The sequence below is a fragment of the Streptomyces sp. NRRL F-6492 genome, assembly GCF_001280125.1.
Classification (GTDB): Bacteria; Actinomycetota; Actinomycetes; order Streptomycetales; family Streptomycetaceae; genus Streptomyces.
The window spans coordinates 56735-113079 of record NZ_LGEG01000277.1 but is presented as its reverse complement, the minus strand read 5'-3'; the positions used below and the strand labels follow the sequence as shown (position 1 = coordinate 113079).

At 72.5% G+C, this 56345-nt stretch carries 59 protein-coding genes and 1 pseudogene (2 of these 60 running past the window's edge); 32 read left to right on the top strand and 28 right to left on the bottom strand.

The genetic code is table 11. The features are described from left to right. Both ADL08_RS33705 and ADL08_RS33700 read left to right on the top strand, forming a co-directional pair. On the top strand, positions 1-59 hold the 3' portion of the coding sequence (locus ADL08_RS33705; RefSeq protein ID WP_053649879.1) for a substrate-binding domain-containing protein. 1513 nt of this gene lie to the left of the window's left edge; 59 of the gene's 1572 nt are visible here — the last part of the coding sequence; its start codon lies beyond the left edge, outside the window; the stop codon is at positions 57-59. A 46-nt stretch (positions 60-105) separates the two neighbouring features. Then, a complete protein-coding gene (locus ADL08_RS33700) occupies positions 106-1980 on the top strand; it encodes a serine/threonine-protein kinase (protein WP_053649877.1) in 1875 nt (624 codons plus the stop codon). Positions 1981-2115: 135 nt separating this feature from the next. Here the strand turns inward: ADL08_RS33700 and ADL08_RS33695 are convergent, their stop codons facing one another. Next, positions 2116-3399, bottom strand: coding sequence for an adenylosuccinate synthase (locus ADL08_RS33695; protein WP_053649875.1), 1284 nt, complete (start codon positions 3397-3399; stop codon positions 2116-2118). Positions 3400-3542: 143 nt separating this feature from the next. Here ADL08_RS33695 and ADL08_RS33690 point away from each other — a divergent pair, with 143 nt between their 5' ends. Continuing rightward, the gene (locus ADL08_RS33690) at positions 3543-4340 is read left to right on the top strand and encodes a hypothetical protein (protein WP_053649873.1); all 798 of its coding nucleotides are present in this window, start codon (positions 3543-3545) and stop codon (positions 4338-4340) included. 280 nt (positions 4341-4620) lie between these two features. Next, positions 4621-4854: a hypothetical protein gene (locus tag ADL08_RS37435; RefSeq protein WP_159043154.1), complete on the top strand. Its 234-nt coding sequence runs from the start codon at positions 4621-4623 to the stop codon at positions 4852-4854. On the opposite strand, the gene ADL08_RS33680 is transcribed toward ADL08_RS37435, so the two are convergent. The 17 genes from ADL08_RS33680 to ADL08_RS36230 all read right to left on the bottom strand — a co-directional run bounded on the left by ADL08_RS33680 (position 4820) and on the right by ADL08_RS36230 (position 22524). Continuing rightward, on the bottom strand, positions 4820-6016 hold the full coding sequence (locus tag ADL08_RS33680; protein WP_053649868.1) for a cytochrome P450: 1197 nt from the start codon (positions 6014-6016) through the stop codon (positions 4820-4822). The genes ADL08_RS37435 and ADL08_RS33680 overlap by 35 nt on opposite strands. Before the next feature lie 9 nt (positions 6017-6025). Further along, a complete protein-coding gene (locus tag ADL08_RS33675) occupies positions 6026-6688 on the bottom strand; it encodes a response regulator (protein ID WP_078968585.1) in 663 nt (220 codons plus the stop codon). After that, the gene (locus ADL08_RS33670) at positions 6685-7998 is read right to left on the bottom strand and encodes a sensor histidine kinase (RefSeq protein ID WP_078968586.1); all 1314 of its coding nucleotides are present in this window, start codon (positions 7996-7998) and stop codon (positions 6685-6687) included. Before ADL08_RS33670 ends, ADL08_RS33675 begins: the two co-directional genes overlap by 4 nt. A gap of 106 nt (positions 7999-8104) precedes the next feature. Further along, entirely contained in the window at positions 8105-8971 is an 867-nt protein-coding gene (locus tag ADL08_RS33665; protein WP_053649864.1) for an alpha/beta hydrolase, read from the bottom strand. A gap of 106 nt (positions 8972-9077) precedes the next feature. Next, complete coding sequence (gene kynU, locus ADL08_RS33660) at positions 9078-10343, bottom strand: kynureninase (RefSeq protein WP_078968587.1); 1266 nt, start codon at positions 10341-10343, stop codon at positions 9078-9080. After that, positions 10336-11196, bottom strand: a complete 861-nt coding sequence (locus tag ADL08_RS33655) for a tryptophan 2,3-dioxygenase (protein ID WP_053649862.1) — start codon at positions 11194-11196, stop codon at positions 10336-10338. Before ADL08_RS33655 ends, kynU begins: the two co-directional genes overlap by 8 nt. A gap of 120 nt (positions 11197-11316) precedes the next feature. Then, positions 11317-12225: a DUF3152 domain-containing protein gene (locus tag ADL08_RS33650; RefSeq protein WP_234352366.1), complete on the bottom strand. Its 909-nt coding sequence runs from the start codon at positions 12223-12225 to the stop codon at positions 11317-11319. A gap of 285 nt (positions 12226-12510) precedes the next feature. Next, on the bottom strand, positions 12511-12924 hold the full coding sequence (locus ADL08_RS33645; RefSeq protein ID WP_053649858.1) for a DUF3151 domain-containing protein: 414 nt from the start codon (positions 12922-12924) through the stop codon (positions 12511-12513). 151 nt (positions 12925-13075) lie between these two features. Then, entirely contained in the window at positions 13076-14554 is a 1479-nt protein-coding gene (locus ADL08_RS33640; protein WP_053649856.1) for an MFS transporter, read from the bottom strand. Positions 14555-14607: 53 nt separating this feature from the next. Further along, the gene (locus ADL08_RS33635; RefSeq protein WP_053649854.1) at positions 14608-15768 is read right to left on the bottom strand and encodes a MalY/PatB family protein; all 1161 of its coding nucleotides are present in this window, start codon (positions 15766-15768) and stop codon (positions 14608-14610) included. Between the two features lie 109 nt (positions 15769-15877). Next, on the bottom strand, positions 15878-16900 hold the full coding sequence (gene fbaA, locus ADL08_RS33630; RefSeq protein WP_053649852.1) for a class II fructose-bisphosphate aldolase: 1023 nt from the start codon (positions 16898-16900) through the stop codon (positions 15878-15880). A 222-nt stretch (positions 16901-17122) separates the two neighbouring features. Continuing rightward, positions 17123-17662, bottom strand: coding sequence for an orotate phosphoribosyltransferase (gene pyrE, locus ADL08_RS33625; protein WP_053649901.1), 540 nt, complete (start codon positions 17660-17662; stop codon positions 17123-17125). Between the two features lie 26 nt (positions 17663-17688). After that, entirely contained in the window at positions 17689-18474 is a 786-nt protein-coding gene (locus ADL08_RS33620) for an aldose epimerase (protein ID WP_053649899.1), read from the bottom strand. A gap of 73 nt (positions 18475-18547) precedes the next feature. Further along, positions 18548-19495: an SRPBCC family protein gene (locus tag ADL08_RS33615; protein ID WP_053649850.1), complete on the bottom strand. Its 948-nt coding sequence runs from the start codon at positions 19493-19495 to the stop codon at positions 18548-18550. Between the two features lie 68 nt (positions 19496-19563). Then, positions 19564-21222, bottom strand: coding sequence for a polyamine aminopropyltransferase (locus ADL08_RS33610; RefSeq protein ID WP_078968588.1), 1659 nt, complete (start codon positions 21220-21222; stop codon positions 19564-19566). A gap of 74 nt (positions 21223-21296) precedes the next feature. Next, positions 21297-21815: a DUF2617 family protein gene (locus tag ADL08_RS33605; RefSeq protein ID WP_053649848.1), complete on the bottom strand. Its 519-nt coding sequence runs from the start codon at positions 21813-21815 to the stop codon at positions 21297-21299. A gap of 409 nt (positions 21816-22224) precedes the next feature. Further along, complete coding sequence (locus ADL08_RS36230) at positions 22225-22524, bottom strand: hypothetical protein (RefSeq protein WP_078968589.1); 300 nt, start codon at positions 22522-22524, stop codon at positions 22225-22227. A 91-nt stretch (positions 22525-22615) separates the two neighbouring features. Between ADL08_RS36230 and ADL08_RS33595 the strand changes: the two genes are divergently transcribed. After that, positions 22616-23794 (top strand): pyridoxal phosphate-dependent aminotransferase, encoded by a 1179-nt coding sequence (locus ADL08_RS33595; RefSeq protein ID WP_053649845.1) that lies wholly within the window; start codon positions 22616-22618, stop codon positions 23792-23794. Between the two features lie 69 nt (positions 23795-23863). Here the strand turns inward: ADL08_RS33595 and ADL08_RS33590 are convergent, their stop codons facing one another. Then, positions 23864-24397, bottom strand: a complete 534-nt coding sequence (locus tag ADL08_RS33590; protein ID WP_053649843.1) for a YbjN domain-containing protein — start codon at positions 24395-24397, stop codon at positions 23864-23866. A gap of 121 nt (positions 24398-24518) precedes the next feature. On the opposite strand from ADL08_RS33590, the gene ADL08_RS33585 reads away from it, so the two are divergent. Continuing rightward, positions 24519-24956: a hypothetical protein gene (locus tag ADL08_RS33585; protein ID WP_159043155.1), complete on the top strand. Its 438-nt coding sequence runs from the start codon at positions 24519-24521 to the stop codon at positions 24954-24956. Between the two features lie 7 nt (positions 24957-24963). On the opposite strand, the gene clpB is transcribed toward ADL08_RS33585, so the two are convergent. Continuing rightward, a complete protein-coding gene (gene clpB, locus ADL08_RS33580; protein ID WP_053649840.1) occupies positions 24964-27558 on the bottom strand; it encodes an ATP-dependent chaperone ClpB in 2595 nt (864 codons plus the stop codon). Positions 27559-27703: 145 nt separating this feature from the next. Between clpB and ADL08_RS33575 the strand changes: the two genes are divergently transcribed. After that, positions 27704-28108, top strand: a complete 405-nt coding sequence (locus ADL08_RS33575) for a pyridoxamine 5'-phosphate oxidase family protein (protein WP_053649839.1) — start codon at positions 27704-27706, stop codon at positions 28106-28108. A 123-nt stretch (positions 28109-28231) separates the two neighbouring features. Here the strand turns inward: ADL08_RS33575 and ADL08_RS33570 are convergent, their stop codons facing one another. Next, positions 28232-28549 carry a (2Fe-2S)-binding protein gene (locus ADL08_RS33570; protein WP_053649837.1) on the bottom strand — a complete coding sequence of 106 codons (318 nt, stop codon included), beginning with the start codon at positions 28547-28549 and terminating at the stop codon, positions 28232-28234. Positions 28550-28557: 8 nt separating this feature from the next. Beyond that, entirely contained in the window at positions 28558-28845 is a 288-nt protein-coding gene (locus ADL08_RS33565; RefSeq protein ID WP_159043156.1) for a hypothetical protein, read from the bottom strand. A 133-nt stretch (positions 28846-28978) separates the two neighbouring features. Between ADL08_RS33565 and ADL08_RS33560 the strand changes: the two genes are divergently transcribed. Together ADL08_RS33560 and ADL08_RS33555 are read left to right on the top strand one after the other, a co-directional pair. Then, positions 28979-29959 (top strand): hypothetical protein, encoded by a 981-nt coding sequence (locus ADL08_RS33560; RefSeq protein ID WP_053669353.1) that lies wholly within the window; start codon positions 28979-28981, stop codon positions 29957-29959. Between the two features lie 5 nt (positions 29960-29964). Continuing rightward, positions 29965-30456, top strand: a complete 492-nt coding sequence (locus ADL08_RS33555; RefSeq protein WP_420709676.1) for a hypothetical protein — start codon at positions 29965-29967, stop codon at positions 30454-30456. A gap of 64 nt (positions 30457-30520) precedes the next feature. Here the strand turns inward: ADL08_RS33555 and ADL08_RS33550 are convergent, their stop codons facing one another. The 4 genes from ADL08_RS33550 to dnaK are packed head-to-tail and all read right to left on the bottom strand — an operon-like array spanning position 30521 to position 34684. Continuing rightward, positions 30521-30964: a heat shock protein transcriptional repressor HspR gene (locus tag ADL08_RS33550; protein ID WP_053649830.1), complete on the bottom strand. Its 444-nt coding sequence runs from the start codon at positions 30962-30964 to the stop codon at positions 30521-30523. A gap of 4 nt (positions 30965-30968) precedes the next feature. After that, a complete protein-coding gene (gene dnaJ, locus ADL08_RS33545) occupies positions 30969-32144 on the bottom strand; it encodes a molecular chaperone DnaJ (protein WP_053649828.1) in 1176 nt (391 codons plus the stop codon). Positions 32145-32174: 30 nt separating this feature from the next. Further along, positions 32175-32837: a nucleotide exchange factor GrpE gene (gene grpE, locus ADL08_RS33540; RefSeq protein WP_053649825.1), complete on the bottom strand. Its 663-nt coding sequence runs from the start codon at positions 32835-32837 to the stop codon at positions 32175-32177. Further along, on the bottom strand, positions 32834-34684 hold the full coding sequence (dnaK, locus tag ADL08_RS33535; RefSeq protein WP_053649823.1) for a molecular chaperone DnaK: 1851 nt from the start codon (positions 34682-34684) through the stop codon (positions 32834-32836). The genes grpE and dnaK overlap by 4 nt, the downstream gene beginning before the upstream one ends. 261 nt (positions 34685-34945) lie before the next feature. Between dnaK and ADL08_RS33530 the strand changes: the two genes are divergently transcribed. The 3 genes from ADL08_RS33530 to ADL08_RS33520 all read left to right on the top strand — a co-directional run bounded on the left by ADL08_RS33530 (position 34946) and on the right by ADL08_RS33520 (position 38890). Beyond that, positions 34946-35458 (top strand): sugar transferase, encoded by a 513-nt coding sequence (locus tag ADL08_RS33530; RefSeq protein WP_053649821.1) that lies wholly within the window; start codon positions 34946-34948, stop codon positions 35456-35458. A 150-nt stretch (positions 35459-35608) separates the two neighbouring features. Continuing rightward, a complete protein-coding gene (locus ADL08_RS33525) occupies positions 35609-37870 on the top strand; it encodes a (Fe-S)-binding protein (RefSeq protein WP_053649819.1) in 2262 nt (753 codons plus the stop codon). Positions 37871-38002: 132 nt separating this feature from the next. Beyond that, the gene (locus ADL08_RS33520) at positions 38003-38890 is read left to right on the top strand and encodes a Yip1 family protein (RefSeq protein WP_053649817.1); all 888 of its coding nucleotides are present in this window, start codon (positions 38003-38005) and stop codon (positions 38888-38890) included. Positions 38891-38957: 67 nt separating this feature from the next. On the opposite strand, the pseudogene ADL08_RS33515 reads toward ADL08_RS33520, so the two are convergent. Continuing rightward, positions 38958-39251 (bottom strand): annotated as a pseudogene (locus ADL08_RS33515) (phosphoribosyltransferase); the annotation flags it as partial. 36 nt (positions 39252-39287) lie between these two features. Here ADL08_RS33515 and ADL08_RS33510 point away from each other — a divergent pair. Further along, entirely contained in the window at positions 39288-41030 is a 1743-nt protein-coding gene (locus tag ADL08_RS33510) for a recombinase family protein (protein ID WP_078968590.1), read from the top strand. Between the two features lie 374 nt (positions 41031-41404). Here ADL08_RS33510 and ADL08_RS33500 read toward each other — a convergent pair whose 3' ends face one another. Beyond that, positions 41405-41860 (bottom strand): hypothetical protein, encoded by a 456-nt coding sequence (locus tag ADL08_RS33500; RefSeq protein WP_053649811.1) that lies wholly within the window; start codon positions 41858-41860, stop codon positions 41405-41407. Between the two features lie 211 nt (positions 41861-42071). On the opposite strand from ADL08_RS33500, the gene ADL08_RS37430 reads away from it, so the two are divergent. The 19 genes from ADL08_RS37430 to ADL08_RS33415 all read left to right on the top strand — a co-directional run. Beyond that, a complete protein-coding gene (locus ADL08_RS37430) occupies positions 42072-42221 on the top strand; it encodes a hypothetical protein (protein ID WP_159043158.1) in 150 nt (49 codons plus the stop codon). A gap of 17 nt (positions 42222-42238) precedes the next feature. Next, positions 42239-42517, top strand: coding sequence for a hypothetical protein (locus tag ADL08_RS37425; RefSeq protein ID WP_053649808.1), 279 nt, complete (start codon positions 42239-42241; stop codon positions 42515-42517). After that, the gene (locus ADL08_RS33490; RefSeq protein WP_053649806.1) at positions 42514-43548 is read left to right on the top strand and encodes a YqaJ viral recombinase family protein; all 1035 of its coding nucleotides are present in this window, start codon (positions 42514-42516) and stop codon (positions 43546-43548) included. Before ADL08_RS37425 ends, ADL08_RS33490 begins: the two co-directional genes overlap by 4 nt. Then, entirely contained in the window at positions 43545-44444 is a 900-nt protein-coding gene (locus ADL08_RS33485; RefSeq protein ID WP_053649804.1) for a recombinase RecT, read from the top strand. Before ADL08_RS33490 ends, ADL08_RS33485 begins: the two co-directional genes overlap by 4 nt. 62 nt (positions 44445-44506) lie before the next feature. Beyond that, a complete protein-coding gene (locus ADL08_RS36225) occupies positions 44507-45514 on the top strand; it encodes a DNA cytosine methyltransferase (protein ID WP_234352365.1) in 1008 nt (335 codons plus the stop codon). A 159-nt stretch (positions 45515-45673) separates the two neighbouring features. Continuing rightward, positions 45674-46495 carry a hypothetical protein gene (locus ADL08_RS33475; RefSeq protein ID WP_053649800.1) on the top strand — a complete coding sequence of 274 codons (822 nt, stop codon included), beginning with the start codon at positions 45674-45676 and terminating at the stop codon, positions 46493-46495. Beyond that, a complete protein-coding gene (locus ADL08_RS33470) occupies positions 46492-47310 on the top strand; it encodes a hypothetical protein (RefSeq protein ID WP_053649798.1) in 819 nt (272 codons plus the stop codon). Before ADL08_RS33475 ends, ADL08_RS33470 begins: the two co-directional genes overlap by 4 nt. Beyond that, entirely contained in the window at positions 47307-47552 is a 246-nt protein-coding gene (locus ADL08_RS33465; RefSeq protein WP_053649797.1) for a hypothetical protein, read from the top strand. The genes ADL08_RS33470 and ADL08_RS33465 overlap by 4 nt, the downstream gene beginning before the upstream one ends. Beyond that, on the top strand, positions 47549-47740 hold the full coding sequence (locus tag ADL08_RS33460; protein ID WP_053649795.1) for a hypothetical protein: 192 nt from the start codon (positions 47549-47551) through the stop codon (positions 47738-47740). Before ADL08_RS33465 ends, ADL08_RS33460 begins: the two co-directional genes overlap by 4 nt. After that, positions 47737-48087, top strand: coding sequence for a hypothetical protein (locus tag ADL08_RS33455; protein WP_053649793.1), 351 nt, complete (start codon positions 47737-47739; stop codon positions 48085-48087). The genes ADL08_RS33460 and ADL08_RS33455 overlap by 4 nt, the downstream gene beginning before the upstream one ends. Continuing rightward, positions 48084-48890, top strand: a complete 807-nt coding sequence (locus ADL08_RS33450) for a hypothetical protein (RefSeq protein WP_053649792.1) — start codon at positions 48084-48086, stop codon at positions 48888-48890. Before ADL08_RS33455 ends, ADL08_RS33450 begins: the two co-directional genes overlap by 4 nt. 108 nt (positions 48891-48998) lie before the next feature. Then, entirely contained in the window at positions 48999-49445 is a 447-nt protein-coding gene (locus tag ADL08_RS33445) for a helix-turn-helix domain-containing protein (protein WP_053649790.1), read from the top strand. Continuing rightward, positions 49442-50677: a PBSX family phage terminase large subunit gene (locus tag ADL08_RS33440; protein WP_053649787.1), complete on the top strand. Its 1236-nt coding sequence runs from the start codon at positions 49442-49444 to the stop codon at positions 50675-50677. Before ADL08_RS33445 ends, ADL08_RS33440 begins: the two co-directional genes overlap by 4 nt. Positions 50678-50735: 58 nt before the next feature. After that, a complete protein-coding gene (locus ADL08_RS33435; RefSeq protein ID WP_053649785.1) occupies positions 50736-51158 on the top strand; it encodes an HNH endonuclease signature motif containing protein in 423 nt (140 codons plus the stop codon). 49 nt (positions 51159-51207) lie between these two features. Next, complete coding sequence (locus tag ADL08_RS33430) at positions 51208-52629, top strand: phage portal protein (RefSeq protein ID WP_234352364.1); 1422 nt, start codon at positions 51208-51210, stop codon at positions 52627-52629. A gap of 18 nt (positions 52630-52647) precedes the next feature. Further along, entirely contained in the window at positions 52648-54903 is a 2256-nt protein-coding gene (locus ADL08_RS33425) for a phage minor capsid protein (protein ID WP_078968595.1), read from the top strand. A gap of 11 nt (positions 54904-54914) precedes the next feature. Next, positions 54915-55079, top strand: coding sequence for an Rmf/CrpP fold protein (locus ADL08_RS37775; protein ID WP_199837150.1), 165 nt, complete (start codon positions 54915-54917; stop codon positions 55077-55079). A gap of 78 nt (positions 55080-55157) precedes the next feature. After that, on the top strand, positions 55158-55766 hold the full coding sequence (locus tag ADL08_RS33420) for a hypothetical protein (protein ID WP_053649779.1): 609 nt from the start codon (positions 55158-55160) through the stop codon (positions 55764-55766). Positions 55767-55789: 23 nt separating this feature from the next. Beyond that, positions 55790-56345 carry the 5' portion of a major capsid protein gene (locus ADL08_RS33415; protein ID WP_053649777.1) on the top strand. 455 nt of this gene lie beyond the right edge of the window, so only the first 556 of its 1011 coding nucleotides appear in the window; its start codon is at positions 55790-55792; its stop codon lies off the right edge, out of view.

Here is a 56345-nt window from a genome sequence, read left to right as displayed (position 1 = left end):
TCCACGGCCACCTGCCCTGTGCCACCCCGAAGGGGCTGCGGATCTGCGGGGACGGCTGAGAACTCCCGGGGACGGCCGTCGGCGGTTCTGGCATGCTCTGACGACGTGGAGCCATTGAACGCGCAAGACCCGGTGCGCATCGGCCCGTTCCGACTGGTCGGCCGCCTCGGGGTCGGGGGGATGGGCCGGGTGTTCCTGGCGCGCTCGGCCGGGGGCCGGACGGTCGCCGTGAAGGTGGTGCACGCGGAACTGGCCGCCCGGGACGAGTTCCGCCGCCGGTTCGCCCGCGAGGTCGCCGCCCTGGAACGGGTCGGCGGCGCGGGCACGGCCCCCGTCCTCGGCTCGGACACCGGCGCCGAGGCCCCCTGGGTCGCCATCGGATACGTGCCGGGGCCCTCGCTGCGGACGGTGGTGGGCGACGAGCACGGGCCACTGCCGACCGAGACCGTACGGACCCTGGCGTCCGGGCTCGCCCGCGCCCTCGGCCACGTCCACACCGCCGGGCTCGTCCACCGCGACCTCAAGCCCTCGAACGTCCTGCTGACCGTCGACGGACCGCGGATCGTCGACTTCGGCATCGCCCGCGCCGTCGACACGGTCGCCGAGGACGGCGACCTCACCACCACCGGGGCCGTCGTCGGCTCGCCCGGCTTCATGTCGCCGGAGCAGGTGCGCGGCGAGCGCCTCACGCCCGCGTCGGACGTCTTCTGCCTGGGCTCGGTCCTCGTCTACGCGGCGACCGGCCGCTCCCCGTTCGGCTCGGCGGACAGCGGCGTCCACGCCACCATGTTCCGCATCGCCCACGACGAGCCCGACCTGACGGACCTGCCGCCCGCGCTCTCCGGCCTGATCCGGGCCTGCCTCGCCAAGGACCCGGCGGCCCGCCCCTCGACCGGCGAACTCGTCGAGACCCTCCCGGTCACCGAGCCCTGGCTCCCGGCGGACGTCCTCGCCCGGCTCGGCCGGCACGCGGCGCGGCTCCTCGAGGCGGAGGCGGTTCCCGGCGGTACGGCCGCCGGGGACCCGGCTCCCACCGGGAGCACCGGGGCCGGCGGGGGCCCGACCGTCACCCCGCCCCGCCCCCGGCGCCGCCGGGCCCTGCTCGCCGCCGTCACGGTCCTCGCGGTGGCGGCCGCCGCCACCGTCACGTACGCCGTCTGGCCCGGCACCGGCGCCGACGGGAAGGAGCCGGGACGGGGGAAGGGGAAGGAGCGGACGGGCGGCGCCTCCCCCGGCCCCGCCGGAATCGTCCCGGCCGCCTTCCTCGGCGCCTGGGAGGGCGTGCTCCAGGGCGGGGAGGACCACCCGAGGGAGACCGCCCGCATCGAGATCACCCAGGGCCCGGCCGGCGCCAAGAACGCCGTCTACGTCCAGGTCTCCGAGAGCCGCCTGTGCATGGGCCGCTCCCGGCTCGTCTCGGCCGACGAGGACGAGGTCGTGTACGGCGAGTCCGACGTGACGACCAGCGTGCCCGCCGCGCGCTGCACCCCGGCCGCCCACCAGACCCTCGCCCTGCGCTCCCCCGACGTCCTGGAGTGGACCTCGGGCGCCGCCAGGACCACCTTCCGCAAGGCCCCCACCGGCACGTCCGTCGTCCCCGCCCGCTTCCTCGGCGCGTGGCAGAACGTCCCCCGGCCGGAGGTCTACGGGGACCAGGACGGGCGGTACGGCACGTGGGTGACGGTCACCCAGGGGCCGGTCGGCACCCGGGTGGTCCGCTTCCGGGACGTCTTCCCGCGCACGGACGAGGACGGCGCCCCCACCCCCGAGACGGTCTCCTGCGGCTCCACCGCCGTCCTCGGCGGCGCCGGGAACCTGCTGGTGATCGGCCCGCAGGTGCGGGACCCGGCCGCCTGGGACTCCGAGTGCGCCGAGAACGGCTCCAGCTACCTGGAGATCGTCCCGTGGAAGGGCAAGGACCGGCTCCTGGTGTACCCGATGGTCGACGCGGAGCCGGGCGAGTACCAGCGGCGGTCCTAGGGGGTGTCCGGAAGGTCCCGTGCGGTGTCCGCGGCGCCGTGCGGGACCTTCCGGACACCCCCCAGAACGGGCGAGGGCCCGCGCCCCGGTCGGTGACCGGGAGGCGGACCCTCGTGCGCACTTCTTCCGGAGGTCCTAGAGGAAGGAGTTGATCTCGATCGTCTCGGTGCGGCCGGGGCCGACGCCGATGGCGGAGATCGGGGCGCCCGACATCTCCTCCAGGGCCTTCACGTACGCCTGCGCGTTCTTCGGCAGGTCGGCGAAGGTCTTGGCCTTGGTGATGTCCTCGGACCAGCCCGGCAGCATCTCGTAGACCGGCTTCGCGTGGTGGAAGTCGGTCTGCGAGTAGGGCAGCTCCTCGACGCGCCTGCCGTCGATCTCGTACGCGACGCAGACCGGGATCTGCTCCCAGCCGGTGAGCACGTCGAGCTTGGTGAGGAAGAAGTCGGTCAGGCCGTTGACGCGGGTCGCGTAGCGGGCGATGACCGCGTCGAACCAGCCGCAGCGGCGGTCGCGGCCGGTGGTGACGCCGCGCTCGCCGCCGATGCGGCGCAGGTCCTCGCCGTCCTTGTCGAACAGCTCGGTCGGGAACGGACCGGCGCCGACCCGGGTCGTGTAGGCCTTGAGGATGCCGATGACCCGGGAGATCTTCGTCGGGCCCACGCCGGCGCCGGTGCAGGCGCCGCCCGCGGTCGGGTTCGAGGAGGTGACGAAGGGGTACGTGCCGTGGTCGACGTCGAGCAGGGTGCCCTGGCCGCCCTCGAAGAGCACGACCTTGTCCTCGTCGAGCGCGTTGTTGAGGATCAGGGTGGTGTCGGCCACGAAGGGCTTGATCTGCTCCGCGTACTGGAGCATCTCCTCGACGATCTGCTCGGCCTCGATGGCCCGCCGGTTGTACAGCTTGGCGAGGAGCTGGTTCTTCCCCTCCAGGGCCGCTTCGACCTTCTGGGTGAGGATCGACTCGTCGTACAGGTCCTGGACCCGGATGCCGACGCGGTTGATCTTGTCGGCGTAGGTCGGACCGATGCCACGGCCCGTGGTGCCGATCTTGCGCTTGCCGAGGAACCGTTCCGTCACCTTGTCGAGGGTGACGTTGTACGGGGTGATCAGATGGGCGTTGCCACTGATCAGGAGCTTCGACGTGTCGACGCCGCGCTCGTTCAGTCCGCTCAGCTCGGAGAGCAGGACCGCCGGATCGACGACGACACCGTTTCCGATCACCGGGGTACACCCCGGCGAGAGGATTCCGGAAGGGAGAAGATGCAGCGCGTACTTCTGGTCGCCCACGACGACCGTGTGGCCGGCGTTGTTGCCGCCCTGGTAGCGCACCACATAGTCAACGGATCCACCGAGCAGGTCGGTGGCCTTTCCCTTGCCCTCGTCACCCCACTGAGCACCGAGCAGCACAAGTGCGGGCACAGGCGTACACCCCTTCCGGGTGGGGCATGTCCAAGGTCAGGGGGCGTACGCCGCCTCACCGGTGTGCCCCGGAATAGACGAAGCCCCTGGCGCAATAGCGCAAGGGGCTCTTGCACAAAGATGCTACCCGAGGAAGGACCGAGGTGTCGGATCACGACCAGCTGCTGGTCATCGTCGACCCGGTCGCCCGCCGAAGCGACGGCGAGTCCGTACGGATCGCGAAGGATGTCCTGCTCGCGGGCGCGGAGGCGAAGATCTGCCTGCCGGACGGCCCGGAGGAATTCTCCCGGGCCCTGGCCCGGCGCGGCTCCCGGCGCCCCGTGCTGCTCGGGGACGACCGGGCCCTGCTGCGCACGGTGACGCTGCTGCACCGCGAGCGGGACCTCGCCGGGAGGGCCCTCTCCCTGGTCCCGATCGGCACCCCGGAGGCGCTGGAGGTCGCGTACGCGCTCGGCGTGCCGCACTCGACCCCGGCGGCGGCGCGGGCGGCCCTGGACGGGGCGGTCCGCCGTCTGGACCTCCTGGTGGACGACAGCGACGGCGTCGTCCTCGGGGACCTCCTGGTCCCGGCCGTCCCCGCCCCGGCCTCGGCGGCCCCGTCGGTCTGGGGCACCTGCCGCTCCCTGGTCCGCACCCTGGTCCGCCCGGCCCCGACGGCCCTCGCGGTCCGCACCCACCCCCTGCGGGTGGAGGCGGACGGCGTCCTGCTCGCGGACGTCGACGCCCCGCTGGAGGCCCTGACGGCCCGCTCGGTCGCCGGCACGGCCGAGGTGACCGTCCACCCCGCGTCCTCCCCGCCCCGCCGCGCCACCGCCCACACCCTCACCGTCTCGGGCCCGGACTTCCACTACCGCGCGGACGGCCACCTCTCGGGACCGGTCCGGAGACGGACGTGGACGGTACGGGAGGGGGCGTGGGGGCTGACGCTGCCGCGGGGGTGAGCACCGCTCTCCTCAAGCGGGTGTGATCCGGCTCCGACGGTCGGGCCGCGGCGGTCCGGCCGACGACGCCGTCCGCCCGGTCCGGGGCGACGCCGACACCCTCACGAAGGACACGGGCGCGGCTTCCGCCCGCCGCACCCCGAACCGGCGCGGGAACTCCACGAAGACCGGCGGCGGACGCAGGTCGGCGAACGAAGCACTCCGGCTCCGGCTGCGTGCGGGCAGACGGGGGTGTGCTCTCGTGGAGGCGCACAGTAGGTTGTCGCGCCGGGGAGGGAACATGGCGGACATGAACCACTGGCGGAACGACCCGCACTGGTACTGGGTGGTCCTCTTGCCGATCCTGGCGATGCTGGTCGTCGAGGACAGCACCATCACCCGGTCCTTCATGGCGGTGGGGCTCCTCTCGACCGGCGTGCTCCACGGGCGCGAGTGGGTGAGGTGGAACAGCCGGAAGACCTCGTCGAGCGAGCCGGCCCTCACACCTCCACCAGCAGCTCCTCGAACCCCCTGATCACGTACCCCGCCTTGCGCACCGGCTCCGACACCAGCCGCATCCCCGGGGCCCGCCGCAGTAGTTCCTCGAAGAGCGTCGTCAGTTCCAGGCGGGCCAGGGGGGCGCCCAGGCAGTAGTGGATGCCCGCGCCGAAGGTGAGGTGGGGGTTGTCGGGGCGATCGAGGTCGAGGGTGTCGGCCGTGGGGCCGAAGCGGGCCGGGTCGCGGTTGGCCGAGCCGAGGAGGAGGGCGACCTCCGAGCCGCGGGGGATCAGCCGGCCGCCGATCTCGATGTCGTCGAGGACCCAGCGCTCGAACATCTGGAGCGGGGTGTCGTGGCGCAGGAGTTCCTCCACAGCTGTGGACAAGTTTTCGAGGCGTGGACGGACGCCCTCCTGGAGGAGGATCCGCCAGCCGTTGACCGTGGTGTTCACCGTGGCCTCGTGGCCCGCGTTCAGGAGCAGGACGCAGGTCGAGATCGTCTCCTGTTCCGTCAGCTCCGGGACGCCGACCAGGGCCGAGATCAGGTCGGGGCCGGGGTTCTTCCGGCGCCTCGCGATCAGTTCCCGCAGATAGTCCGAGAACTCCACCGACGCCTCGACCGCCCGCCTCGCCGTCTCCTCCGACGGGTTCAGCTCGAACATCCCGCAGATCGCCGCCGACCAGGGCCGCAGCCGCGCCCGCTCCTCGTCCTCCGCCGGGACCCCCAGCATCTCCGCGATCACCGCGACCGGCAGCGGCTCCGCCACCAGGGCCTGGAGGTCGCCGCCGCCCGCCGCGACCAGGTCCCCGACCAGGCCGGCGGCGAGGCGCCGTACCGTCGGGGCCAGGTCCTCGACCGTCCTCGGGGTGAACGCCTTGGAGACCAGGCGGCGGATCCGGGCGTGGTCCGCGCCCTCCAGGTCCAGGAGCCCGTGGTCGTTCAGGGTGTGGAAGGGCTCGTGCGCCGGGTCCGGGGCCTCCCGGCCGAACTCCTCGTGCGTGAAGCGGTGCGTGTACGTACGGCCGAGCCGCCGGTCCCGGAGGAGGGCCGACACGTCCTCGTGGTGCGGGACCAGCCACTGGCGGGTCGGGCCGTGCCAGTGGGCCCGGCCCGCCGCCCGCAGCTCGGCGTAGGCCGGGTAGGGGTTCGCTACGAATTCCGGGGACCAGGGGTCGTACGCGGTGTCGGTGGCGTCCATGACAGGACGTTACCCACCGACCCGCACCAGCCCCGCCTCGTACGCGAACACCGCCGCCTGCGTGCGGTCCCGCAGGCCCAGTTTCACCAGGATCCGGCTCACGTGCGTCTTGATCGTGGACTCCGCGACGACGAGGTGGTCCGCGATCTCGGAGTTCGACAGGCCCTGCGCGATGAGCACCAGGACCTCCGTCTCGCGCTCGGTCAGCTCCCCGATCTGCGCCATCGCCGGCGGGCGCGGCGAGGCGCCCGGCGCCTTCGCGAACTCGGTGATCAGGCGCTTGGTGACGGTCGGCGCGAGCAGCGCCTCGCCGGCCGCGACGACCCGGACGCCGTCCGCGAGCTGCCGGGCCGAGGCGTCCTTGAGCAGGAAGCCGGAGGCCCCGGCGCGCAGCGCCTGGTACACGTACTCGTCCAGGTCGAAGGTGGTCAGGACCAGCACCTTCGCGTCCGCGTCGGCGGCGACGATCTCCCGCGTGGCCTCGATGCCGTTCAGCTCCGGCATGCGGATGTCCATCAGGACCACGTCGGGGCGGAGGGCGGCGACCTGGGCGATCGCCTCCCGGCCGTTGACCGCCTCGCCGACGACCTCGATGTCCGGCATCGCGCCCAGCAGGACCGAGAAGCCCTCCCGGACCATCATCTGGTCGTCGACGATCAGCACCCGGATCACTTCTCGGCCTCCTCGCGGCTCACGGGGACGAAGGCCGTCACCTCGTAGCCACCGTCCTCGGTGGCCTCGGCCGTCATCTCGCCGCCCAGCATCGTCACACGCTCCCGCATGCCGGTGATGCCGTGCCCCGCTCCCGGCGACGGCTTGACCAGGCCGCGCGCGGGGCCGTTGGCGATGCGCAGGCCCAGGCCGCCGAGCACGTACGACACCTCGACCTTCGCCGCCGCGCCCGGCGCGTGCCGCAGCACGTTCGACAGGGCCTCCTGGACGATCCGGTACGCGGAGAGCTCCACGCCCTGCGGCAGCTCGCGCACCGCGCCGGTCACCGTCTTCTCGATGTCGAGGCCGGCCTCGCGGACGTTGGCGACGAGCGCCTCCAGGTCGCCCAGGGTGGGCTGCGGGGCGTCGGGCGCCTCGTAGTCCTCGGCGCGGACGACCCCGAGGATGCGGCGCAGCTCGGTCAGCGCGGCGACCGCGTTCTCCCGGATGGTGAGGAAGGCCTGCTCCAGCTCCGGCGGCGGGTTCTCCACCCGGTACGGCGCGGCCTCCGCCTGGATGGCGACCACCGACATGTGGTGGGCGACGACGTCGTGCAGCTCGCGGGCGATGGTGGTCCGCTCCTCCAGGAGCGTCCGCTTCGACCGCTCCTGCTCGGTGACCGTCTGCTGCGCGGTGACCTCGCGGTCGGCCTGGCGGCGGACCTGGAAGACGGTGACGGTGAGCAGGACGAGCGCGGAGGCGAAGAGCAGCGGGGCCGTGTCGGAGCCGCGCCCGACGCCGAGGAAGGCCTCCATGAAGACGGAGAAGACCGCCGTCGCGATCCACATCCACGCCGCGGCGCGGGGCCGGGTGCGGACGGCCACCACGCCCAGGACCACCAGGTGCATGAGGAGCGTCGCGTCCGGCCAGGGCCAGCCGTCCTGATAGCCGGTGATGAGCCCGACGAAGGGCGTCACGCCGAGCGAGGCCCAGAAGGCGAGGACCGGCCGGACCAGGGTGAGCAGCACGATCGCGGCGGGCATGAAGGCGGCCACGAACGCCAGCGGACCGAAGTGGTAGTAGATGCCGTCGTATCCCATGCCGAAGACGACCACCGCCCAGAAGGCGACGAACGCGTGCGGGAGCAGTCCCGTGTAGACCCGTATCCGCCTCGGCAGGAAGCGGGTCGGGCCGCGGTCCACGTCCATGCGCGACAGCGGCCGGTAGGCGAAGGCGTCGTGGAAGAGTTCCTGCCGCAGCCCCCCGAGGGCCGCCTGCACCAGGCGGAACTCGGGAGCCCGGCTCGTCCCGGGGGTCTGTGTCTGAGTCACGCCGATTACGGTACGGGGGCCGCCGGGGCGGGTCGTCCCGCTCCCTACGGATCCTTCCCCGTCCGTCCTGAGTACTACGAAAGGCCCCGGGGTCCCCCCAGGACGGTCACCAGGCCAGCTGGGCGATCTCCTCCGCCACCACCGCGCACGCGTCCGTCGCCGGGTCGATCAGCGGGAAGTGGCCGGTCTCCTCCAGGAGCGTCAGGCCGACCGTCTCGCCGGCCCCCGCCGCCGCCTCCGCGTACGCGTCGGCCACCGCGTACGGCACGACGACGTCCTCGCGGCCCTGGACGACGGTGGTCGCGATGCCGGTGGGGAGGAGGGCGGCCGGGTCGGCGGAGGCCGCGCGGGTCCCGTACGCCTCCGGTCCGCCGAGGAGTTCGGTGACCGCGCCGCCGCACACCCCGAGCTCGACCGCGCGCGCGAAGTGGGCGATCGGGGCGAGGGCGACGACCCCGCGCAGCGGCGGCGGGGCCGGCAGCCGCCAGGGGGATCCGGCGGGCAGCACGTGCCGGGCGGCGGCCCACAGGGCGAGGTGCCCGCCGGCCGAGTGCCCGGTGAGCACGATCCGGCCCGTGTCGGCCCGCGGCAGGTGCGCGGCGGCGAGCTCCGGCACGGCGTCCAGGGCGGCGGCCACGTCGTCGAAGGTCTCGGGCCAGCGCCCGGCGACCGGGGCCGTGCCGCCCTGGTGGGGGAGGCCGCCGCCGCGCCGGTACTCGACGCTGGCGATGGCGAAGCCGCGGCGGGCCAGGAAGTCCGCGAACGGCGTCAGGTGCCCCCGGTCGTAGGGGGCCCGCCAGGCGCCGCCGTGCAGGGCGACGACGAGCGGGGCCCGGTCGCGTCCGTCGCGCGGGGCGTAGAAGTCGACCACCTGGTCGGGGTGGTCGCCGTACGCGGCGGTGGCGTCCGGGGCGACGGCCGGGTGCGAGAAGGCCGACGCCTCTTCGGCGGCGTCGCGCGCGGCGGGATCCATGGGCTGTTCCAACCTCTCGGGTACGGGGCCGAATTGGCCTGACCTGCGGGGACGGTACCAGGACCGGAGCCCCGCGGATCAGGTGGTCATCGGACCCGCGCACCCCTTACGCGGCCGGTACGTCCGCCAGGACCTCCGCGAGGATCCGCGCCGCGCGCTCCGCGTCCGCGAACCCGACGTACAGCGGCGTGAAGCCGAACCGCAGGACGTCGGGGCGGCGCAGGTCGCCCACGACCCCGCGCCGGATCAGTTCGGCCATCACCGCCGGGGCCTCGGCGCAGCGCAGCGCGATCTGGCTGCCGCGCTCGTCGTGCGCCCCGGGCGTGACCGACTCGACCCGGCCCTCGGGGACGTACGCCGCCACGCACTCCAGGAAGAAGTCCGTCAGGGCGAGGGACTTGGCCCGCACGTCCTCGACCGCGACCCCGTCCCACACGTCGAGGGCCGCTTCGAGCGCGAGGAGGGAGAGGATGTCGGGCGTGCCGACCCGGCCCCGCACGGCGCCGGCCGCCGCCTCGTACCCGGGGGTCATGGCGAACGGGTCGGCGTGCGAGTTCCAGCCGGGCAGCGGCGAGTCGAAGGCCGCCTGGTGGCGCTCGGCGACGTACAGGTAGGCGGGCGCGCCGGGGCCGCCGTTCAGGTACTTGTACGTGCAGCCGACGGCCAGGTCGACCCCGTGGGCGTCCAGGCCGACGGGCAGGGCGCCCGCGCTGTGGCACAGGTCCCAGACGGCGAGCGCGCCCGCCGCGTGCAGGGCGGCGGTGACGCCCGGCAGGTCGTGGAGCCGGCCGCTGCGGTAGTCGACGTGGTTGACGAGGGCGGCGGCCGTGCGCGGGCCCGCCGCCTCCGCCATCGCGGCCGGGTCGAGGGGCACGATCCGGTGACCCGTCATCCGCGCCGCCGACTGCGCGATGTACCCGTCCGTGGGAAAGGTCGTGGCGTCCACCAGGATCTCGTCGCGTCCGTCGCCCGCCAGACGGGCGGCGGCGACGACCGCCTTGAAGACGTTCACGCTGGTCGAGTCGCCGACCACGACCTGTCCGGGACCGGCGCCGACGATCGGGGCGATCCGCTCGCCGACCCGCTCGGGCGCGGTCCACCAGCCGGACTCGTCCCAGGAGCGGATGCGCAGCTCGCCCCACTCGCGGGTGATGACGTCGGCCATGCGGGCCGGGACGTGGGCGGGCAGCGCGCCGAGCGAGTTGCCGTCGAGGTAGACGGTGTCCGCGTCGAGGGCGAACCTCTCTCGGTGCCCGGCCAGTCCGTCGGTCGCGTCGAGGTCCCGGGCCCGGGTTTCGAGGTGGTCCTCGCGACGGCTCTTGAGGCGGTCCCTGAGCTGGTCCTTGAGGCGGCCCTTGAGGAGATCAGACATGGCTGCGGGCCGTCCAGAGCTCGGGGAACACGTTCTTCTGCGCCCGCTTCTCCAGCCAGGCCACGCCCGCCGAGCCGCCGGTGCCGGTCTTGGCGCCCATCGCGCGCCGGGTCGCCACCAGGTGGTCGTTGCGCCAGCGCCAGACCAGCTCGGCCACGTCGCTGAGGGCCTCGCCGAGCCGGACCAGCTCGGCGTTCTGGTCGGGGTCCGCGTAGATCCCGGCCCAGACCGCCTCGACCTCGGGCGAGGAGTCGTACCGCTTCGAGAGGTCGCGGCCCAGGACGGCGGCCGGGACGGGCAGGCCGCGCCGGGCGAGCAGGCCGAGGACCTCGTCGTACAGGCTCGGCTCGTGGAGCGCCTTCTCCAGCTCGGCGTGGACGCGGGGCGCGCCCCGGTGCGGGACGAGCATGGACGCGGACTTCTCGCCGAGCAGGAACTCCATCCGGCGGTACATCGCCGACTGGAACCCGGAGCCCTCGCCCAGGGCGCCCCGGTAGGAGTTGAACTGGGCGGGGGTGAGGTGGGCGAGCGGCCGCCAGGAGTGGTTCAGTGCCTCCAGCTCGCGCACGGAGCGCTTGAGCGCGTCCATGGCGACGGGGATCCGGTCCTCGCGCAGGGCGCGGCTCGCGGTCTCCCACTCGTGCACGATCACCGTGAACCACAGCTCCATGACCTGGGTGGTGACCAGGAAGACCATCTCGCCGGGGTCGTCCGAGCGGAGGTGCTGGAGGTGGGTGAGGACGTCCGCCTGGACGTAGTCCTCGTACGGCGTCGTGCCCGCGAAGTCGAGGTTCGGGTCGTCGACGACCGAGCCGGCTCCGGAGGCATCGGGAAGGCCTGGAAAGGCTGACATTTCTGTCTCCTCGATACGTTCTTCCGGGTAGCGGTCCGCTCCACCGTCCGACACCTCGTGCGGCACGGGAGCTCCGGTCCCCTCGGGAGGCGCGCTCCGTCGCGCGCCGTCCCAACCGCATCATGGCACGATCGGCCCCGTGATGTAGCTCCCGTCTTCGTCATACGGATAAGCGTTCGAAACGCAGCCGTCCAGGCCCTTGATCTGCTGCATCATCGCGGGCGCGGGCTTTCCCGGGCCCGGGCAGGCCATGTGCTGCCGGATGCCGATCTCGTGGCCGACCTCGTGGTTGATGATCAGGTGCCGGTACTCGGCGGGCTCCCCCGCGAAGGTCGGGGAGCCGAGCATCCACCGCCTGAGGTTCACGACGACGCCCTCGGTGGTCTCGCAGTTCAGCTCGCCGCCGGTGTCGAGGCCCTCGCGGAGGCAGAGCGCGTCCGCCGTGTCGGGGGTGGCGATCCGGATGACGAAGTCGGCCTCCTCGCCCTCGGAGACCAGCTGGAAGCGGCCCCGGCCGTGTGCGGCCCAGCCCTGCGGATGGGCCAGGATCCGCTGGATCTCGGCGGCCGTCCCGTCCGCCCGGAGCTCGATGCCGTCCTCGACCTGGACCCGGTAGCGGCGCAGGGCGCCGCTGGTGCCGGTGGGGTCGCCGGAGGCCCGCGCGGTGGTGAAGGTGCCGGGGCCGGACCGGGGCACGACGGGCTTCTCCGGGACGGCCTCGGGCGTCGGGGCGGGCGTGGTCTCCGGGGTCGCCCCGGGCTCGGTGGGCCGGGGCGTCGGCGTCCGCTTCGGCTTCGGCCGCGCGGCCCGTGTCGGCGCCGGGGCCGGGGGCCGTGCCGGCTCCGCCGTGGTGGGCCGGGGCGCGGGCGGGGCGGTCGCCGGTTCCGTGACCGCGGCCTCGGGGCCGGGCGCGGGGAGGGCCGGGGCGGCCGTGCCGTCGGCCGGCCCGCCCTGGAAGTGGGCGAGGGCCGCGCCGCCGCCGAGCGCGAGGGCCGCCAGGACCAGGGCGGGGAGGGCGAGCCGGCGCACGGGGCCGGGTCCGTCCCCGCGCCGCCGGCTGCTCCGCGTACGTCGCCGTCCTGCGGGTGCGGCACGTTTGCCCACGACAGACCTCTCCCCTGCTCGGCCGGTGTGGGGAAGAGGAAGTGGGGCCTCGCTACCGGCGTTCGTCGGTGCTGCGGTTCCGGGGATCGTACCGGTCCCGCTCGAACAGACTCGAAAAGCGCGGGGTCGGTTCCGAAAAGGCGTGCGGCTTCGAAAAGACGCCGGGGCGGCGGCCGTCGACCGGCCACCGCCCCGGGGGTCGCGCCCGTGTCAGCCGAGCGTCTCCGCCGCCGTCTCCGAGGAGTCGCGCAGGAAGGTCGTGCAGCGCGCGTACTCCTCCTTCTCGCCGATCTCGCCGGCCGCCCGGGCCAGGGCGTGCAGCGCGCGCAGGAAGCCGCGGTTCGGCTCGTGCTCCCACGGGACCGGGCCGTGGCCCTTCCAGCCGTTGCGGCGCAGGGCGTCCAGGCCCCGGTGGTAGCCGGTGCGGGCGTAGGCGTACGACTCGACGACCCGGCCGCCCTCGAAGGCGTCGTCGGCGAGGCGCGCCCAGGCGAGCGAGGAGGTCGGGTACTTCGCGGCGACCTCCGCCGGGTCCGTGCCGCTCGCGAGCAGCTCGCGCGGGCCCGGTTCGTCGGGCAGGTGGGTGGGGGCGGGTCCCCCCAGCAGGTTCTCGTGGATGGCCATGGGCCCAGTCTGCCTCAGGACGGACGCCCCGAACCGCGCCCGGTCCCGCCCGCCGACCGGGGCCCCGGTCGGATCCGGGGCCCGCCCGCCGACCCGGGCTCCGGGTCCCGATCCCGGCCGGGACTCCGGTCCGATCCGGTACCCCGCCCCCTCAGCGGTCCGCGGCCCGGCCGCCCGGGTCCAGCGGCGGGGCCTGCACCCCGCAGTGCACCCGGCACTCCGGGTGGCAGGAAGCCCCGGTACCGGCCCCGGCGGTCCCGGCGGCCGGGGCCCTCATCGTCGTCCAGGCCAGGACCGCGCCCGCCACCAGGATCCCCGCGCACATCGGCATCGCGCGCCGGAACGTCTCCCCGAACTCGGCCGCCGAGCGGTACGCCTCCGGCCCCATCCCCGCCAGCATCGGCAGCGCGGCCACCGCGAGCAGCCCGGCCGCCCGCGCCGCCGCGTTGTTGATCCCGCTCGCCAGGCCCGCCCGCGACACGTCCACCGAGGCGAGGACGGTCGCGGTCAGCGGGGCGACCAGGGCCGTCATGCCGAGCCCGAGCACCAGCAGGGCGGGCAGCACGTCCCGTACGTACGAGGGCTCCTCCCCCACCCGCAGCATCAGCAGCATCCCGGCGGCGCACAGCAGCGGCCCCACCGTGAGCGGGATCCGGGGGCCGATCCGCTCCCCCAGCTCCCCGGACTTCGCCGAGAACAGCAGCATGAGCACGGTCGTCGGCAGCAGGGCCGTGCCGGCGGCGAGCGCCGAGTAGCCGGAGACCACCTGGAGCTGGAGGGCCGCCAGGAAGAAGAACCCGCCGAAGGCCGCGTACACGCAGAGGGTGACCAGGTTGACGGCCGTGAAGAGCTTCGAGCGGAAGATCGACGGCGGCACCATCGCCGCCTCGCCCCGCCGCCGCTCCAGCACCACGAAGCAGGCCCCGGCGACGACCCCGGCCGCCCCGGCCCACCAGGCCGCCCCGATCAGCGCGTACGTCACGAGCGCGAGCGCCGCCGCGCCCAGGACCGCGCCGAGCACGTCGAAGCGGCCGTGCGCGGTCTCGTCCCGCGACTCCGGGACGTGCCGGAGGGCGACCGGAACGCAGACCAGGGCGAGCGGCACGTTCAGGAGGAACACCCACCGCCAGCCCGGCCCGTCCACCAGCCAGCCGCCGACGAACGGCCCGATCGCCGCGCCCACCCCGCCGAAGCCCGACCAGAGCCCGACGGCCCTGGCCCGGTCGTCCTCGTGGAAGCTCGCCTGGATCAGCGCGAGCGACCCGGGCGTGAGCAGCGCCCCGCCCACGCCCTGGAGCGCGCGGGCGGCGATCAGCACCCCGGCGTTCGGGGCGAGGCCGCAGAGCAGGGAGGCGGCGGCGAACCACACCACCCCGGTCACGAAGACCCGGCGCCGTCCGAACCGGTCGCCGAGCGAGCCGCCGAGCAGGATCAGCCCGGCCAGGGTCAGCATGTAGGCGTTGACCGTCCACTGGAGGACGGCGAGGTCGGCGCCGAGGTCCTCGCCGATGTGCGGCAGGGCGACGTTGACCACGGTGGAGTCGAGCAGCGCCATCCCGGAGCCCAGGACGGTGGTGAAGACGATCCACCGCCCGGTCCCGGAGGCCATCCGCACGTTCCGCTCGCCCATGTCCGCATGGTCCCGCGAAACGCGCCGCCCCGCGCCCCCGGGGCCCGGGGGCCTCAGGCGGTCCGCAGCCGGTTCGCCGCCCTGACCAGGGCTTCCACGCCCCGCTCGGCCTTCTTCCGGGGGCAGCCCACGTTCAGCCGGACGAAGCCCGGCGTGCCGTACGTCCCGCCCGGCATGATCGCGACCCGCTCCGCCGTCACCAGCTCCTCCTGGAGCCGGGTCTCCTCGATCCCGAGGGGCCGCAGGTCGATCCAGGCGAGGTAGCCGGCCTGCGGGGGCTCCCAGACCACCCCGGGAAGCCCCTCGGCCAGCCGCTCCCGGACCAGCTCCATCGTGCCCGCGACATAGCCGCGCAGCCCGTCCAGCCAGGCCGCGCCGTGCCGGTACGCGGCGATGTGGGCGGTCAGCGAGAGCACGGCGGGCGAGGCCAGCCCCTCGCCGGTCTCCATGCGCCGCACGAACGCCTCGCGCGCGTCGGGGTCGCCGACGATCCCGTACGAGCCGGAGAGCGCGGGGAAGTTGAAGGCCTTGGTGCCCGAGGTGACCAGCGCCCAGCGGCGCCCCCGGCCCCGCTCCGCGATCCGGGTCCACGGCACGTGCCGGTGCCCCTCGGTGGTCAGGTCCGCGTGGATCTCGTCGCTGACGACGCTCGCGCCGTGCCGCTCGGCGAGCTCCGCGAAGGCGGTCAGCTCCGCCTCCGTCCACACCCGGCCGGTCGGGTTGTGCGGGGAGCAGAGCAGCAGCATCCGGCTGTCCGGCCGGGCCAGCTCGCGCTCCAGGGCCTCCGCGTCCCCGACCGGGACCCCGCGCAGCTCGCGCCCGAGCCCGGTCACGGCCTTGCGGAAGCCGTCGTACGTGGGGGTGTGGACGACCACGCCGTCACCGGGCCCGGTCCACATCCGCAGGAGCTGCGAGAGCTGGTTGAGCACGGAGGGCGCGTACACCAGGGAGTCCGGGTCGATCGCGGTGTCGTACCGGCTCGCGTACCAGTGGCGTATCGCCTCGCGGAAGTCCCCGAGCCGCCAGTCCGTGTAGCCGAAGACCCCGTGGTCGACGCGCTCGCGGAGGGCGGCGAGCACCTCCGGCGGGGAGGCGAAGTCCATGTCGGAGATGGTGAAGGGCAGCAGGTCGGGCACGCCGAAGCGGTCCGCGATCCCGTCCCACTGGACGGACCAGGTGCCGCGCCGGTCGATCTCCCGGTCGAAGTCGTACATCAGGCCCTCTCGCCCTCTCCCCCGCCGGATCTCCCCGACGGACCTCCCCGACGGACGAAGGGCCCGGCCTCCCCGTCCGGGGGTGCCGGGCCCTTCGCTCATGACGTGCCTACTTGAGCTTGGTGCCGGTCGAGCGCAGCGCGGCACACGCCTCGGTCACGCGGACGGCCATGCCGGCCTCGGCCAGCTTGCCCCAGGTGCGCGGGTCGTAGGTGGACTTCTTGCCGACCTCGCCGTCGACCTTCAGGACGCCGTCGTAGTTGCGGAACACGTGGTCCACGACCGGACGGGTGAAGGCGTACTGGGTGTCGGTGTCGAGGTTCATCTTCACGACGCCGTTCTCCAGCGCGGTGGCGATCTCCTCGGCCGTGGAGCCCGAGCCGCCGTGGAAGACGAAGTCGAACGGGTCGGCCTTGCCGAACTTCGCGGCGACGCCCGCCTGGAGGTCCTTGAGGAGCTCGGGGCGGAGCACGACGTTGCCCGGCTTGTAGACGCCGTGCACGTTGCCGAAGGACGCGGCGAGCAGGTAGCGGCCCTTCTCGCCCAGGCCCAGGGCCTCGGCGGTGCGGATCGCGTCGTCGACGGTGGTGTACAGCTCGTCGTTGATCTCGTGCGTGACGCCGTCCTCCTCGCCGCCGGTCGGGGTGATCTCGACCTCAAGGATGATCTTGGCGGCGGCGGCCTTCGCGAGCAGCTCCTGGCCGATGGCCAGGTTGTCCGCGAGGGTCTCGGCGGAGCCGTCCCACATGTGCGACTGGAACAGCGGGTTCTCGCCCCGGGCGACGCGCTCGGCGGAGACGTCGAGCAGCGGACGGACGTAGCCGTCCAGCTTGTCCTTCGGGCAGTGGTCGGTGTGGAGGGCGACCGTGATGTCGTACTTCGCGGCGACGATGTGCGCGAACTCGGCCAGGGCGACGGCGCCCGTGACCATGTCCTTGTTGTACTGACCGCCCAGGAACTCGGCACCGCCGGTCGAGATCTGGATGATGCCGTCGCTCTCGGCCTCCGCGAAGCCGCGCAGCGCGGCGTGCAGGGTCTGGGACGAGGTCACGTTGATGGCCGGGTAGGCGAACTTGCCTGCCTTCGCCCGGTCGAGCATCTCGTTGTAGACCTCGGGGGTTGCGATGGGCATTCGTCCGCTCCTTGTGATGTGCGGGGTGTGTGCTGTTGCTGTCCCTGACCTGGGGGCGACGTCATCGTCGCCCCCATCCTTCCAGACTCTCGTCCGGGCTCCCATGGGCCCGGCACGCCGAAGGGCGGGGTGTTTCACGTGAAACACCCCGCCCCTGGCCAAAAGTGCAGGTCAGGACAGTTCTGGCCCTGCCCCGGGACCTAAGTCACGACTTCGCGGCAGTTACGCCAGGCCGAGATCGCCCAGCTGGTAGCCGGTGAGGTACGGCAGCCCGGCGCCGGCGACGGCGCCGGCGGCGCCCCGGTCCACGATCGTCGCCACGGCGACGACCTCGCCGCCCGCCTCGCGGACGGCCTCGACGGCGGTGAGCGGCGAGCCGCCGGTGGTCGAGGTGTCCTCGACGACGAGGCAGCGGCGGCCCTTGACGTCCGTGCCCTCGATGCGGCGCTGCATGCCGTGCGCCTTCTGCGCCTTCCGTACGACAAAGGCGTCCAGGCGCTGTCCGCGCGCGGCGGAGGCGTGCAGCATCGAGGTGGCGACCGGGTCGGCGCCCAGGGTCAGACCGCCGACGCAGTCGAAGTCCAGATCGGCCGTGAGGTCGAGCATGACCTGACCCACCATCGGGGCGGCCTCGCCGTCCAGCGTGATCCGGCGCAGGTCGATGTAGTAGTCGGCTTCCAGACCCGAGGAGAGGGTCACCTTGCCGTGCACCACGGCCTTGTCCTTGATCTGCTGGAGCAGCTCAGCGCGTACGTCAGTCATGGTCACGAGCTTAAGGGGCGGTCCGCTCAGGGGCGGCGCCAGCTCCAGGTGCTCTCGATCTCCAGGGGGTCGATCGGGGTGACCAGGCGCGGGTGGGTGTTGAGGCCGTTCGGGGGGCCGGACTGGGGCTCGACGCAGACCGCCTCCGCCTGCTCGTCGTAGAGCACGACCCACTCGGAGCGGCTGGTGACCCTCAGCTCCAGCTCCTCCGGCCAGGTGAGGGTGACGTCGACGCCGCCGGGCATGCCGAAGCAGTCGTCCCAGGGGCCGGGGAGGGGGTCGATCCGGCGGCCGGTGGGGAGGTGGTTCCCGCCGCGCTCCTCCTGCCAGGCGGGCGCGAAGTCGACCCGTACGTCCTGGCCGCCCCCGCCGAGGTTGCGCAGGAACCAGGGGTGCCAGCCGGCCTGGGCCGGGAACGAGTCGTCGTAGGCCTCGACGCCGAAGCGGAGGGTGAGGGAGTCCTCGGCCAGCTCGAAGACCTGGGTGACCCGGCCCCCGTACGGCCAGGGGTCGGCCAGCTCGCAGACGAACACGGCCTCGGTCTCGGAGACGCGGGCGGTCTTCCAGGCGAGGTCGCGGACGGTGCCGTGGATGGCATGCGGGGGCGCGTTGACCGGAAGGCGGTGGGTGGTGGCGCCGTTGCGGAAGCGCCCGTTCTCGGTCCGCCCGCACCAGGGCGCCATCGGGAAGCACCCGTACCGCTCGCCCTGGCGCAGCACCTCGGTGCCGCCGATGCGCAGGCCCTCGATCCGGCAGCCGTTGTCGGGGTTGATGGTCAACTCGGCGTCGCCCGCCGTCAGTCGCGTCTGCATGCTCACCCCCCGACCCTAAGCCTGCGGGGCACGGAACGCGGCCGACCGTTTCGGCGGCGCCCCGGGGGTGTCCTCAGCGGCGTCGCCGCAGGGCCCGGCCGACGACGACGGCGGAGGCGAGCGCGAGGGCCGCGGCCGGGGCGATCCAGCGCAGGGTGGCCCCGGCGCTGGTCGTCTCCGGGGCGGGCACGGGGGCGTACCGGCCGCGCGGCGGGGCGTGGTCGACCTCCTCGGCGCTCCGCCCGATCATGGTCCGGCGCGCGTGGGCGGCCTCGGCGGCGGGCTGCGGGGCGGGGAACTCGATCGGCGCGTCCCCGAAGTCCTCGCCGGGGAGGGGGTCGAGGGCGGGGGGCGGCACCGGGGCGTCGAAGACGGCGCCGCGGTCGGAGGGCTCCTCCACGCCGTCGTCGACACCGTCGTCGTCGGCGGCGGTCGCGGCGGCCTCGTCGCTCCCGTCGGCCTCGTCGCTCCCGTCGCTGTGAGCGGCATCGGTACCGGCGCCGGAACCCGCACCGGCGACGGCACCGGGCCCGGCGACGGCACCGAGACCGGCACCGGCATCGGCATCGGCATCGGCATCGGCGCCCGGGTTCCCGGTCTCCCCCGCGACCTCCGTCAGCGCCGCCACGAACCGGTCGAGCAGGCGCGTGCCCGCCGTGGCCCTGGCCTCGTCCGTCTCGTCGGCGAGCCGGCCGGTCGCCGACAGGGCGCCCGTGAAGCTCAGGTTCGTGCCCTCGGCCACCGGGGTGAGGACGACGGTGAGCGACAGCTCCGCCCCGCCCTTGCCCCGGACCTCGGCGCCCTCGCCCTCGTAGGTGATGGCGCCGTCCCGCTCGACGATCCGCAGCGCGCCCCGGTAGGTGACGGTGCGGCCGCCGGCCCTGACCTTGAGCCGGCCCGCCAGGGGGTCCGCTCCGGCGTCCCGCTGGAGACCGGGCACGCAGCGCACCACGCGGGCCGGGTCCGTGAGCGTCGCGCGCAGGGCCTCGGCCGGTACCGGGACGAACACCTCATGCTCCATGGGAGCCGAGCCTACTCAGACCGGGGCGCCGCGTCGCCTGTTCGCCCCGCACCGGGTGCTCCCGCCCCTCAGTCGCCGTACCTCGGGTGCACCAGCGTCGAGGAGGGCGGTCCGGCACCCGGGGGCCGCTCGGCGCGGCGGGCGGCGGCCGCCAGGGCGTCCCCGTCGAGCGAGCGCGGCCGGGGCCCGTCGGGGTCGAGGCCGAGGGCGGGCGGCCGGTCGCCCGGGACCGCCAGGAGGAGGCCCCAGTCGCGGGGCCCCGGCCCCGTACCGGCGGCGCGGTCGGCGCGGTCGGGGCCCGCGGCGAAGCCGGGGGCGCGGCCGCCCGCGCCGTAGGGCCGGGTCGCGAAGCCGGCGGCCCGCAGGGTGGCGTCGACCGTCCAGTAGGTGCGGGGCCGGTCGGTGGGCGAGCCGGCGTGGACGGCGAACCGCCCGGACCGGTCGAGGACCCGGGCCACGAGCCCGTAGAACTCCTCCGAGTACAGCTTGGCGCTGGAGGTGATCCCTGGGTCGGGCAGGTCGGAGACCACCACGTCGTAACGTTCCCGCACCCGGTCGGCGGCGCCCCGCAGCCAGTGGAAGGCGTCCTCGTGGACCACCCGGACGCGCGGGTCCCGGAACGCGCCCGCGTTGAGCCGGGCGAGCGCCGGATCGGTGCGGGCGAGGCGGACGACCCCGGGGTCGAGCTCCACGACGGTCACGGACCGGACGCCGGGGTGGCGCAGCACCTCGCGGGCGGCCATCCCGTCCCCGCCGCCGACGATCAGGACGCGCGCGTGCGGGCCGTTCATCGCGGGGTGGACGAGCGCCTCGTGGTAGCGGTGCTCGTCCTGCCCGGCGACCCGGAGCCGGCCGTCGAGGAACAGGCCGGGCGGCCCCTCCGGGCCCCCGGTCACCACGATCTCCTGGAGGTCGGTGTGGACGGCGACCCGCACGTCCTCCCCGTACACGGCCCGGCGCGCGGCCTGTTCGAAGTCGTCGACGAGGACGGTCGCGGTGCCGAGGACGGCCAGGACGCCCAGGTTCACGGCGAGGAGCAGGGCCCGGGAGCGGGCGGTCAGGTCGCGGCGGAAGACCCAGAGGACGAGCCCGCCGCCCGCGACGGCGTTCACCGCGCCGGTGACGAGCGCGCCGGTGAGCTGGCCGAGCCAGGGAAGGAGCAGGAACGGGAAGGCGAGGCCGCCGACCAGCGCGCCGACGTAGTCGGCGGCGAAGAGGTCGGCGACCGTCCCGGCCGCGTCGTCCGGCTCCCCCGGCGCCCCCTTCCGCCCGGTGCGCTGCATCAGCGACATCAGGAGGGGGATCTCCGCGCCGATGAGCACCCCGATCGCGAGCGAGAACGCCACGACCACGTACCGCGACTCGCCGAGCCAGGCGAAGGCCGCGTACAGCGCCATCGCCGAGCAGCCGCCGACCAGCGCGAGCGCGGCCTCGACCAGGCCGAAGCCGACGGCGGCGCGGCAGCGCAGCCGCTTGGCGAGGAGCGAGCCCACCCCCATCGCGAACACCATCACGGAGAGCACGACGGAGGCCTGGGTGACCGAGTCCCCGATCAAGTACGAGGAGAGGGCCACCAGTTCGAGTTCGTAGACCAGACCGCAGGCGGCGCAGACGAAGACCACCACGAGGACCGGGAGCCGCACCGCCTCGCGCGGCCGGACGGGCCGCCGCGCGGGCGCCCGCCGCACCCGCTCCTCGGGTCGCATGGTCACGGTCGGCTCGATCATGCAGTAACGCTACGTCACGGTCCGGACGCCCCTCGTCACCCGTCCGAGTGCACACGGGGCTTTCGGGGGGCGCATCAGAGTGCGGCGGGCATGCGCGCGCCGATCCTGGTCCTGGTCACCACCAACTGCCCCTCCTGCGGGTAGGCGTGCCAGGTGCGCCACCGCACCTGTCCTTCGTGGCGCTGCGCCAGCATCGCGGTGAAGGCGTGCGGGGAGCCGGGGAAGGTGCCGGCGAGTCCGTGGGGATGGTCGGCGACGAGCGCGAGCAACTCCTGCGCGCGGCCCGCGAAGGAGCCGTCGGAGAGCGTCTCGACGCGCGCGGCGAATTCGTACTCCCAGCCGCCGACGCGCTTGGAGACGCCGAGCGGGAGCGGGGTGCTGCTGCCGGGCATGCAGGCCACGGTCTCCGAGCAGGTGCGCCCCTCCTCCTCCAGGAGGACCTGGTGGGAGGCGCCGAGCAGCCTCAACTGGAGCTTGGCACCGGAGAGTTCGAGGTCGAGGACGGCGAGGGCGGGCAGCGGCTCGCGCCCGAGCGCCCAGGCCAGATCGGCCGCGCGCGTGTCGGTGTAGGAGGTCTTCAGGGAGGTGAGCATGGGTCGGCTCCGCAAACACGGTTTGACGGGTGGGCCGGGGGCGCCCCCGGTGAAGGGTTTCAACGGGAGTGGGGAATCGCCGGCTCGGGTCCACACACGGTCCGAGGGCTGTCTCTGTCAGGAGCGAGAGAACCACGGACGCCGGACGACTCGCAGCGTTTTTACCCAACTTGCCGTGGTTTCCAACCCCTTCGGGGACCCCACAGTTCAATTGTTCAACCGGATCGGTCCGCCGGGGCGCACGCCGGCGGACGGCCCCGTGTGCTCGGGCCCCGCCCACACGCCCGGCGCCCGCACCCGAAGACCGCCCCGCGCCCGCGGGACCTCCGCCCGAAGACCGCCCCGCGCGCACGCACGCGCACGCGTACCGACGGGCCGCCGACACCCCCGTGGCCGGCGGCCCGCCCGCTCAGCTGCCGCCGCAGCCGCCGCCACCGCAGCCGGAGCTGCTGGAACCGCAGGAGGAGCCGCCGCCGCCGCAGCCGCCACCGCCGCCCCCGTCGACCCAGACGCCGCCGGAGTCCGACCGCCGGCCGCCCCGCTTCGTACGCCTGGCGGGAGCGCGGGCGGCCGCGACGCGGTACGCGGCGAGGGACCTGCGGACGGCGGCGCGCTGGACGGCGGCCGCGCGCCGACTCTCCGCGGTGGCGACGAGCACGATGACGACCACGATGGCGACCGCGAGGACGATGCCGATGAAGAGTGCCATGAGTACTACCCCCGTTCTTCTGTGCGAGGGAGATTCCCATGCCGTTCCCGGCCCAAAGCACACTTGAGCAAGTCCAGAGCTTGGGCCCAGGATGGCGGGCATGACACGACCGCCGCTCAACCGCCGCCTCGCCGAGTTCGGCACGACGATCTTCGCCGAGATGTCCGCGCTCGCCGCCGAGTCCGGCGCGATCAACCTCGGCCAGGGCTTCCCCGACACCGACGGCCCGGAGGAGATCAGGGAGGCGGCGGTGCGCGCCCTGCGGGACGGCCGGGGCAACCAGTACCCGCCGGGCCCGGGCGTCCCCGAGCTGCGGACGGCCATCGCCGACCACCAGCGGGAGCGGTACGGCCTGGCGTACGACCCCGACACGGAGGTCCTCGTCACGGCGGGCGCCACCGAGGCGATCGCGGCCTCGCTCCTGGCCCTGGTCGAGCCGGGCGACGAGGTGATCGCCCTGGAGCCGTACTACGACTCGTACGCGGCCTGCGTCGCGATGGCCGGCGGCACCCGCGTCCCCGTCACCCTCCGCCCCCACGAGGGCTCCTACGTCCTCGACCTGGACGAGCTGCGGGCCGCCGTCACCGACCGGACGCGGCTGATCCTGCTCAACACCCCGCACAACCCCACCGGCACCGTCCTGACCCGGGCCGAGCTGACCGCCGTGGCCGAGCTGGCGGTCGAGCGGGACCTGCTCGTCGTCACGGACGAGGTCTACGAGCACCTGGTCTTCGACGGCGCCGAGCACGTGCCGATCGCGAGCCTGCCGGGCATGCGGGAGCGCACGGTCACCATCTCCTCGGCCGGCAAGACGTTCTCGTTCACCGGCTGGAAGGTCGGCTGGATCACCGCGAGCCCCGAGCTGACCTCGGCCGTCCGCTCGGCCAAGCAGTTCCTCACGTACGTCTCCGCCGGACCGTTCCAGTACGCGGTCGCCGAGGCGCTCCGGCTCCCGGACGCGTACTTCGACGGCCTGCGCGCCGGCCTGGCGGCCAAGCGGGACCTGCTGGCCGAGGGCCTCGCGCGGGCGGGCTTCGGGGTCTACCGCCCGTCCGGCACCTACTTCGTCACCACCGACATCCGTCCCCTCGGCGCCACCGACGGCTTCGCCTTCTGCCGCTCCCTCCCGGAGCGCGCCGGCGTCGTCGCCATCCCCAACGCCGTCTTCTACGACCACCGGGACGCGGGCGCCCCCTTCGTCCGCTTCGCCTTCTGCAAGAAGACCGAGGTCCTGGAGGAGGCCGTCTCCCGGCTCAAGCGGCTGGCCTGAGGACACGGGAAGGGCCCGGCTTTCCCCGCTGCGGGGAAAGCCGGGCCCTCGGCGTGGTGCGGGGGAGGCTCAGGCCTCTTCGCCGCCGGCCTTGTCCTCCGGGGACTCCAGGCCGAACTGCTCCACGATCCACTTGTCGAACTCGATGGAGGCGCGGACCCAGCTGACCGTGGAGGACACGAAGTGCTCCAGGGCGACGCCGGTGCCGATCAGCATCTGGGCCTCACCGATGAGACGGAGGGTGGCGGAGCCGTCCTCCTCCTCGTGCAGGTGGGTGTAGACCTTGGGCCACAGGGTGCGGCGGTTCCAGTCGTCGATCGCGTCGAGGATGCGCGCGCGGTCGTCGGCCGAGTGCGGACGGTCGTAGAACGTCCGGACCGAGAAGACCTGCTGCTCGTCCTCGCCGCGGAACATGAAGTAGGTGCGGAACTCCTCCCACGGCGCCGCGAGGTCGCCCTCGTCGTCGACGACGTACTTCAGCTCCATCTGGTCGAGGAGCTGCTTGACGAGGTCCTGGTCGGGGACGACGGGGCCCGCCGGTCCTGCGGCCTGAGGCTGGGGCTGGCCCCCGAAATTCGGAATCGAGGACGGGTCGATGCTCACCGTGTATTTCCCTTCGTACGGATGCTCGCCATCCTCTCCCATCCCGGGCGGTCCGTGGCAACCCCTGCTTCCGCGATCCGCTGCGGGCTGACAAGATCTGGTGCGCATGGGGGAGGAGACGGTGGCGACACGCGGGCCGGTGAAGGCGCGGCCGTGGACCTGGATCTGGGCCTCGGTCGCGATGACGGTGGTCTGCGGCGGGCCGCTGGCCCTGGTGGCCTGGGGCGCGGCGGCCTGGGACGGGGCCGGCGGGGCGAAGCCGGCCGACTGCTCCGAAGTGATGACCTTCGCCCGGGGGACGCTCCCGGCGGACGCCCGGGACGCCCGGTGCACGGGGGCCCACTGGCAGGAGTCGCGGGTCGTGGCCGAGTTCCGGACGGACCGGGCCGGTGCCGGGTCCTGGCTGTCCGCGACCTACCCGGACGGGGTGGCCCCGTCCTCCTGCGCGCGGGACGTGTGCCGGTCGGTGGAGTACGGCGAGGTGCTGTCCGTACGGGTCTCGATCGCGTACGAGGACGGGGAGACCGCCCTCGTACGCGTCGAGGCCTTCGACCACTGACCCGGGGCTAACGGGCGGCCGGGCCCACGATCAGGTTGTCCTCGAAGCGGTCCACCCGGACCGTGTCGCCGTCCTGGACCTCGCCCGCCAGGATCTCCCGGGCGAGCCGGTCGCCGATCGCCGTCTGGATCAGACGGCGCAGCGGCCGGGCGCCGTACGCCGGGTCGTTGCCCTCGTCGGCCAGCCACTCCAGGGCCGCCGGGGTGACGTCCAGGGTGAGGCGCCGCTCGGCGAGCCGCCTGGCGAGCCGGTCGATCTGGAGCCGGGCGATCCGGCCCAGCTCGGCCCGGTCGAGGGCGGAGAAGACCACCAGGTCGTCCAGCCGGTTGAGGAACTCCGGCTTGAAGCTGGCCCGCACCACCTCCAGGACCTGCTGCTTCTTCACGTCCTCGGAGGTCGCCGGGTCGACCAGGTACTGGCTGCCCAGGTTCGAGGTCAGGATCAGGATGGTGTTGCGGAAGTCCACCGTCCGGCCCTGTCCGTCGGTGAGCCGGCCGTCGTCCAGGACCTGGAGCAGGACGTCGAAGACCTCCGGGTGCGCCTTCTCCACCTCGTCGAGCAGGACCACGCTGTACGGGCGGCGGCGGACCGCCTCCGTGAGCTGGCCGCCCTCCTCGTAGCCGACGTAGCCGGGGGGCGCGCCGACGAGCCGGGCGACGGAGTGCTTCTCGCCGTACTCCGACATGTCGATGCGGATCATCGCCCGCTCGTCGTCGAAGAGGAAGTCCGCGAGCGCCTTCGCCAGCTCGGTCTTGCCGACGCCGGTCGGGCCGAGGAAGAGGAAGGAGCCGGTGGGCCGGTCGGGGTCGGCGATCCCGGCGCGGGTGCGGCGCACCGCGTCGGAGACGGCCCGGACGGCCTCGGACTGGCCGATGAGCCGCTTGCCGAGCTCGTCCTCCATGCGGAGCAGCTTCTGCGTCTCGCCCTCCAGGAGGCGGCCGGCGGGGATGCCGGTCCAGGAGCCGACCACGTCCGCGATGTCGTCCGGGCCGACCTCCTCCTTGACCATCGTGTCCTTGGCCGATTCCTGCTGGGCCTCGGCCTCGGAGGCCTCCTCCAGCTCGCGCTCCAGGGCCGGGATCTCGCCGTAGAGCAGCTTGGAGGCGGTGTCGAAGTCGCCGTCGCGCTGGGCGCGCTCGGCGCGGCCGCGGGCCTCGTCCAGGCGCTCCTTCAGCTCGCCGACCCGGTTGAGGGACTGCTTCTCCTTCTCCCAGCGGGCGGTGAGGCCGCGCAGCTCCTCCTCGCGGTCCGCGAGGTCGCGCCGCAGCTTCTCCAGGCGCTGCTTGCTTCCCTCGTCGGTCTCGTTCTTCAGGGCCAGCTCCTCCATGCGGAGCCGGTCCACGGAGCGCTGGAGCTCGTCGATCTCGACCGGGGACGAGTCGATCTCCATGCGGAGCCGGGAGGCGGCCTCGTCGACGAGGTCGATGGCCTTGTCGGGCAGGAAGCGGGAGGTGATGTACCGGTCGGAGAGGGTCGCGGCGGCCACCAGGGCGGAGTCGTTGATCTGCACCTTGTGGTGGGCCTCGTAGCGGCCCTTGAGCCCGCGCAGGATCGCGATGGTGTCCTCGACGGTGGGCTCGGCGACCAGGACCTGCTGGAAGCGGCGCTCCAGGGCGGGGTCCTTCTCGATCCGCTCGCGGTACTCGTCCAGGGTGGTCGCGCCGACCATGCGCAGCTCGCCGCGGGCCAGCATCGGCTTGAGCATGTTGCCCGCGTCCATGGCGGAGTCGCCGCCGGCGCCCGCGCCGACGACCGTGTGCAGCTCGTCGATGAAGGTGATGATCCGGCCGTCGCTCTCCTTGATCTCGGAGAGGACGGTCTTCAGGCGCTCCTCGAACTCGCCGCGGTACTTCGCGCCGGCGACCATCGCGCCGAGGTCGAGCGAGACCAGCCGCTTGTTCTTGAGGGACTCGGGGACGTCGCCCTTCACGATCCGCTGGGCGAGGCCCTCGACGACGGCGGTCTTGCCGACGCCGGGCTCGCCGATGAGGACCGGGTTGTTCTTGGTGCGGCGGGAGAGCACCTGGACCACGCGCCGGATCTCGTGGTCGCGGCCGATGACCGGGTCCAGCCTGCCCTCGCGCGCGGCGGCGGTGAAGTCCGTGCCGAACTTCTCCAGCGCCTTGTACTGCCCTTCCGGGTCGGGTGTGGTCACCCGGCGTCCTCCCCTGTTCGTCTCGAAGGCGTCCAGCAGCCTCTTCGCGCTCGCGCCCTGCCGGTCGAGGATCTCACCGGCCCGGCCGCCCTTGGCGGCGATGCCGACGAGGAGGTGCTCGGTGGACAGGAACTCGTCCCCGAGGTCCTCGGCCCGCCGCGCGGCGTCCGCGATGACCGCGAGCAGTTCGCGGTCGGGCTGCGGGGGCGCGACCGTGGAGCCGGCGACGCTCGGCAGGGCGGCGAGGAGCCGCTCGGCCTCGGAGCGCACGGCCGCCTGGTCGGCCTCGACGGCGGCGAGCAGGTCGGTGATGTTCTCGTTGTCCTGGCCGGCGAGGAGGGCGAGCAGCAGATGGGCCGGGGTCAGGTCCGGGTGTCCTCCGGACACGGCGCGGCCGGTGGCCGCGTTGATCGCGTCCCGGCTCCTGTTGGTCAGTTCGGCGTCCATGTGCGGTGCTCCTCCTCGGCGTGCGGGTGCCTCGCGGATCCGCCCGGATCCGCTCCATGACTTCCGTGACTCCTCAAGAGTACACAAAGTTGAGTCGGTATCGCTCAAGTCAACGGAGGGAGCCCCCTCCGGGTAGTTTCCGGGCATGGCAACGGATCCCAGGAACCCCTCCGACTCGTACCTCGGCTTCTGGCGCGAGTACCACATGTGCACCCTGACCACCCCGCGCCCGGACGGCACCCCGCACGTGGTCGCGGTCGGCGTCACGTACGACCCCGAGGGCGGGTACGCGCGCGTGATCACCAACAGGAACAGCCGGAAGGTCGCCAACGTCCTCGCGGCGGGCGCGGACGGCGCGCGGGTCGCGGTCTGCCAGGTCGACAAGGGGCGCTGGGCCACCCTGGAGGGCGTCGCCCGGATCCGCACGGAGCCGGAGGCCGTCGGGGACGCCGTCGACCGCTACGCGGAGCGCTACGGCCGCACGCCGGCCCCGAACCCGGACCGGGTCGTGATCGAGATCGCCCTCACCCGGGCGATGGGCCGCGCCTGACGCGCATCGGGGCGCCCGGAGGGGACACGGGCGCAGCACAGCGGCGCCATCGCGTTTCAGGTCCGCGATGGCGCCGCTGTGTGGGGGAAGTACCTGGGCGACCTACAACGACGGGGGGATCGCTCAGGCACTGCGGGGGGTGGCGGTGATGGTCTCGGGTTCGATCAGCTGGTGGTCCCGCTGGTCGAGGTTGACGAAGATCATGCCGTACCGGATGGCACAGCGGATGGGCTGCGGGGCACCGCGCGGGCGGCGGAGGCACCGGTAGGCGCGGACGTCCTCGTCCTGCTCCCGCGCGACGACGATCGGCTCTCCGAAGAGCGTGACCTTCAGCGAGTCGCCACGGTGGGGGATGGCCGTGGCGAGGTCGACGAAGTGCCATCCGGATCGGTAGGCCGAGGCCATCTCCCGCCGGAACCTGGGGTCATCGGGAACGTTCATGATCCCGCTTAACTCCAGCCGGGGTCGGCGGCGGGGGCCACGTGCCAGCCCGGGTCGCTCACGAGGGCCCGCACCGTGGTGGCGGGCTCCGCGTGCCAACCGGGGTCGGTGACGGAGGCCAGGTGCCAGCCCGGGTCGTTCGCGGGAGCCACGTGCCAGCCCGGGTCGTTCACAGCGGCCCGGACCTTGGCCGGCTCCGCGTGCCAGCCGGGGTCCAGGGTCACTCCCACGGCCCCCACTGCGACAGCCGCGATGAAGGCGACTCCGGCCACCGCACTTATGAGCTTCTTCATCATCACCGAGCAACCTCACTTGAAGGCAACGTCTCTTTTCCAACCCCCGCGAGTAAGACGATGGCTTACTCTCTCCGCTTGCACCACCAAACCCATGCATCATGTTCCTGAGATGCAGGAGCCTGGGGGTGTACATATGGGGAAACAAGCGGACGAGACAGGTCACCCTCATTCGCATGCGGAGCTCTGCGCGGCAGGCTCCGAGCTGTACGCGTCCGCACTGCGGACGGGGCGAATACCCCGGTCAGAGACGGTCGAGGCGCCCTGCCTCCTGGACCTGTCCCTGCTCCACCCCGATCCCGACGACGCCCAGTGGCTGCGTCCGGTTCCACCCTCCGCCGCCCTCGCCCAGCTGCTCCAGCCGATCGAGCGCGAAATCCTCGACCGCCGCCGGCGCACGGTCGCCCTGTCGGACGCTTTCGAGCCTTTCATGGCCATCGGCGCCCACGACTCACCGACCACACACGCCATCACCGTGCTCGAGGGCATCGACCGGATCAACGCGAGCCTCGACCGGATCGTCGCCAACTGCCGCAGCGAACTGCTCACCGTCCAGCCCGGCGGCGGCCGCCCCGCCCAGGCCCTCACCGAGGCCCTCCACCGCGTCTCGCCGCTCCTGGGCCGCGGCATCAACATGCGCACCCTCTACCAGCACACGGCGCGCCACACCGAACTCACCCTGACCTACCTGGAACACGTCGGCCCCGAGGTCCAGGTCCGCACCCTCGAAGAGATCATCGACCGGCTGATCATCGTGGACCGCGAGGTCGCCCTGATCCCCGCCCGCAGCGACCGGCAGATCGCCCTGGAGCTGCGCCACCCGGGCCTGGTCGCCTACCTCGGCGGCGTCTTCGACCAGTTCTGGCGCCTGGCGGTGCCGATCCGGGAGGAGATCCCGTACGACATCAAGACCGACGGCATCGGCGGCGTCCAGCGCTCCATCGCCCGGCTCCTCATCGAGGGGTACGTGGACGAGGCCATCGCCCGCCGGCTCGGGATGAACGTGCGCACCTGCCGGGCCCACATCGCCAAACTCGCGGCCACCCTCGGCAGCGGCAGCCGGGCCCAGCTCGGCTACCTCATCGCCCAGTCCGGCATTCTCGAACAGGACGACTGACCAGCGTGAACACATCGATGGACGGGGACGTGCGGATCGACCTCGACGGACCCGCCGGGACCCTGCGGGTCTCCGGCCCCGGGCTGCCCGTCGTGGAGCTCGTACGGGCCCCGGGGGCCGCCCCGGTGGACCACGTCCCGATCGGCACCCGCAAGGCGGCCCTCCTCACGCTCACCGTGGACGGCGCCCCGGCCGTCCTGCGCCCCGCCCGGGGACGGCTGCTGCGCCGCTCCTACCGGGTGGACGCCGTGGTCGGCGGGGTCCGCCACCGGCTCGTGCCCTGCTCGTACGCGGAGAGCCGGCTCACCCGGAACGGGCGGCGCACCGGCACCCTGATCTCCGGCGGGGACGGGCGCGTGGACGCCGAATGGCTGCCGGACCGCGCCCCCGAACCGCTCGACGTCGCCGTCGGCACCGCCCTCGCCGCCGCCTTCGGCACCGGGGCCGCCCCCTGGTGGGAGACGGTCGGCGACATCGTCACCGAGCTGATCCCCTGAGACGCGCGCGAGGCCCCCTCCACGGATGCGGAGGGGGCCTCGTCGCATGAGGCGAAGCGCGGGGCTAATCGCCGCGCTTGGGGCGCCAGACCACCAGCGCGCTCGCCTGCTGCACGTCCTGGTACGGCACGAGGTCGCGCCGGTAGGAGGCGTGCACCTGGGCCTCGCGCTGCCGCATCGCCGCCGCCGCGCCGTCCACGGCCGCCGACAGCTCCGCGATCCGGCTCTGGAGCGCCGCGACCTGGTTCTCCAGTTCGATGATGCGCTTGATCCCGGCCAGATTGATGCCCTCGTCCTGCGACAACTGCTGCACCTGGCGGAGCAGTTCGATGTCACGGGCCGAGTAGCGCCGCCCCCGGCCCGCCGTGCGGTCCGGGGAGACCAGGCCGAGCCGGTCGTACTGACGGAGGGTCTGGGGGTGCAGACCGGAGAGCTGGGCCGCCACCGAGATGACGTACACCGGCGACTCGTCGGTCAGTTCGTACGGATTGCGTCGGCGCCCGTCCACCGGGTCACGCTCCCTTCGCGGCCTGGAACAGCTCGGCCCGCGGGTCCTCGGAGGCCGTCGCCTCGCGATAGGTCTCCAGGGCCTCGCGTGCCTTGTCGTCGAGCTCCTTCGGCACGGCGACCTCGACCGTGACGAGCAGGTCGCCGCGCGTGCCGTCCTTGCGGACCGCGCCCTTGCCCCGGGCGCGCATGGTCCGGCCGTTGGGCGTGCCAGCGGGCAGCTTGAGGGTGACCGCGGGGCCGCCGAGGGTCGGCACCTTGACCTCGCCGCCGAGCGCCGCCTCCGTGAAGGAGACCGGCACCGTGACGGTGAGGTTGTCGTCCTTGCGGCCGAAGACCGGGTGGGCGTCGACGTGCACCACGACGTACAGGTCGCCGTTGGGCCCGCCGCGCTCGCCCGGCGCGCCCTTGCCGCGCAGCCGGATCCTCTGGTGGTCGCTCACGCCCGCGGGGATGCGGACCTGCATGGTGCGGGAGGACTTGGCCCGGCCGCTGCCCTTGCAGACGTCGCAGGGGGTCTCGGCGATGAGGCCGCGCCCCTTGCAGTCCACGCAGGGGTCGGTGAGCGAGAAGCCGCCGCCGCTGCCGCGCGAGACCTGCCCGGTGCCGACGCAGGTCGGGCACACCCGGGGCGTGCCGTTCTTGTCGCCGGTGCCCGAACACGCCGTGCACGGCTGCTGGCTGGACATCCGCAGCGGTACGGTCGCGCCCTCGATGGCCTCGGTGAAGCTGAGGGTCACCTCGGACTCGACGTCCTGGCCGCGCCGCGGCTGGGTGCGGGCGCCGCCCCCGCCGCGGTTGAACAGGCCGCCGAAGACGTCCCCGATGCCGCCGCCACCGCCGCCGAAGCCGCCGGCCCCGGCCTGGGCGCCCCCGAAGAGGTCGCCCAGGTCGAAGTTGAACGAGCCGCCGCCCCCGGGACCGCCGGCCCGGAGGCCGCCGTTCCCGAAGAGCGCGCGGGCCTCGTCGTACTCCTTGCGCCGCTTGGGGTCACCGAGGACGTCGTTCGCCTCGGAGATCTCCTTGAAGCGCTCCTCGGCCCTGGTGTCGCCCTTGTTGGCGTCCGGGTGGTTCTCGCGGGCGAGCTTCCGGTACGCCTTCTTGATCTCGGCCTCGGTGGCGTCCTTGGGGACGCCGAGAACCTTGTAGTAGTCCTTCTCGACGAAGTCCTTCGTGCTCATCGACGTCCCTCCTTCCGGACGATCGTTGCGTCACCCCTCTTCGGGGGCACCGCTCTCCTCGTCGGCCGACTTCTTCTCGTCCTTGGCCGGAGCCGCGCCCGGCTGGGGCTCGGCGACGGCCACGCGCGCGGGCCTGATGGTCCGCTCGCCGATCCGGTACCCGGGCTGCAGGATCGCCACGCAGGTCGTCTCGGTGACGTCCGGCGCGTACGAGTGCATCAGGGCCTCGTGGATCGTCGGGTCGAAGGGCTCGCCCTCCTTGCCGAACTGCTGCAGACCCATCTTGGCGACGACGGTCTCCAGCGATTCGGCCACCGACTTGAACCCGCCCACGAGCTCGCCGTGGTCCCGGGCCCGGCCGACGTCGTCGAGCACGGGAAGGAGCTCGGACAGGAGGCTCGCGACGGCGATCTCCTTGACCGTGACCCGGTCCCGCTCCACGCGGCGGCGGTAGTTCTGGTACTCGGCCTGGAGCCGCTGGAGGTCCGCGGTGCGCTCGTCGAGCGCGGAGCGCACCTGGTCCAGCTGGGCCGTGAGGCCCACGTCGCCGGCCGGCTTCTGGCTGCTTGCGTCCCCGGCCGGGGCCGTCGCGTCCTCCTGGGCGGAGTCCTCGACGGCCTCGGCGGCGTCGTCAGGGGTGGCGCCGGAGGGGACGTCGGGCTTCTCCTCGAAGCCCGGGGTCTCCTCGGTCACGCCTGGCCACCCTTCTTGGGCTCGTCGTCCACGATCTCGGCGTCGACGACGTCGTCGTCGGCCTTCGCCTGACCGGCACCGGCACCGGCGTCGCCGCCGGCGGCCTGCGCGCCCTGGGCGTCGGCGTAGAGCGCCTGGCCGAGCTTCTGCGAGACGGCCGCGACCTTCTCGGTGGCGGTGCGGATCTCGGCGGTGTCCTCGCCCTTGAGCTTCTCCTTCAGCTCGGCGAGGGCCTCCTCGACCTCGGCCTTGACGTCACCGGGGACCTTGTCCTCGTTGTCCTTGAGGAACTTCTCCGTCTGGTAGACGAGCTGCTCGCCCTGGTTGCGGGACTCGGCGGCCTCGCGGCGGCGGTGGTCCTCGTCCGCGTACTGCTCGGCCTCCTGGCGCATCCGGTCGACCTCGTCCTTCGGCAGCGAGGAGCCGCCGGTGACGGTCATCTTCTGCTCCTTGCCCGTGCCCAGGTCCTTCGCGGTCACGTGCATGATGCCGTTGGCGTCGATGTCGAAGGCGACCTCGATCTGCGGGACGCCGCGCGGGGCCGGCGGGAGGCCGGTCAGCTCGAACATGCCGAGCTTCTTGTTGTACGCCGCGATCTCGCGCTCGCCCTGGTAGACCTGGATCTGCACGGACGGCTGGTTGTCCTCGGCCGTCGTGAAGATCTCGGACCGCTTGGTCGGGATCGTGGTGTTGCGCTCGATCAGCTTGGTCATGATGCCGCCCTTGGTCTCGATGCCGAGGGACAGCGGGGTCACGTCGAGGAGCAGGACGTCCTTGACCTCACCCTTGAGGACACCGGCCTGGAGGGCGGCGCCGATGGCGACGACCTCGTCCGGGTTGACGCCCTTGTTGGCGTCCTGGCCGCCGGTCAGCTCCTTGACGAGCTCGGCGACGGCCGGCATGCGGGTGGAGCCGCCGACGAGGACGACGTGGTCGATCTCGGAGAGGGCGATGCCCGCGTCCTTGATGACGTTGTGGAACGGGACCTTGCAGCGCTCCAGGAGGTCCGAGGTCAGCTGCTGGAACTGGGCGCGCGTGAGCTTCTCGTCCAGGTGCAGCGGGCCCTCGGCGGAGGCCGTGATGTAGGGCAGGTTGATCGAGGTCTCCGTGGAGGAGGACAGCTCGATCTTCGCCTTCTCGGCCGCCTCGCGCAGACGCTGGAGGGCCATCTTGTCCTTGGCCAGGTCCACGCCGTGACCGTTCTGGAACTGCGTCACCAGGTAGTCGACGACGCGCTGGTCCCAGTCGTCACCACCGAGGTGGTTGTCACCGTTGGTGGCCTTCACCTCGACGACGCCGTCGCCGATCTCCAGGAGCGACACGTCGAAGGTGCCGCCACCGAGGTCGAAGACGAGGATCGTCTGGTCGTCCTTGTCGAGGCCGTAGGCCAGGGCGGCCGCGGTCGGCTCGTTGACGATGCGCAGGACGTTGAGGCCCGCGATCTCACCGGCCTCCTTGGTGGCCTGGCGCTCGGAGTCGTTGAAGTACGCCGGGACGGTGATGACCGCGTCGACGACCTTCTCGCCCAGGTAGGCCTCGGCGTCGCGCTTCAGCTTCTGCAGGATGAAGGCGCTCATCTGCTGCGGGTTGAAGTTCTTGCCGTCGATCTCGATCTTCCAGTCGGTGCCCATGTGGCGCTTGACCGACCGGATGGTCCTGTCGACGTTGGTGACGGCCTGGCGCTTGGCCACCTCGCCGACGAGCACCTCGCCGTTCTTCGCGAAGGCGACGACGGACGGCGTGGTCCTGGCGCCCTCTGCGTTGGTGATGACGGTGGGCTCGCCGCCTTCCAGAACGCTGACGACGGAGTTAGTCGTGCCCAGGTCGATGCCGACCGCACGTGCCATTTCGATTCCTCCAGCTGACCGACTTGAGTGGTACTGGCTCAAGGATGCACGACACCCCGGACCGAGTCAACAGACCTGAGCCGAGTCGACTCAACTCTTCGCCCGCCCATCCGCTCAGAGGCCCGGTCCGGAGGGGTGGAGGAGCGCGTCATTCCCCCTCCCGGCGGGGCGACCCGTGAGAGAGTCCGGGTGCCCCTTCCCGGGCAAAGCAGGCATATCCCACGAATATCCCATGATTCTCACGCGGAAGGATGTGGGGGAATGACGGCCAAGCGCCTCTTCGACGTCCTGGGCGGGCTCGCGCTCCTCACCGCCCTCGCCCCGCTGCTCGCCGCCGTCGCCCTCTCGGTCGCGCTCGGGTCGGCGTCCCCCGGCCGCGGGGTGCTGCACCGCCGGACGGTGGCGGGCCTGGAGGGGCGGCCGTTCACGATGCTGACCTTCCGCACCAGGAGTCCGCTGGCCGCGCTGCCGCTGCTGCTGCACGTCGTGGCGGGCCGGATGTCCCTCGTCGGGCCGTGCCCGCTGACCCCGGGCCACCGGGAGTGCGCGGGCGAGGGGCGCCGCCGGCTCTCCGTGCGGCCGGGGCTCACCGGGCCCTGGCAGGTCAGCGGACGCTCGGACCTGCCGTGGGAGGAGCGGGAGCTGCTCGACCTCCACTACGTGGACCACCACTGGCTCGGGACGGACCTGCTGATCCTGGCGCGTACGCTTCCAGCAGTGCGCAGACGCCGTGCGGCAGGCCGCGCGGCGGGTCGTCCGGCAAGGATTGCCTAAGTCCCGGCAAGGGTTGCCTGAGCGACACAGATCACCGCGAGGGCCCCTGCATCACCCGGCCCCGAACGGGTAATCTCAGCACGGAATAAATAAGTTACCGCTTAGTAGGCTCAGCTCAGGCACTGAGCGGGCCCGCTCGAGGAGCCCGTCATGCAACTCGCCGCGATCATTGTGTCGCTGACGCTGACCGTGGTCGGCGTTGCCCTGCTGGCTCGCGCCATCGGCCAGTTCGTCCGGTACTTCAAGCTGGGCCAGCCCGTCCCGGCCGGGACCCGCACCGACAACCCGTACCAGCGCAGCGTGACCCTGGTCAGGGAGTTCCTCGGCCACACGCGCATGAACCGCTGGGGCGTCGTCGGCTTCGCCCACTGGTTCGTCGCGGTCGGCTTCCTGACCCTGCCGCCGACCCTGGCGCAGGCCTTCGGCCAGCTCTTCCGGGCCGACTGGACGCTGCCGGTGATCGGTGGCTTCCTGCCGTTCGAGCTCTACATCGAGTTCATCGGCGTGATGACGATCCTCGGCATCGCGGCCCTGATCGTGATCCGCCTGCTGAGCCTCCCGGGCCGGGCCGGCCGCAAGTCGCGCTTCGCCGGCTCCAAGGCGGGCCAGGCCTACTTCGTCGAGTACGTCATCCTCACCATCGGCCTCGCGATCTACGTGCTGCGCGGCCTGGAGGGCGCGATCCACCACGTCGAGCACTACGAGGCCGCGTACTTCGCCTCGTACCCGCTCGTCCTGGCCTTCAAGGGCCTGAGCCTGCCGGTGCTGCAGAACCTCATCTACTTCACCGCCATGGTGAAGATCAGCACCTCGTTCGTCTGGATGATCGTCGTCTCGCTGAACACCAACATGGGTGTGGCCTGGCACCGCTTCCTCGGCTTCCCGAACATCTGGTTCAAGCGCAAGGCCGACGGCTCCACCGCGCTGGGCGCGCTCCTGCCGATGACCGCCGGCGGCAAGGAGATCGACTGGGAGGACCCGGCCGAGGACGCGGTCTTCGGCGTCTCCCAGGTCGAGCAGTTCTCCTGGAAGGGCCTGCTGGACTTCTCCACCTGCACCGAGTGCGGCCGCTGCCAGTCGCAGTGCCCCGCCTGGAACACCGGCAAGCCGCTGTCCCCCAAGCTCCTCATCATGTCGCTGCGCGACCACGCGCACGCCAAGGCGCCCTACCTGCTCGCGGGCGGCGGCAAGACCATGGAGGGCGACGAGAAGGCCACCGAGGAGCAGCTCGAGGACGTCCCCGTGTCGGCCCTCGCCGAGGCCGAGCGCCCCCTCATCGGCACCGCCGAGGAGAACGGCGTCATCGACCCCGACGTCCTGTGGTCCTGCACCACCTGCGGCGCCTGCGTCGAGCAGTGCCCGGTCGACATCGAGCACATCGACCACATCGTCGACATGCGCCGCTACCAGGTGATGATCGAGTCCGCGTTCCCGTCCGAGGCGGGCACGATGCTCAAGAACCTGGAGAAGAAGGGCAACCCCTGGGGCCTGGCGAAGAAGCAGCGCGTCGAGTGGACCAAGGAGGTCGACTTCGAGGTCCCGATCGTGGGCAAGGACGTCGAGGACCTCTCCGAGTTCGACTACCTCTACTGGGTCGGCTGCGCCGGCGCCCTGGAGGACCGGGCCAAGAAGACCACCAAGGCCTTCGCCGAGCTGCTGAACATCGCGGGCGTCAAGTTCGCGATCATGGGCGGCGACGAGAAGTGCACCGGTGACTCCCCCCGCCGCCTGGGCAACGAGCCGCTGTTCCAGCAGCTCGCCCAGGAGAACGTCGCCATGCTGAACATGGCGTTCGGCGAGGACGACGAGGACGAGTCGACGAAGAAGCCGAAGTCGGCGAAGAAGATCGTCTCGACCTGCCCGCACTGCTTCAACACCATCGCCAACGAGTACCCGCAGCTCGGCGGCGAGTACGAGGTCATCCACCACACCCAGCTGCTCCAGCACCTCATCGACGAGGGCAGGCTGATCCCGGTGACCCCGGTCGAGGGCCTCATCACCTACCACGACCCCTGCTACCTGGGCCGTCACAACAAGGTCTACACGCCGCCGCGCGAGATCATGTCCGCCGTCCCCGGCCTGCGCCAGCAGGAGATGCACCGCCACAAGGAGCGCGGCTTCTGCTGCGGCGCCGGCGGCGCCCGGATGTGGATGGAGGAGCGGATCGGCAAGCGCATCAACAACGAGCGCGTCGAGGAGGCCCTGTCCCTGAACCCGGACATCGTCTCCACCGCCTGCCCGTTCTGCCTCGTCATGCTGACCGACTCGGTCAACGGCAAGAAGAACGACGGCAAGGCCAAGGAGTCCGTCACGGTCGTCGACGTCGCCCAGCTCCTCCTCGACTCGGTGAAGACCCCGGTCGACCCGGAGCCGGTCGAGGAGACCGAGCCGGAGCCGGAGCCCGCCGCGTAAGCACCTGATCACGAGAACGGCCGTCCCGCCTTCGCGCGGGGCGGCCTTTCCCGTACGTACCGCCCCTTAGGGGATGTCACAGGTCAGCCGCAAAGGAGCGCCCGACCGGCGGAAGCGGGTACGTTCAATGACGTGGCTGGATTCAGGAACGGACGCGGCCGGGAAAACCGCCCCCCGCAACAACGACCGCAGCAGGCGCCGTACGGGTACGACGCGGCCCCGCCGCCCCACGCACGGCAGCAGTGGCCCCAGCAGGACCAGGGCCGGCCGCCGTACGGACAGCAGGACGGCCGGCAGGGCGGACAGGGCCGGCAGCCCTACGGCGAGCCGGAGTACTTCGGCGACCCGTACGGGCAGCAGCCCCAGCACCCGCACGCGGCCACGGCGAACAACCCGGGCCACACGCAGATGTTCAGCGTGGACGACCCGTACGGCCCGGCCACGGACCACCACGTCGGCGCGGCCCCCGTCCCGGTGGGCCCCCGGCTCCCCTGGAAGGCCCTCCTGAGCGGCATCGTGCTGCGCCCCGCGGACACGTTCCTGCGGATGCGGGACCACGCCGTCTGGGGCCCGGCGCTGGTCGTCACCTTCCTCTACGGCCTGCTGGCGATCTTCGGCTTCGACAAGGCCCGCGAAGAGGCGATCAACGCGACCCTGTCGACGGCGATCCCGTACGTCCTGATGACCGCCCTCGGCTTCGTCCTCGGCGGACTGATCCTGGGCGCGGTCACCCACACCCTGGCCCGCCAGCTGGGCGGCGACGGGGCCTGGCAGCCGACCGTCGGCCTGTCGATGCTGATCATGTCGATCACGGACGCGCCCCGGCTGGTCTTCGCCCTCTTCCTGGGCGGCGAGAACGGCCTGGTCCAGGTCGTCGGCTGGCTGACCTGGCTGGCGGCGGGCGCGCTCTTCACCGTGATGGTGAGCCGCTCCCACGACCTGCCGTGGCCGAAGGCGCTGGGCGCGTCGGCGATCCAGCTGGTGGCGCTGCTGAGCCTGATCAAGCTGGGCACGCTGTAACGCGTACGGACGTGGAGAAGGCCCCCGCCGGCATCCGGCGGGGGCCTTCTCCACGTCCGCTCACGGCTCAGGCGTCGAGGACCTGGCCCTCACGACGAACGACGGGCGGTTCGACCGACCAGGGAAAGTTGATCCACTCGTCGGTCTTCTTCCACACGTACTCGCACTTCACGAGGGAGTGGGACTTCTCGTAGATGACGGCCGAACGGACCTCGGCGACGTGGTCGACGCAGAAGTCGTGGACGAGCTTGAGGGTCTTGCCGGTGTCCGCGACGTCGTCGGCGATGAGCACCTTCTTGTCGCTGAAGTCGATCGCGTTGGGGACGGGCGCCAGCATGACCGGCATCTCCAGAGTAATCCCGTGCAAGACCCAGTCTTGAAGTGTGAGGGTGGGCGCATGACAACGTCTGTTGTTGCTGGTCAGCGCGAGGAAGCTCGCGCGGTGGTTCTTCCTGGGGAGCGGGGCGAGGGTCCTCGTCCTCTCTCCGGTTTGCGCGGTGGCAGGTACGCACGTAAGAGCGCGTACCGCGGCAAGTCCGCGCGCCGAGGGTTCTCGGTGCGCGAGCAGCTCACTGCCACGCAGGGTGACGCCGACCGTCTCGGCGTGGGCATCGTCGAGGACTTCATCGACGATGACCGTTCGGCTTCTCGCTTCCGCGACCGCGAGCGCGAAGAGTTCGAACGAATGATTGAGTGGATCGAGGGCGGAAAGCTCGACATCGTGTTCGCGTGGGGGTCGAGCCGACTCCAGCGCGACCTAGAGGTGTACACGCGCCTGCGCAACACCTGCGCGAAGTACGGCGTCCTGTGGTGCTACGGCGGCAAGGTCTATGACCTGTCGAACAAGGACGACCGTTTCCGCACGGGCCTCGACGCGCTGATCGGCGAGCGCGAGGTCGACGAGCTGCGCGACAACGTCAAGCGCACGTTGCGCTCGAACGCAGTGCTCGGCCGGCCGCACGGCATCTCGGCGTACGGATACAGGAGGGTGTACGACCCGCGGACGGGTGCGTTCGTGTGTGAGGAAGCGGACCCGGACAAGGCGCGCGTCGTGCTGGAAATCGGGACCCGCGTGGCGAACGCCGAGCCGTACAAGACGATCGCCACGGACTTGCAGGCGCGGGGAATCCAGCCGCCAGCGCTGCGGTGGTCGAAGGGCATGGTCACGCGGTTGTCGCTGGAACGGCCCTCGGACCCGGCACACGAGGGGCTGTGGACCGAGGCAGTCGAACGCCTCGCGCAGGGCGAGGAACCGCTGTCGATCGCGCAGGACTTCAACGAGCGCGACGAGCCGCTGATCGCTGCCGTCTGGCACGGGCCCACGGTCAAGGACATCGCCATGGATGTCCGGTACACCGGGGCGCGTCGGCACAACGGTGTCGTGACCAACGAGGCGGCGTGGCCGCAGATCGTGCCGCCGCACATTCACGCTAAGTGCGTGGCGCTCGACAAGGCCAAGGGGCGGAAGCCGAGCAACTCGCGCCCGGGGGTGGCCAAGTACCTGTTGTCGTCGATCATGTGCTGCTCGGAGTGCAAGCACCCTGTCGTGTCGGACCCGACCGAGTACGGCATGAATTACCAGTGCAAGACGCCCGGCAAGGATGGGGCCAAGGGGTACCACGTGAGCGGCAAGCAGGCGCCGATCGACGAGTACGTGCTCGCCGAGCTGTTCGACTGGCTCGCCTCGCCGGCGTTCGTGAAGGCGTACACCGAGGGCGATCGGGAGCTGCAAGAGCGGGTCGCGAACGCCTCGGCCGAGGCCGAGCTGCTGACTGCGCGGCTGGAAGGGTTCCGCGACAAGGCGGCCGAGGGCGAGCTGTCGGCCGACGGGCTCGCCGCGATGGAGGCTCGTTTGCTGCCGAAGATCAAGCAGGCGGAGGACGTAGCGAAGGCGCTGCGGGCGCCGGAAGTGGTGGCGGATCTTGCGGGCGCATCCCGCGAGGAGATCACAAAGGCGTGGGCCAATCTGCACGTCGCACAGCGGCGGGTGATCGTCGAGTCACTGCTGACGATCACGCTGCACCCTGTCGGCAAGGGGCGGCACAGCAGGGCGGGGGTGCCGATCTCGTCGTACGTGACGGTCACCCGCAAGGTTCTGCGCCCGCAGCTCGGTAAGGGCGACGTGATCACGGCGGCGTGACGGTAGGTACAGCGAGGGCCCCGCGGGATCGTTCCTGCGGGGCCCTGTCGTTCGTGGTCAGATCGAGCTCGCGGTGCCGTTCTCGGGCTCGGCTCGTCTCTCCGCAGCACGGTCCCCGCCCGCGGGGGGAAGGGCGTTCAGGACGCCCTCTAGGGCTATGGCGCCCGTGTCGGTGATGTGAGCTTCGTCGATCAGGATGTGTCGGTCGTCAGCGTCGGCGACGCCGGCGGCCGGTGTGTGTTTGTCGAGTCGGGTACGGCGGACGCGGAACAAGGTATGCCCCCCCTTGTGGCATGGCGGAACCTTGCACTCGAACATATGCCCGAGGCAAAGGCTCATTCACAGTACCGCCCATATCGCCGCAGGTCACGCGACTAGGACCCTGCGTCACGGCCCTCCGCGGGGAGGATTCGCAGGTCACCCAAACCCAACTCTTTTAGGCGTTCTTGGAGAACGGGCAGGTCCGACGGACTTGTTCCCTCCGCATAGGCGACGACGACTGTCGTCCCTGGCTTGTTGGTCTTGAGGGTGGCGACGTCCAACTCTGTCCACTCCCTTGATGCGGCCAACTGGATTCGTGCGCGGTCGATGTTGAGGCCGGCGGCGAGGGCTCGCAGTAGCCACGGTTCACCGCGCCGGTACCCCTCGCCTTTGGCGATCTTGGGCAGCGTGGTGTGCGGGATGCCTCTACCGGTCTCGGGGTCGACGGCGCGGGCGGCGATCTCGCGCAGCGGCTCGGCCTGGATCGCCGCCTGCACGATGTCGCGCAGCAGCTCGGCCGGCCCGTCTCCCTCGGCCGCGGGGGCGCCTATGGCGGCGTCACTCGGCACGGTTTTCTCATCTCCGTTCTTGTCGCGAAACGCGAACAGTCTTATCTAACCAGCCATTAGGCGGGGTTGCCCACCTCGGAACCTCGTTGACGTGCGTTTTCTGCCATGCCTAGCCTGTAGCTGTTCGGAAACACGAACAGGCAATCCACCCAAAGCGGATGCCCTTCGGGGTGCGCCTGTTCGCGTTCAGCAACAGATGGGAGGGGGACCCATGTCAGATCGAGAGACCGAGTCGGCGCCGTCCGAGGCGCCCGAGAACGACCGGCCGAGCACGGAGCAGATCGACCTCATTCGCCGAATCCTGGCCCCTCATGTCCACCGGGCGCGCGCCGAGCACGCCGATCAGCAGACCGCAGCGTGAGGGAGGGAGGACAGGACGTGTCGAACGTCGACTTCATCGGTCCGCCGCCCGTAAAGCGGAAGAACACCAAGCACGCCGTCGCCGCCTCGAAGCTGCGGGCGCACCCCCGGCAGTGGGGCGTCGTCCAGCGGGCGGCGACCGGCAAGCGCGCCGCTGCCGCGGCGCAGGCGATCCGTCGTGCGCGGCTCACCGCGTACGCCCCGGCCGGTACCTACGAGGCCGCCGCGCGGACCGTGGTCGTCGCCGGAGTGCCGGAACACCGTGTCTACGTGCGGTACGTGGGTGGGGAACAGTGAGCGCCCGGGTCACACCGACCGGTGTCGTGACCGCCCCGCCGAACTTGGACCGCGAGGAGTGGCTCGCCGCTCGGCGGGCCGGTATCGGTGGCTCGGACGTCGCCGCGGTGCTCGGGATGAGCAGGTACACGTCGCCGATCGAGCTGTACCTCGACAAGCTCGGCGAGCTCGGCGAGGTGCCGCGCTCGCCGGAACTGGAAGAGGCAGCGTTCTGGGGACATGCGCACGAGCCGACGGTCGCGCGGGTGTTCTCCGAGCGGACCGGGCTCGGCGTGGTCGAGGGTCCGGGGATGCTCGCGCATGTCGAGCGTCCGTGGATGCTGGCCAACGTCGACCGGTTCGTGATCGAGCAGGGTTCGGTGCCGTCGAGCCTGTTGGAGATCAAGACCCGCAGCGCGTTCCAGCTCGACGAGTGGCTGCTCGGCGTGCCGGACGGGCCGGCCCTGCAAACGCACTGGTACCTCGCCGTCACCGGATATCGGCACGCTCACGTCGCCGCGCTGCTTGGCGGAAACCGGCTGGTCATCCACCGTGTGGCGCGCGACGAGACCCTCGTCGAGCACCTCGTCGAGATCGTCGGGGCGTTCTGGCAGAACGTGCTCGACCGGGTGCCGCCGCCCGTCGACGGTTCCGAGGCGACCGCAGCACTGCTCGGGCACCTGCACCAGGGCCGCCGGGATGCCGTGACGGTCGCCGACCCCGCCGACGTGCTGCCGCTGCTCGACCGCCGGCGCGAGCTCAAGGCACGTGAGGAACGGACGACCGATGAACTGCGCGAGGTCGACAACCGGTTGAAGTTCCTCGCTGGCGAGGCCGAGGTCGTCAAGGTTCAGGGGCGTACCGCCTACACCTTCCGCCAGAACGGGCCGCTCGCGACGAAACGATTCGCCGCCGCGCACCCGGACCTCGCACAGCAGTACACGCACCGCGTCGACGCGCTCGATACCGCAGCCCTCGCCGCCGAGCACCCCGCCGAGTACCGGGCCCACCGTGCCCGACGCCTCGTCGTCCCGAAGGAGAACGCAGCGTGAGCACCAACCTCGCCGATCGAGTCGCCAGTCGAAGGAACGTCCCTGCCCGCCAGTCCGCCAACCGCGGCGCCGTCACGCAGCAGCCGAACCTCGCGCAGTTCGTGCAGTCCATGCGTGGGGAGATCGCCCGCGCGCTGCCCGCCCACGTGGCCAACCCCGAACGCATTGCCCGGATCGCGTTGACCGAGCTGCGCAGGGTCGAGCATCTCGCCGAGTGCACACAGGAGTCGTTCGGCGGCGCGCTGATGACCTGCGCGCAGCTCGGGCTCGAACCGGGCGGGGCGCTCGGCGAGGCGTATCTGTTGCCTTTCTGGAACAAGCGGGTCCGGGCGTACGAGGTGCAGCTCGTGATCGGCTATCAGGGCATGATCCGGCTGTTCTGGCAGCACCCCGCCGCCGCGGGTCTGGCCGCGCACACGGTGCACGAGAACGACGATTTCGAGTTCGCCTACGGGCTCGACCCCGTTCTGCGGCACGTTCCGGCGCGGTCGGACCGCGGGCGCCCGACGGACTACTACGCGGTGGCCAAGATGGCGAACGGCGGGTCGGCGTTCGTGGTGATGAGCCGCGAGGACGTCGAGGCGATCCGGCAGCGCAGCAAGGCGCGGGACTCGGGCCCGTGGGCGAGCGACTACGACGCGATGGCGCGCAAGACGGTCATCCGGCAGTTGTTCAAGCTGCTGCCCAAGTCGGCCGAGCTCGCCCGCGCGGTCGCCCACGACGGGGGCGTGCGGCGGGATGCCTCGCCCGAAGGATTCGACGCGCCGCCCGAGTACATCGAGGGCGAGGTCGTCGAGCAGCCCGGAGGGGCGCAGCAGGGCGTCGTCGAGGACGTGCCGGCCGAGTTCTCGGGGTGGCCCGAGGCGGTCGAGCCGGGCGCCGCGGACGGTTCCTGATGGGTGTCTCCGGGCCGCGGATCGGGTCGCTGTGCTCCGGATTCGGGGGGCTCGATCTTGCTGTGCAGTCGGTGCTCGGCGGGTCCGTGGCGTGGCATGTGGAGAACGATCCGCAGGCCGCGGCGATCCTCGCCCATCACTGGCCGGACGTGCCGAACCTGGGGGACCTGACCGGGGTCGGGTTCGACGACCAGGCCCTCGCCGTCGATGTCCTGACGGCCGGGTTCCCGTGCACCGATGTGAGCGTCGCGGGCAAGGGCGCGGGCATCGCCGAGGGCACTCGCTCGGGGCTGTGGTTGCACGTCGCCCGAGCAATCCAATCCCTACGACCCTCTTTGGTGGTGATCGAGAATGTGCGCGGACTGCTCACGGCGAAAGCCGATCGGGGCATGGGACCGGACGAACCGGCTGTGGATGCGGGTTCCGGCGCTCCCCGAACTCTTCGAGCTCTCGGCGCCGTTCTCGGGAGCCTGGCCGGCCTCGGGTTCGATGCGGAGTGGGCGTGCGTTCGCGCTTCGGAGGTCGGCGCTCCCCACCAGCGTGATCGGATCTTCGTCGTTGCCTGGCCTGCCGACTCCCGTCGCGGCCGATGCGGAGCGGAGGCCGGACTACGCGCGGGCGAACAGGCCGGGGGCGGGTGGCAGCGATCTCGTGACGTTCATCGCTCGTCTGTTGCCGACGCCGATCTCGACTCGTCACGACGACGGCGTCGAACTGGAGTTCTGGACGGCGCGGCGCGAGCGGATGCGTCGCCGGTACGGAACGGGGATCGGCACGCCGCCGCTGCCCCTGTTGCTGCCGCTGCTTTCGGGTGGGGGGTCTATGGCCCCGCGGTCGAGCAGTGGGAGCGGCTCACCCGTCCCGCCCCGGGGGCAGTTGACGATCGAGGTCGCCACTCCCCCGAGTTCGTCGAGTGGATGCTCGGGCTCCCCGAGGGACATGTGACCGCCGTGCCCGGTCTCAGCCGTAAGGCACAGCTTCGGGCGCTCGGGAACGGGGTGTGCCCCGCGCAGGCCGAGGCCGCTGTGCGGCTGCTCCTGGCCCGTGCCGGTCTGCTGCTCGCCGCGTGATCTGCGACCACTGGGACGGCCCTGCTCGTCGCCGCTGCGGTGCCGCCGAGGGTGTCCGGCACTACCTCATCGGCCACCGCTGCCCCGCCCACACACCCGCCGCCCTCGCCGGACGGCCCGAACCGCCCGGGTCGCCAACACCGATCAGGAGAAGGACAGTTGAGCAGCATCGCAACGGACTGGGTATGGGACCGGTCCGCCACCACGGGCAACGCCCGCATGGTGCTGCTCGCCATCGCCCGCGTGGCCAACGCTGACGGTGTCGCCTACGCCGGTACCGCGATGCTCGTGCGGCGTACGCGGGCGGCCCGCTCGACCGTGCGCAAAGCCGTCGACGTGCTGCTCGCGTCCGGCGAGCTCGCAGTCGTCGAGGGCGTTTGCGGGCCGGGCGGGGAGACCGTCTACCGGCTCCCCCTCGTCGACACGGCGATGCCCGATGCATCCCCGTATGAGGGGGCCGGTATCCGGCCCGGGTCGAAATCCGGCCCGGGTCGGGAATCGGCCCCCGGGGGGCCGGAGATCGGCCCGGAGGGGGGCCGGAATCCGGCCCGAGGGGGACCGGGAATCGGCCCCCAGAACCTAAGCAACAGAACACAACAACAACCACAGCAGCAGCCGCGCGCGAACCGGTCACCGCTGATCCCCGAACTGCAACCGCTCGGCGACGCGCTCGCCGCCGCCGGCGTGGTCGTCCGCTGGACGCTCGGTCTCGGCGAGCAGCGCGACGCCCACCGGCTCGTACAGGCACACGGCGTCGAGGCCCTCGTCGACCTCGCCGCCCGCCGCACCGGACCCGGTAGCGAGCCCAAATCGGCCCGCTACTGGCTCAAGGTCTGGAGCGACCTCGGCGCCGCCGCCGAGCGCCCCGCCCCGCGTGCGCAGTTCGCCGCGAACGCCAGGGGAATTCCCCACACCGACTACGCCGACAACCTCGCCGCGGGGTTGGCGTTGCTGCAAGCCCAGAAGGAGGGCCGACCGTGAACGAACAGCAGTTGACCGCCCTGCTCGCCTACGCGGGTCGATGGGACTCCCGCGTACGCCGCTCGCTCGCCGACCCGCAGCAGGCGGCCCGCACCATCACCGAGTGGACGGCCGCCCTCGGCTACGTCCCCGCCACCGTTCCCGCCACCGGGTGGGACGCCGCCCGCGCCGTCGATCACTACTACGAGCGGGGCAAGGGCGACCAGTCGGCCCGGTTCCGAGCGATCGAACCGCACGACGTCCTCGCCGCGTGGGCGCCGCACCGGGGCGAGCTCATGCAGCGCCACACCGACCCCCTGCCCGCCACCGACCCGGACGACGCGGAAGCGTGGCGCGAGGAACTGCTGCGCACCCGGGCCGCGGTCGCCCTCGGCCAGGCGCCGCCCTCGGAGTACAGGGCGCAGATCGACCCCGCCGGGCAGAAACGTCTCGCCTCGCTGCTCTCGGGGGTCGGCGAGGGCCCACGGCGGTACATGCCCGATCACGTCGCACGGCAGCTCGCCCCGCACCGGCCGAGCCGCGCCCACCGTCAGGCCCTCGTCGACGAGGGAGTGCCGGACCCGTACAGCGTGCCGTGCCCCCACTGCCACGCCGCCGCCGACCACCCGTGCCAGAGCGGATTCCGGCGCCACGGCAAGGGCCGCCGAAACCTCGGCACCGTGCACGACTCGCGGATTCAGGCCCTGATCGCCCGACTCGACGTCTCGGAGGAACAGGCCGACGCCGAGCGCCGCCGGCTCGCCGCCCTGATGTGCCAACCGCCGACCCCCCGCGAGGCCCGAGCCCGCCACACCACCGGAGGACACCGCCGATGACCCCGCCCGCCGCCCGTGCCTCGATCGCCGCCCACCTGACCGACACGCTCGACGTGCACCCGCACCTCGCCACCCTGACCGCCGCATCCCTGCTCGACCGTCTCGCCATCGACGGATGGGAGCTCAACAGCGCCCACCCCGCGCGACCGGTCGCGCCTCGCGCGCGGGAGACCTCGCGCGCTCGGCGCCTCGTCGGTCGGCTGATCCGCCTTACCCGCACGGACGGAGAACCGACCCCGTGACGCCCGCCCTGCTCCTCCTCGGCGCCGCGCTCGTGCTCGCCCTCGGCGCGGCCCTCGCCTACGCCGTCCGCCTCGACGACCGACTCGACCGCGAGCTGCGCACCCTCGACCGCGTCGCCTGCTCGCCCGACTGCACCGCCTGCTCGTCGGCCCCCTACCGGGCCAAGAACGGAGACCACCGCTCATGACACGCCACGCCCGCACCCGTGCCGACTCCCGCCGCGGCCGGACCCTGCTCCGCGATCTCAGCCGCGACGAGCGGCGAGCCCGCTTCCTGCTGCTGCTCGCCCGCGCCGACCGCGGCGTGCTCACCCCCGAGGACTGCGCGCAGCTTCGGCTCGACATCGAGGCCGAGGTGAGCGAGAGCGACACGCACCGACGCAGTGCCGCGGGGCAGCAGGCAGCAGCGATGCGCCTGCACTCGCGGATCGAGGCCGCCGAGCAGGCCCTCGTCGAGACCGAGAGCGACCGCGACCAGGCCGCGGCCGAAGCCGAGCACCTGCGGCAGCAGCTCGCGGTCGGGGGGCAGCGATGAACGGCGCCACGGCCGTGTACGAGGCGGTCGCCGCGCTGCGCACCATCAGGCAGCAGTGGGGCGAGCTGCTGCTCGCGATCGAGACCCCACCTGCGGACGTCTGGCCCCCGAGGCAGCTCGCGCACACCATGCGCGAGAGCGACGACGAGCCCCTCGTCGTCGAGGGCCGGGCCCCGCTCGTGCTCCGAGAGCACCCTGCCCCGCTCAACCTCGCCGCGCTCGACGCCGGCCTCGCGATCGAGCGGGCGATCTTCGAGCTCGCCGACACCCTCGCCGCCGCCGTTCAGCTCGTCGAGCGGGGCGACCCTCGCCGGTGGGACTACCAGGACCCGGGCGCACCGGATGCCCGCAGCGTGGCAGGGTCTCGGGCACATGGGCTGCACTACGCCTGCGTGTGGGTCGAGGGGCGCGTGCTCGACGAGGACACCGACGCCGAGCAGCACCTCGACGGCACCCCCGCGGCGGCCCCGTTCCTGGCACTGCCCGAGCACCTGCTGCACGAGGCACGGCGCACGGTGCGGATCGCCGAGGGCCGACTGCTGCGGACCCTCGGTCTCGATCAGCGCAGTACGCCCGTGCCCGACCGGGCGTGCCCGTGGTGCGCGGGTGAGCTCACCCTGCACACGGACCCGGACGGGCCGCCGAGCGTGACCTGCTCGACCGGGCAGGGGTGCACCGCGCCCGTGCCGCTCGACGAGCGGGCGCGGCGCGTGTGGGGGTGGGGTGACCTCGTCGCTCTGGTGGGCGCGCTCACTGCTGCGGAACTGGACGCCGAGACCGCTTGCGTCGTTATCAATTCGTGACCTATAGTCGGTGGTGCCTCCGGCGTGCCCGGAAGACGGCCCCTCACTCGTACGCCCCGCCGCTCCCCCCGCGGCGGGGCGTTCGCATGTCCCCCGGGAGGTGAGTGCGTGGCCGACCCCATCACCGACCGCGACCGGCAAGAGGTGCAGCGGCTGCACGCCGCGGGCAAGACCCGCAACGAGATCGCCCGGACGATCAACCGCGCCGCCGCCACCGTGAGCAAGATCGCGAACGAACTCGGGCTCACCTTCACCGGCGGCGCCCGGGTCGCCGCAGCCACACACGCCCACCGCGCCGACGCCGCCGCCCGCCGCGAGCTGCTCGCCGACGAGGCCCTCGACGGCGCCCTGCGACAGGTCGAGCAAGTCGGCGGCGCCGAGAGCGCCCGCGACGCACGCGACCGCGCCACCGCCGCCCGCGCACTGGCCGAGGTGCACGCCCGCGTGTCCGAACTCGCCCGCCACACCGGGACCGGCAGCAAGGGCGGCGCCATGCTCGACCGCCTCGCCGACGCCCTGCTCGGGCCGGCAGAGGGAGACACCGGCGGGGGGTGAGTTCCTCGCCCCTCCCGTTCTCCGACAAGCAGCTCGACTCGGTCCGCCGAGCGCAGGCCCGTATCTGCATATGGCACGGCAGCGTGCGCTCGGGAAAGACGATCGCAAGCCTGCTCCGCTTCCTCTTGGCGATCCGCCGCGCGCCCGCCTCGGGCCTGATCCTCGTCTGCGGCCGGAGCCTGCAAACGATCGAGCGCAACGTGCTCGAACCCCTGCAAGACGCGCTGTTGTTCGCCGACATCGCCGACGAGGTACACCACACCCGCGGCGCCACCACAGCCGTGATCATGGGGCGCACCGTGCACCTGATCGGCGCGAGCGACGCTCGGGCCGAGGGCAGGCTGCGCGGTCTGACCGCCGCCGTCGCCTACGTCGACGAGATCACCCTGCTGCCCGAACCGTTCTTCGTGCAGCTCCTCGCCCGCCTGTCCGTGCCCGGGGCGATGCTGATTGGCACCACTAACCCCGACTCGCCGCGGCACTGGCTGCGCACGGGCTACCTCGACCGCGAGCACGAACTCGACCTCGTCGCCTTTCACTTCCGCCTCGCCGACAACCCGTCTCTGTCGCCGGCGTACGTCACGGCGCTGACCGCCGAGTACACCGGCCTTTGGCGCAAGCGCATGATCGACGGGCTTTGGGTCGTGGCCGAGGGTGCGATCTTCGACGGCTTCGACGAGCAGGTGCACGTCGTCGACGAGCTGCCCCCGATCCGGCGGCACTGGCTCGGCATCGACTACGGCACGACCGCCCCGTTCGCGGCGATCCTGCTCGGCCTCGGCGACGACGACCGGCTGTACGCGGTCGCCGAGTGGCGCCACGACTCCCGCAAGGTGCACCGGCAGATGACCGATGCCGCCTACTCCCGCGCCGTGCGCGAGTGGCTCGCCGAGCTGGACGTCGTGCCGGAATGGACGTTCGTCGACCCGAGCGCGACGAGCTTCTCTACTCAGCTTTGGGCCGACGGGCACCCCGGGGTCACCAGCGCCCGGAACAGCGTGCTCGACGGCATCCGATCCACCGCGACCGCGCTCGACTCGGGGCTGCTGAGCATCCACCGCTCGTGTGCAGGACTGCTCGACGAACTGCCCGCGTACGTCTGGGACTCGGCCGCCGCCGCCCGTGGTGAAGACCGGCCGGTGAAGAAAGACGACCACTCAACCGATGCGCTGCGCTACGCGGTCCACTCGACGGCGCACGAGTGGCGCCACCTGATCGCGCAGCCCACGTAACCGCAGCCCCGGCCGTCCTCGACGTCCGGGGCTCTGCCTTGTCTGCAAGGGGGGCGCTGTGCGCGACTGGACCGACCGATTCCTCGCGAAGATCGACGACGCCGAGGGCGGCTGCTGGCAGTGGACCGGCCACCGGCAGACCAACGGATACGCGCAGTTCAAGATCAGCGGGCGCGTCCGGCTCGCGCACCGGGTCGCGTACGAGACCCTGCGCGGCCCGATCCCCGCCGGCCTCGTGATCGACCACCTGTGCCGCAACCGCGGGTGCGTGAACCCGGGCCACCTCGAACCGGTCACGCAGCAAACGAACGTACTGCGCGGTGTCGGCATCGCCGCCCGCCGGGCCCGACAGACCCATTGCGTCCACGGGCACCCGTTCACCACCTCGAACACCTACGTCGCCCCGGGCGGAAACCGACGCTGCCGGACATGCCGGCGGGCGCAGAGCAGACGGCGGGGGGTGAGCTGTGCCCCTGCCTGACGGAAACGTGCCGTGGCCGCCACCGCAGCTCGCCGGTCTGCTGCGCGATATGGCGGTCGACGACGCTTGGTACTCCGGCGACCGCAAGCGGCTCGCCGCCGTCTACCGCGACCACGGGCGACGACAGGACGGGCGGCGCCGGCTGTGGGCGCGCGCCAACCCGACACCGGGGCGGCCCGACAACCGAATGCACATCCCGCTCGCGGGTGACCTCGCCTCGACCTCGGCGGACTTGCTTTTCTCCGAGCCCCCCGTGCTCACGGTCGAGGACCGGGCCACGCAGGACCGGCTCGGCGAGCTCGTCGAGGCCGGCGGCGTGGCGAACTCGCTGCTCGAAGCGGCCGAGATCGGGGCGGCCCTCGGCGGGGTCTTCCTGCGCGCCACGTGGGACAGCAGCCTTGCGGCCCGCCCGCTCCTCACCACCGTGCACGCCGACTCGGCCGTGCCGGACTTCCGATGGGGCGTGCTGACCGGGGTCACGTTCTGGCGGGAGCTGTCCGGCTCGGACACCGCCACCGTGTGGCGCCACCTCGAACGACACGAGCCGGGATTCATCCGACACGGGCTCTACCAGGGGACCCCGGACCGCCTCGGCGTCCGCGTGCCCCTGGCCGAGCACCCCGACGTCGCCGCCCTGGTGGACTCCCTCGACCCGGACGGCGACGGCGACGGCATCGCGACCGGGATCGACGAGCTCACCGCCGCATACGTGCCGAACATCCGGCCCCACCGGAAGTACCGGGGTGCTCCGTTCGGCCGGTCCGACTACGCCGCCCCGCTGCATGACTTGATGGACGCGCTCGATTCGGTGTGGACATCGTGGCTGCGCGATATCAGGCTCGCCCGCGCCCGCCTGATCGTGCCTGACGCCTACCTGCGCGACCACGGCCCCGGCCGCGGCGCATCCTGGGACGAGGACCGCGAGGTCTGGCAGGCCCTCGCGATTCCACCGACCGAGAGCGGCGGTGCCGGTATCACCTTGTCGCAGTTCGCGATCAGGGTCGCCGAGCACCAGAGCAGCGCCGACGCGATCGTGCAGCAGGCCGTGCGCTCCGCCGGCTACTCCGCGCAGTCCTTCGGGATCGGCGATCAGGTCGCCGCGACCGCGACCGAGGTCAAGGCCCGCGAACGCCGGTCGATGATCACCCGCGACAAGAAAGCGCGGTACTGGCAGGCGCCCCTCGCGCACATGCTGCACGTGATGCTGCTGCTCGACCGGCGCCTGTTCACCCCGTCCCTTGTGGTCGAGCGCCCGCGCGTCGTGTTCGGGGACTCGGTCAGCGAGGACCCGCAGGCGACCGCGCAGACCCTCGCCCTGCTCGTGCAGGCGCAGGCGATCAGCGTCGAGACCCGCGTGCGCATCCTGCATCCGGACTGGGACGAGACCGCGGTGCGGGAGGAAACCGACCGCATCCTCGCCGAGACCGGGCAGGCCGTGCCCGACCCCATGCAGGCGGGCGCCCTGCTCTGACGGGATCGAGGGGGCGCCGTGCCGATTCACCCCGGGATGGTCGAGGATCTCTCGGCCGGTGTCCGCGACTTGTACGCCGATGCCGAGCAGCGGCTGCTCGGCATCGTCGCCCGGCAGCTCGCCGCAGGCTACGAGGCGCCCGGGTGGGCGACGGCCAAGCTCCGCGACGTGCAGCCCTTGCGGCGCGCGGCGCAGGGCGTCGTCACCGCTCTGTCGGACGCCATGCAGCTTGAGGTGTTCGGCGTCGTCGCCGAGGCGTACAACGTGGGCGCCCGGTCCGGGCTCGCCGAGCTCGGCGCCCTGGCCGACGTCGACGCCCGCCGGATCGCCGAGAGCACCCCGAACGCGCGGGCGGTCGACCGGCTCGCGCAGGAAACCGTCGAGCTCGTCACGCAGACCCACCGCGGGATTCTCCGGGGGGTCGAGGACGCCTACCGACGCGTGATCGCCGAGGTGTCCGCGACCCCGCTGCTCGGCATCGACACCCGCAGGCAGGCCACACAGCGGGCGATGGACCGCGCGGCCGACCGCGGGCTGCGCTCGTTCGTCGACCGGTCGGGTCGGTCCTGGCAGATGACCTCGTACGCCGAGATGGCCGTGCGCACCAGCGTGGCCCGTGCCGCGGTCGAGGCGCACGGCGACCGCCTGCGAGCGGCGGGCGTCGACCTCGTGATCGTCAGCAACGCGCCCCACGACTGCCCGCTGTGCGACCCGTTTGAGGGCCGCGTGCTCACGCTCGACGGGCCCGACGGCGCCCGGACGATCGAGGTCGAGCACGCCGTCGAGGACGGGCGCACCGTGCAGGTGCACGTCGCCGGAAGCCTCGACGAGGCACGCCGCCGAGGGCTGCAACACCCCAACTGCCGGCACTCCGTCGCCGCGTTCCTTCCGGGCGTGACCCGGGTTCCGGTCGAGGCGTCCGAGGATCCCGACGGGTACGAGGCGACACAGAAGCAGCGGGCGATCGAGCGCGGCATCCGCAAGTGGAAGAACCGGAGCGCCGCCGCGCTCACGCCCGAGGCCAAGACGGCGGCCGAGGCCCGGGTGCGTCAGTGGCAGGGGCGGATGCGCGACCACCTCGCCGCGCACCCCGAGCTCATCCGCCGCCGCGAGCGCGAGCAGCCGGGCGCGGGCAACCTCCCTTCGACCGCACCGCCGCCCCCGGCCGACGCCGTGCAGGCGGCGCGGGTCCGGTCGGGCGACGAGCGGACCCTGCCGGAGATGACCGAGACCGAGCTCGGCGCCGCGCTGCGCCCGGGGGTCCTCGACGAGCGCGACCGCGACCGGATCGCCGCCGAGGCGGACCGCCGCGACGAGCAGGAACTGCTCGCCCGCATCCGGCCGCAGGGCCGGCTCGTCGACGACCTCGCGCAGTTCTCCGACGACGAGCTCGCCCGGATCGCCGTCCACCTCGGCGACGAGGACATGCTGCGGATCATGGGCGAGATGGACCGGCGCGACATCGACGCCGCCATGCCCGGTGTCCGCCGCGACCTCGTCGGCATGTCCGAGGCGCAGCTCGCCGACCGCGCCCGCCACGTCGAGGGCGACCGGGCGGCGATCGGCGCCGAGGTCCACCGGCGGCGCCTGCTCGCCGATCTCTTCCCGGCCGGACGGCTCGCCGCCGATCTCTCCGCGCTCGGCGACGACGTCCTCGTGTGGGGGGTGCGGTACGCCTCCCCCGATGACGCCGCGCGGATCGCCGCAGAGATCGACCGCCGATACCCCGCCACCCCGCCCGCGGTCCCGGCGGGCGCGACCGTCGCGGACACCCTCGCCGCCCGCGAGGCCCTCGACGCGGCCATGCAGCCCGTGCACCTCGACGACCCGCAGCCTGCGGACCCGGACGAGTGGGGCGCCTACGGACGCGACCTCGAACGGGGGCCGGACGGGACCGAGCACATGTCCGCGGCCGAGCGATGGGCGTACGAGCGCGACCTCGCCGACCGCGAGGCACGCGAGGCGTACAGCCGCGAGGAGATACGCGAGATGTACCGCGAGCACGTCTATCTACAGGTGCTCGCCGCCGAGGACTACACCCGCGGCAACATGCTCAACCGCCGCGCCCGGTCCGCCGGCGTCGATCCCTTCTCCCTGTTCAGCGGCCCCGCCCACGTCGCCTACGCGAGGGCATCGGAAGACCTGATCCGCTTTTGGGAAGAGGTCTCGCCCCGGGTGACCCTGACGGAGTTCACCGAGCAGGTGACCGGGGTCCGGACGCAGGCAGGCGAGACCGCCCGCGCATCACGTGAGGACCAGCGACGCCGGTTCTAGGGGGTGATCGCTTGGGGTTCCGTGAGGACGCCGTGCGCGCCCGCGAGGCCGGATACGCCGCCGCGGTCGCCGGACGTCCGGCAACCGACTGCCCGCACCGCGGCGACGCCCTGCTGCGGGCCGCATGGGTCCGCGGCTACGTCGCCGCCGAGCAGCGACCACAGCCCGAGCAATAACCGCCCACATCGAGGGGGCCGCCGATCCGGCGGCCCCTTTTCTCATTCCCGCACCACGCCCCGGAGGTCCGAACCACCATGCCCGAGCCGACGTCCGAGACCACTCCGACAGGCCCGAACACCCCGCCGGCCGGCGCCCCGGCGGCCGACCCCAACCCCGCCCCGACCACGCCGACGGGTGACGACCAGGCCGCGGCCGAGCAGCTCGCCACCGTGACCGCCCGAGCCGATCAGGCCGAGGCCGAGCGCGCCGAACTGCGCGCCGCCCTCGACGCGGTGAACAAGGCGCTCAACCCCGACGCCGTCGACGGCGAGCAGGACCCGACCAAGCTCGCCGCCGCGGTCGCCGACCGCGACAAGCAGCTCGTCGACGCCGCGAGCGAGCTGCGCGCGGCTCGCGTCGAGCTCGCCGCGTACAAGGCGGCCGGCGCCGAGGGCGCCCGCGCCGACCGGCTGCTGAACAGCCGCAGTTTCCTCGCCGCGCTCGGCGACCTCGACCCGACCGACGCCAAGTTCGGCGAGCAACTCACCGCGGCGATCAAGGCCGCGGTCGACGGCGACCCGGACCTCTACCGCACTGCGCCCGCCGCGCCGGGCCGTGGGGGCGCCGAGTTCAACGGCGCCCCGCAGGGCGAGCGCCGGCCCGCCTCCCTGCACGACGCCATCGCCGCCCGCCTCGGCGGCTGACCCACAGACAGGAGACACCGCCTATGGCGATCACCCTTGCCGACGCCAAGCTGAACACGCAGGACGACATCGACCTGACCGTGATCGACGAGTTCCGCAAGTCCTCGTGGCTGCTCGACAATCTGCCCTTCGACGATGTCGTGTCGCCCGCGGGCGGGGGCGCGACGCTGACGTACGGATACACCCGCCTGATCACCGAGCGCCCGGCACAGTTCCGACCGCTGGGCACCGAGTACCCCAAGGCGCAGGCGGCCCGGAAGCGGTTCACCGTCGATCTGTCCCCGCTCGGCGGGGCGTTCGAGATCGACCGTGTGCTCGCGAACCTCGGTTCGGCGGCGACCAATGAAGTCACGTTCCAGATGGGCCAGACGATCAAGAGCGCGAACGCGTTCTTTTCCGATCAGGTCATCAACGGCAAGCGCATCACGACCCCGGGGGCCGAGGCCGGTTTCGACGGACTCGACAAGGCCCTCGCGGGCAGCACGACCGAGATGGGCGCGGGCGCCTCCCTCGACTGGACCGGCTCGGCGATCGGGGAGAGCGCGGGCAGGGCAAACGACGCGATCGACGTGCTCGACG

Excerpts from the sequence above, each read along its gene's own strand:
- ADL08_RS33635 (WP_053649854.1), bottom strand. The coding sequence starts at position 15,768 with ATGTACGACTTCGACCGGGAGATCGACCGGCGCGGCACCTGGTCCGTC.
- ADL08_RS33680 (WP_053649868.1), bottom strand. The coding sequence starts at position 6,016 with ATGGACGCCACCGACACCGCGTACGACCCCTGGTCCCCGGAATTCGTA.
- ADL08_RS33620 (WP_053649899.1), bottom strand. The coding sequence starts at position 18,474 with ATGCAGACGCGACTGACGGCGGGCGACGCCGAGTTGACCATCAACCCC.
- ADL08_RS37430 (WP_159043158.1), top strand. The coding sequence starts at position 42,072 with ATGTCAGATCGAGAGACCGAGTCGGCGCCGTCCGAGGCGCCCGAGAAC.
- ADL08_RS33605 (WP_053649848.1), bottom strand. The coding sequence starts at position 21,815 with ATGCTCACCTCCCTGAAGACCTCCTACACCGACACGCGCGCGGCCGAT.
- ADL08_RS33430 (WP_234352364.1), top strand. The coding sequence starts at position 51,208 with ATGGCGGTCGACGACGCTTGGTACTCCGGCGACCGCAAGCGGCTCGCC.
- ADL08_RS33565 (WP_159043156.1), bottom strand. The coding sequence starts at position 28,845 with ATGATGAAGAAGCTCATAAGTGCGGTGGCCGGAGTCGCCTTCATCGCG.
- pyrE (WP_053649901.1), bottom strand. The coding sequence starts at position 17,662 with ATGACTGACGTACGCGCTGAGCTGCTCCAGCAGATCAAGGACAAGGCC.
- ADL08_RS33595 (WP_053649845.1), top strand. The coding sequence starts at position 22,616 with ATGGCGGGCATGACACGACCGCCGCTCAACCGCCGCCTCGCCGAGTTC.
- ADL08_RS36230 (WP_078968589.1), bottom strand. The coding sequence starts at position 22,524 with ATGGCACTCTTCATCGGCATCGTCCTCGCGGTCGCCATCGTGGTCGTC.
- ADL08_RS33510 (WP_078968590.1), top strand. The coding sequence starts at position 39,288 with ATGACAACGTCTGTTGTTGCTGGTCAGCGCGAGGAAGCTCGCGCGGTG.
- fbaA (WP_053649852.1), bottom strand. The coding sequence starts at position 16,900 with ATGCCCATCGCAACCCCCGAGGTCTACAACGAGATGCTCGACCGGGCG.
- ADL08_RS33610 (WP_078968588.1), bottom strand. The coding sequence starts at position 21,222 with ATGATCGAGCCGACCGTGACCATGCGACCCGAGGAGCGGGTGCGGCGG.
- ADL08_RS33645 (WP_053649858.1), bottom strand. The coding sequence starts at position 12,924 with ATGGCCATCCACGAGAACCTGCTGGGGGGACCCGCCCCCACCCACCTG.
- kynU (WP_078968587.1), bottom strand. The coding sequence starts at position 10,343 with ATGTCTGATCTCCTCAAGGGCCGCCTCAAGGACCAGCTCAGGGACCGC.
- ADL08_RS33575 (WP_053649839.1), top strand. The coding sequence starts at position 27,704 with ATGGCAACGGATCCCAGGAACCCCTCCGACTCGTACCTCGGCTTCTGG.
- ADL08_RS33655 (WP_053649862.1), bottom strand. The coding sequence starts at position 11,196 with ATGTCAGCCTTTCCAGGCCTTCCCGATGCCTCCGGAGCCGGCTCGGTC.
- ADL08_RS33640 (WP_053649856.1), bottom strand. The coding sequence starts at position 14,554 with ATGGGCGAGCGGAACGTGCGGATGGCCTCCGGGACCGGGCGGTGGATC.
- ADL08_RS33450 (WP_053649792.1), top strand. The coding sequence starts at position 48,084 with ATGAACGGCGCCACGGCCGTGTACGAGGCGGTCGCCGCGCTGCGCACC.
- ADL08_RS33560 (WP_053669353.1), top strand. The coding sequence starts at position 28,979 with ATGGGGAAACAAGCGGACGAGACAGGTCACCCTCATTCGCATGCGGAG.
- ADL08_RS33665 (WP_053649864.1), bottom strand. The coding sequence starts at position 8,971 with ATGGATCCCGCCGCGCGCGACGCCGCCGAAGAGGCGTCGGCCTTCTCG.
- ADL08_RS33420 (WP_053649779.1), top strand. The coding sequence starts at position 55,158 with ATGCCCGAGCCGACGTCCGAGACCACTCCGACAGGCCCGAACACCCCG.
- dnaJ (WP_053649828.1), bottom strand. The coding sequence starts at position 32,144 with ATGAGCACGAAGGACTTCGTCGAGAAGGACTACTACAAGGTTCTCGGC.
- ADL08_RS33530 (WP_053649821.1), top strand. The coding sequence starts at position 34,946 with ATGACGGCCAAGCGCCTCTTCGACGTCCTGGGCGGGCTCGCGCTCCTC.
- clpB (WP_053649840.1), bottom strand. The coding sequence starts at position 27,558 with ATGGACGCCGAACTGACCAACAGGAGCCGGGACGCGATCAACGCGGCC.
- ADL08_RS37435 (WP_159043154.1), top strand. The coding sequence starts at position 4,621 with ATGGCGGACATGAACCACTGGCGGAACGACCCGCACTGGTACTGGGTG.
- ADL08_RS33615 (WP_053649850.1), bottom strand. The coding sequence starts at position 19,495 with ATGGAGCATGAGGTGTTCGTCCCGGTACCGGCCGAGGCCCTGCGCGCG.
- ADL08_RS33465 (WP_053649797.1), top strand. The coding sequence starts at position 47,307 with ATGACCCCGCCCGCCGCCCGTGCCTCGATCGCCGCCCACCTGACCGAC.
- ADL08_RS33455 (WP_053649793.1), top strand. The coding sequence starts at position 47,737 with ATGACACGCCACGCCCGCACCCGTGCCGACTCCCGCCGCGGCCGGACC.
- ADL08_RS33570 (WP_053649837.1), bottom strand. The coding sequence starts at position 28,549 with ATGAACGTTCCCGATGACCCCAGGTTCCGGCGGGAGATGGCCTCGGCC.
- ADL08_RS33525 (WP_053649819.1), top strand. The coding sequence starts at position 35,609 with ATGCAACTCGCCGCGATCATTGTGTCGCTGACGCTGACCGTGGTCGGC.
- dnaK (WP_053649823.1), bottom strand. The coding sequence starts at position 34,684 with ATGGCACGTGCGGTCGGCATCGACCTGGGCACGACTAACTCCGTCGTC.